This window comes from Pseudomonas shirazensis, from assembly GCF_014268785.2.
Lineage (GTDB): Bacteria > Pseudomonadota > Gammaproteobacteria > Pseudomonadales > Pseudomonadaceae > Aquipseudomonas > Aquipseudomonas shirazensis.
In genome coordinates this window covers 402,501-460,171 of the sequence record NZ_JABWRD020000002.1, presented here as the reverse complement: position 1 = coordinate 460,171, position 57,671 = coordinate 402,501, and the positions used below count along the sequence as shown (strand labels likewise).

At 63.6% G+C, this 57,671-nt stretch carries 42 protein-coding genes (2 of these 42 cut by a window edge); 21 read left to right on the top strand and 21 right to left on the bottom strand.

Going from position 1 to position 57,671, the window contains the following annotated elements:
* The 3 genes from HU736_RS13325 to ampE all read left to right on the top strand — a co-directional run.
* Positions 1–1,120 carry the 3' portion of a DUF1631 domain-containing protein gene (locus tag HU736_RS13325; protein WP_103436072.1) on the top strand. It extends 1,049 nt beyond the left edge of the window, so 1,120 of the gene's 2,169 nt are visible here — the last part of the coding sequence; the start codon falls outside the window, past its left edge; the stop codon is at positions 1,118–1,120.
* A 176-nt stretch (positions 1,121–1,296) separates the two neighbouring features.
* Entirely contained in the window at positions 1,297–1,863 is a 567-nt protein-coding gene (gene ampD, locus HU736_RS13320; protein ID WP_103436073.1) for a 1,6-anhydro-N-acetylmuramyl-L-alanine amidase AmpD, read from the top strand.
* The gene (gene ampE, locus HU736_RS13315) at positions 1,860–2,690 is read left to right on the top strand and encodes a regulatory signaling modulator protein AmpE (RefSeq protein ID WP_186701461.1); all 831 of its coding nucleotides are present in this window, start codon (positions 1,860–1,862) and stop codon (positions 2,688–2,690) included. Before ampD ends, ampE begins: the two co-directional genes overlap by 4 nt.
* Before the next feature lie 8 nt (positions 2,691–2,698).
* Here ampE and HU736_RS13310 read toward each other — a convergent pair whose 3' ends face one another.
* Both HU736_RS13310 and cra read right to left on the bottom strand, forming a co-directional pair.
* Positions 2,699–3,475: a TatD family hydrolase gene (locus HU736_RS13310; protein ID WP_186701460.1), complete on the bottom strand. Its 777-nt coding sequence runs from the start codon at positions 3,473–3,475 to the stop codon at positions 2,699–2,701.
* Positions 3,476–3,477: 2 nt separating this feature from the next.
* Positions 3,478–4,473: a catabolite repressor/activator gene (gene cra, locus HU736_RS13305; protein WP_186701459.1), complete on the bottom strand. Its 996-nt coding sequence runs from the start codon at positions 4,471–4,473 to the stop codon at positions 3,478–3,480.
* Positions 4,474–4,755: 282 nt separating this feature from the next.
* On the opposite strand from cra, the gene ptsP reads away from it, so the two are divergent.
* From ptsP to HU736_RS13290, 3 genes are read left to right on the top strand one after another with little or no spacing between them, the layout of a single operon-like run.
* A complete protein-coding gene (gene ptsP, locus HU736_RS13300; protein WP_186701458.1) occupies positions 4,756–7,608 on the top strand; it encodes a phosphoenolpyruvate--protein phosphotransferase in 2,853 nt (950 codons plus the stop codon).
* Positions 7,608–8,555 (top strand): 1-phosphofructokinase, encoded by a 948-nt coding sequence (pfkB, locus tag HU736_RS13295; RefSeq protein WP_186701457.1) that lies wholly within the window; start codon positions 7,608–7,610, stop codon positions 8,553–8,555. Before ptsP ends, pfkB begins: the two co-directional genes overlap by 1 nt.
* Entirely contained in the window at positions 8,552–10,288 is a 1,737-nt protein-coding gene (locus tag HU736_RS13290) for a PTS fructose-like transporter subunit IIB (protein WP_186701456.1), read from the top strand. The genes pfkB and HU736_RS13290 overlap by 4 nt, the downstream gene beginning before the upstream one ends.
* Here the strand turns inward: HU736_RS13290 and HU736_RS13285 are convergent.
* Entirely contained in the window at positions 10,278–10,544 is a 267-nt protein-coding gene (locus HU736_RS13285) for a DUF3820 family protein (RefSeq protein ID WP_181108283.1), read from the bottom strand. The two genes, HU736_RS13290 and HU736_RS13285, sit on opposite strands and share 11 nt — an antisense overlap.
* 199 nt (positions 10,545–10,743) lie before the next feature.
* Here HU736_RS13285 and HU736_RS13280 point away from each other — a divergent pair, with 199 nt between their 5' ends.
* Positions 10,744–11,220, top strand: a complete 477-nt coding sequence (locus HU736_RS13280) for a ferritin-like domain-containing protein (RefSeq protein ID WP_186701455.1) — start codon at positions 10,744–10,746, stop codon at positions 11,218–11,220.
* Here HU736_RS13280 and HU736_RS13275 read toward each other — a convergent pair.
* The 15 genes from HU736_RS13275 to norR form a co-directional block, all read right to left on the bottom strand.
* A complete protein-coding gene (locus HU736_RS13275) occupies positions 11,217–12,713 on the bottom strand; it encodes a sensor domain-containing diguanylate cyclase (protein ID WP_186701491.1) in 1,497 nt (498 codons plus the stop codon). The two genes, HU736_RS13280 and HU736_RS13275, sit on opposite strands and share 4 nt — an antisense overlap.
* A 203-nt stretch (positions 12,714–12,916) precedes the next feature.
* A complete protein-coding gene (locus HU736_RS13270; protein ID WP_186701454.1) occupies positions 12,917–14,239 on the bottom strand; it encodes an OprD family porin in 1,323 nt (440 codons plus the stop codon).
* Positions 14,240–14,444: 205 nt separating this feature from the next.
* Positions 14,445–14,669 (bottom strand): hypothetical protein, encoded by a 225-nt coding sequence (locus HU736_RS13265; RefSeq protein WP_103436081.1) that lies wholly within the window; start codon positions 14,667–14,669, stop codon positions 14,445–14,447.
* A gap of 130 nt (positions 14,670–14,799) precedes the next feature.
* Positions 14,800–16,212 (bottom strand): heavy metal sensor histidine kinase, encoded by a 1,413-nt coding sequence (locus HU736_RS13260; RefSeq protein WP_186701453.1) that lies wholly within the window; start codon positions 16,210–16,212, stop codon positions 14,800–14,802.
* Positions 16,187–16,861 carry a heavy metal response regulator transcription factor gene (locus tag HU736_RS13255; RefSeq protein WP_103436083.1) on the bottom strand — a complete coding sequence of 225 codons (675 nt, stop codon included), beginning with the start codon at positions 16,859–16,861 and terminating at the stop codon, positions 16,187–16,189. The genes HU736_RS13260 and HU736_RS13255 overlap by 26 nt, the downstream gene beginning before the upstream one ends.
* 9 nt (positions 16,862–16,870) lie before the next feature.
* Positions 16,871–19,963 carry a multidrug efflux RND transporter permease subunit gene (locus tag HU736_RS13250; protein WP_186701452.1) on the bottom strand — a complete coding sequence of 1,031 codons (3,093 nt, stop codon included), beginning with the start codon at positions 19,961–19,963 and terminating at the stop codon, positions 16,871–16,873.
* The gene (locus HU736_RS13245) at positions 19,960–21,123 is read right to left on the bottom strand and encodes an efflux RND transporter periplasmic adaptor subunit (protein ID WP_186701451.1); all 1,164 of its coding nucleotides are present in this window, start codon (positions 21,121–21,123) and stop codon (positions 19,960–19,962) included. The genes HU736_RS13250 and HU736_RS13245 overlap by 4 nt, the downstream gene beginning before the upstream one ends.
* Positions 21,124–21,283: 160 nt before the next feature.
* Entirely contained in the window at positions 21,284–22,018 is a 735-nt protein-coding gene (locus tag HU736_RS13240) for a YkgJ family cysteine cluster protein (protein WP_186701450.1), read from the bottom strand.
* Positions 22,015–22,326, bottom strand: a complete 312-nt coding sequence (locus HU736_RS13235) for a hypothetical protein (RefSeq protein ID WP_101316620.1) — start codon at positions 22,324–22,326, stop codon at positions 22,015–22,017. Before HU736_RS13235 ends, HU736_RS13240 begins: the two co-directional genes overlap by 4 nt.
* A 104-nt stretch (positions 22,327–22,430) precedes the next feature.
* Positions 22,431–23,330, bottom strand: coding sequence for a chemotaxis protein (locus tag HU736_RS13230; RefSeq protein WP_101316622.1), 900 nt, complete (start codon positions 23,328–23,330; stop codon positions 22,431–22,433).
* Between the two features lie 72 nt (positions 23,331–23,402).
* Positions 23,403–24,587 (bottom strand): HlyD family type I secretion periplasmic adaptor subunit, encoded by a 1,185-nt coding sequence (locus HU736_RS13225; protein WP_101316624.1) that lies wholly within the window; start codon positions 24,585–24,587, stop codon positions 23,403–23,405.
* Entirely contained in the window at positions 24,584–26,776 is a 2,193-nt protein-coding gene (locus HU736_RS13220) for a type I secretion system permease/ATPase (protein WP_103436089.1), read from the bottom strand. The genes HU736_RS13225 and HU736_RS13220 overlap by 4 nt, the downstream gene beginning before the upstream one ends.
* The gene (locus tag HU736_RS13215; RefSeq protein WP_186701449.1) at positions 26,773–28,206 is read right to left on the bottom strand and encodes a TolC family outer membrane protein; all 1,434 of its coding nucleotides are present in this window, start codon (positions 28,204–28,206) and stop codon (positions 26,773–26,775) included. Before HU736_RS13215 ends, HU736_RS13220 begins: the two co-directional genes overlap by 4 nt.
* A 58-nt stretch (positions 28,207–28,264) precedes the next feature.
* A complete protein-coding gene (locus HU736_RS13210; protein WP_186701448.1) occupies positions 28,265–40,801 on the bottom strand; it encodes a BapA/Bap/LapF family large adhesin in 12,537 nt (4,178 codons plus the stop codon).
* A gap of 168 nt (positions 40,802–40,969) precedes the next feature.
* Complete coding sequence (gene norR, locus HU736_RS13205; protein ID WP_186701447.1) at positions 40,970–42,520, bottom strand: nitric oxide reductase transcriptional regulator NorR; 1,551 nt, start codon at positions 42,518–42,520, stop codon at positions 40,970–40,972.
* A 154-nt stretch (positions 42,521–42,674) separates the two neighbouring features.
* Between norR and hmpA the strand changes: the two genes are divergently transcribed.
* The 12 genes from hmpA to HU736_RS13145 all read left to right on the top strand — a co-directional run bounded on the left by hmpA (position 42,675) and on the right by HU736_RS13145 (position 54,434).
* Positions 42,675–43,847 (top strand): NO-inducible flavohemoprotein, encoded by a 1,173-nt coding sequence (gene hmpA / locus HU736_RS13200; protein WP_103436092.1) that lies wholly within the window; start codon positions 42,675–42,677, stop codon positions 43,845–43,847.
* Positions 43,848–44,128: 281 nt separating this feature from the next.
* Positions 44,129–44,635 (top strand): disulfide bond formation protein B, encoded by a 507-nt coding sequence (locus HU736_RS13195; protein ID WP_101316636.1) that lies wholly within the window; start codon positions 44,129–44,131, stop codon positions 44,633–44,635.
* A gap of 559 nt (positions 44,636–45,194) precedes the next feature.
* Positions 45,195–46,139, top strand: coding sequence for a ubiquinol oxidase subunit II (cyoA, locus tag HU736_RS13190; RefSeq protein ID WP_101316638.1), 945 nt, complete (start codon positions 45,195–45,197; stop codon positions 46,137–46,139).
* Positions 46,140–46,142: 3 nt separating this feature from the next.
* The gene (cyoB, locus tag HU736_RS13185) at positions 46,143–48,161 is read left to right on the top strand and encodes a cytochrome o ubiquinol oxidase subunit I (protein WP_103436095.1); all 2,019 of its coding nucleotides are present in this window, start codon (positions 46,143–46,145) and stop codon (positions 48,159–48,161) included.
* 3 nt (positions 48,162–48,164) lie between these two features.
* A complete protein-coding gene (locus HU736_RS13180; RefSeq protein WP_103436096.1) occupies positions 48,165–48,788 on the top strand; it encodes a cytochrome o ubiquinol oxidase subunit III in 624 nt (207 codons plus the stop codon).
* Positions 48,788–49,120, top strand: a complete 333-nt coding sequence (gene cyoD, locus HU736_RS13175; protein ID WP_186701446.1) for a cytochrome o ubiquinol oxidase subunit IV — start codon at positions 48,788–48,790, stop codon at positions 49,118–49,120. Before HU736_RS13180 ends, cyoD begins: the two co-directional genes overlap by 1 nt.
* Before the next feature lie 11 nt (positions 49,121–49,131).
* Positions 49,132–50,019: a heme o synthase gene (cyoE, locus tag HU736_RS13170; protein ID WP_103436097.1), complete on the top strand. Its 888-nt coding sequence runs from the start codon at positions 49,132–49,134 to the stop codon at positions 50,017–50,019.
* Between the two features lie 129 nt (positions 50,020–50,148).
* Positions 50,149–51,276 (top strand): hypothetical protein, encoded by a 1,128-nt coding sequence (locus HU736_RS13165; RefSeq protein ID WP_186701445.1) that lies wholly within the window; start codon positions 50,149–50,151, stop codon positions 51,274–51,276.
* A 183-nt stretch (positions 51,277–51,459) separates the two neighbouring features.
* Positions 51,460–52,668, top strand: a complete 1,209-nt coding sequence (gene alaC / locus HU736_RS13160; protein WP_103436099.1) for an alanine transaminase — start codon at positions 51,460–51,462, stop codon at positions 52,666–52,668.
* Positions 52,669–52,817: 149 nt separating this feature from the next.
* Positions 52,818–53,192, top strand: coding sequence for a YkgJ family cysteine cluster protein (locus HU736_RS13155; RefSeq protein ID WP_103438698.1), 375 nt, complete (start codon positions 52,818–52,820; stop codon positions 53,190–53,192).
* A gap of 86 nt (positions 53,193–53,278) precedes the next feature.
* Positions 53,279–53,842: a GNAT family N-acetyltransferase gene (locus HU736_RS13150; RefSeq protein ID WP_101316654.1), complete on the top strand. Its 564-nt coding sequence runs from the start codon at positions 53,279–53,281 to the stop codon at positions 53,840–53,842.
* 52 nt (positions 53,843–53,894) lie between these two features.
* A complete protein-coding gene (locus HU736_RS13145) occupies positions 53,895–54,434 on the top strand; it encodes a hypothetical protein (protein WP_186701490.1) in 540 nt (179 codons plus the stop codon).
* An 11-nt stretch (positions 54,435–54,445) separates the two neighbouring features.
* Here HU736_RS13145 and HU736_RS13140 read toward each other — a convergent pair whose 3' ends face one another.
* Positions 54,446–54,919 carry a DMT family transporter gene (locus HU736_RS13140; protein ID WP_150573528.1) on the bottom strand — a complete coding sequence of 158 codons (474 nt, stop codon included), beginning with the start codon at positions 54,917–54,919 and terminating at the stop codon, positions 54,446–54,448.
* A gap of 90 nt (positions 54,920–55,009) precedes the next feature.
* Here HU736_RS13140 and HU736_RS13135 point away from each other — a divergent pair, with 90 nt between their 5' ends.
* Together HU736_RS13135 and HU736_RS13130 are read left to right on the top strand one after the other, a co-directional pair.
* The gene (locus HU736_RS13135) at positions 55,010–55,918 is read left to right on the top strand and encodes a LysR family transcriptional regulator (RefSeq protein WP_186701444.1); all 909 of its coding nucleotides are present in this window, start codon (positions 55,010–55,012) and stop codon (positions 55,916–55,918) included.
* Between the two features lie 95 nt (positions 55,919–56,013).
* Positions 56,014–56,406: a lysozyme inhibitor LprI family protein gene (locus HU736_RS13130; RefSeq protein WP_225913047.1), complete on the top strand. Its 393-nt coding sequence runs from the start codon at positions 56,014–56,016 to the stop codon at positions 56,404–56,406.
* Between the two features lie 18 nt (positions 56,407–56,424).
* On the opposite strand, the gene HU736_RS13125 is transcribed toward HU736_RS13130, so the two are convergent.
* Positions 56,425–57,318, bottom strand: coding sequence for a bestrophin family protein (locus HU736_RS13125; protein WP_103436103.1), 894 nt, complete (start codon positions 57,316–57,318; stop codon positions 56,425–56,427).
* Between the two features lie 105 nt (positions 57,319–57,423).
* Positions 57,424–57,671, bottom strand: partial view of a trypsin-like peptidase domain-containing protein gene (locus HU736_RS13120; RefSeq protein ID WP_103438700.1) — the end only. It continues 403 nt past the right edge of the window; the window shows 248 of its 651 coding nt (coding positions 404–651); its start codon lies off the right edge, out of view — the gene reads right to left on this strand; it ends in the stop codon at positions 57,424–57,426.

Here is a 57,671-nt window from a genome sequence, read left to right as displayed (position 1 = left end):
CGACTTTATCCAGACTGACGACAACCTGCCGAGCAACCTGCGCGAACTGCTCGCGCGTCTGCATATTCCGCTGCTGAAAGTGGCCTTGCTCGACAGGGGCCTGTTCAGCCGCGCCAACCACCCGGCGCGGCGCTTGCTCGACGAGATCGCCGCCGCAGCGCTGGGCTGGGAGGCTGACGAACAGGTGCCGCGTGGCGGGCCGCAGCAGCGAGTCGAGCGCATCGTCCAGCGTTTGCTTAACGATTACGCTGAAGATCCGCAGTTGTTCGCCGAGCTGCTCGAGGATTTTCTCGCCTTCAATCAGGATGAGCGCCGCCGCAACGAACTGCTCGAGCAGCGCACCCGCGATGCCGAGGAGGGTCGGGCGCGCACCGTGCAGGCGCGACAGCGCGTGCAGCAGGAACTGAACCTGCGCCTGCACGGGCGGATGCTGCCGCAGACGCTGGTGCAGATGCTGGTGCAGTCCTGGAGCCAGGTGCTGTTGCTGGCATGGCTCAAGCATGGCGAAGCCTCACCGGCCTGGCGCCAGGGCCTGGCGACCATGGATAGCTTGCTTGCCAGCATCAGTGCGCACCGCAGTGCCGAGGCTTGTGCGCAGTTGCTCGAACAAGTGCCGGGGCTGCTCAAGGCGTTGCGTGATGGGTTGGCCAGTGTCGCCCAGGACTCGACCGCGGCTCGGGAGTTCTTCGCCGAGCTTGAGCAGTTGCACCTGCGGGCGTGTGGTGGTGTGAGCCAACTTGATCAAGGGGCGCTGATCAGTGAGGTGTTGGTGGCTGATGAGATTGTCCTCGCCGTCGCTGACGAGACTACCTGTGATGCGCCTTTTGACGACAGCAGCGAATATGCTCGGCAAGTTCGCCAGTTGCGTGTTGGTAGCTGGTTGGAAGTGCTTGAAGAAGCCGGCCCGCTGCGCTGCAAGCTGGTGGTCAGGATCGATAGCTGCGACCGGTTGGTGTTTACCAGTCGGACCGGGATCAAGGTGCGTGAATGGAGTCGCGGTGGGTTGGCTTTGGCGCTGGCCAATGGGGAGGTGCGGGTGCTTGATGATGGGCCTCTGTTTGAACGTGCGCTTGATGCGGCGTTGCAGCAGTTGCGTGGGTCGCTTACGCACAGTCATTGAGCAAGGCCGCACAGCGGCCCTGGCTATCTTGAGTGCCGGTTTTCATGGCTGGCTCATTCATCGGATAAAGCCCCGGATGCGCAAGACGAAGCAAATTGGCTAGATAACCGAATCACCCTGCCGGACCACTAGGGCATACTGAACGCCCCTGGTTGATGATATTCAGGATCTGCCCGATGCAACTGGACCCTGCGACCGGCTGGTTTGCCGGCGTCACTCACTGCCCTTCGCCAAACTTCAACGAGCGCCCTGCGGGCGAGGCAATCTCGTTGCTGGTGATCCACAACATCAGCTTGCCGCCGGCGTGCTTCGGCACCGGCAAGGTGCAGCAGTTCTTCCAAAATCAGCTCGACCCGGCCGAGCATCCTTACTTTCAAGACATTTGCCATCTGACCGTTTCCGCTCACCTTTTCGTCGAGCGTGACGGTGGCGTTACCCAGTTCGTTTCGTTGCTTGACCGTGCCTGGCATGCTGGCGTGTCGCGCTTCGATGGGCGGGAAGGCTGCAATGACTTTTCCATCGGCATCGAACTGGAAGGCACCGACGAAATGCCTTACAGCGATGCTCAGTACGCGACCCTGGCGCGCCTTACGCAACAGATATGTGCGGCCTGGCCAGCGATCGATGTGCAGCGCATTCGCGGGCATGACGAGATCGCCCCGGGGCGCAAGACCGACCCCGGCGCCGCATTTGACTGGCCGCGTTATCGCGCCGACTTGCTGAACAATGAGGTACAACCATGAGTTTTCTGGTGTTGGTGCTGGTGCTGTGGGTGGAGAAGTTTTCGGCTCTGCGTCAGCGGTTGCAACGTGATGGCTTTTTTCTAGGCGAGTTGGCCCGGCTTGAGCGCCGTGGCAACGTACAGCCCTGGTGGCAACTGGCGGTTCTGGTCTTGGCGCCGGTCGCGCTGCTTGTTTTGCTGCTGCATGTGCTCGAGCCGGTGGCGTACGGACTGCTGGCACTGCCGGTGCACTTGCTGGTGTTGATCTACAGCCTTGGTCGCGGTGATGCCAAGGCGGCGTTGGGGCCATTGCGTGATGCCTGGCACAGGGGGGATGAGCAGGCGGCGCTGCATGTCGCTGAGCGTGATCTGGGCATGCAGGCCGATGATGCGCCGAGTTTGCTGGTGAAGGTGCAGGGGTATCTGTTGTGGCACGCCTACCAGAGTTTCTTTGCGGTGATCTTCTGGTACTTCCTGCTCGGGCCTGGCGCGGCATTGGCCTATCGGCTGCTGGTGCTGTGCAGCGAGTACAGCGGACAGCCCGCGCTTAAAGCCAGGGCCGAGCAGCTGCGGCATATCATGGATTGGCTGCCAGTGCGGGTGCTGACCCTGAGCTTTGCCCTGGTCGGCAACTTTGTCGCGGTGATGCGGATAATGCTGCACGAGTTGCTCAATTGGCGTATCAGCGCTGCGCTGTTGGTAACCCGAGTTGGGCGGGCCGCTGACGACATCCCCGAACAGGAAGACAGCCAGTTGGGCCTGGCCCGTCTGGACAGCTTGTGGGAGTTGCTGTTGCGCTCGGCAGTGCTGTGGTATGCGGCCTTTGCTCTGTGGACGGTGTTGCTGTAGAGGAGGGGCTACCAGCCAAACAGCTCGCAGGCTGTGCGGCTGGACGCGGCCGCCAGCTGCTCCGGCGCGACGCCCATCAACTCGGCCAGCACCTGAGCGATCTGCGGTAAGTGCTCGGGGCTGTTACGCAGGCCTGGGTACATTGCCGGCGCCATGTCCGGCGCGTCGGTCTCCAGTACCACGCTTTCCAGCGGTAAGCGTGCCACGGTCTTGCGCAGGCGTAGCGCTTGCGGCCAGGTCGCCGCGCCGCCCAAGCCCAGCTTGAAGCCGAGCTTGATGTATTCGCGGGCCTCTTCGAAGCTGCCGGCAAAGGCGTGGATGATGCCAGCCCGTTGCAAGCGATAACGCTTGAGCGTGGCGATCACCTGGGCATGGCTGCGGCGTACGTGCAGAAGCGCCGGTAGGTCGAAGTCGCAGGCGATCTGCAATTGCGCTTCAAACAAAGCCTGTTGTTCGGCAGGGTCGAGCTCCGGCAGGTAGTAGTCCAGGCCGATCTCGCCCACCGCACATAGGCGCGGGTCGCCGCGCAGGCGCTCGAACCAGTTGCGCAGTTCCAGCAGATGTTCAAGCCGATGCTGGGCCAGAAACACCGGATGCAGACCGAGCGCGGCATACACGCGCGAGTCGCTACAGGCCAGTTGCCAGACCCGCTGCAGGTTATCTGCCGTCACCCCCAGTACCACCACCCGTTCCACGCCGCTCGCTGCGGCATTACCCAAAACATGCTCGCGGTCGGCGTCGAACTCTGGGAAGTCCAGATGGCTGTGGGTATCGATCAGGCGCATGGTCAGGTCGGCTGAATACGTTGCTTGAAGGTTCGCGGTACCGCGTGCACACCCGGTTGGTAGCGCTTCTGTTCGATGGCTGCAAGGGCCAGCTCCAGCGCGGTGGCGGCGATCAGCCCGTGCTGCTGGGCCATGGCATTGACTGGCAGCGGCAGGAAATCGAGCAATTGGTTGTCACCGAAGGTGCCCAACTGCAGCTGGCGTGATTCGGCCGGGCGGGCCTGTAGGGCGTCGAACACCCCTTGCAGCAGTACATAGGAGGTGGTCACCAGCGCATCCGGCAAGCCGCCATGCTCGGCAATCAATTGCTCCATCAAGCGCTGGCCGCACTCGCGGCTGAACGCTTCGCCCTCGTAGCGGCGGATCTCCCCGGCAAACTGCTGCAGAGCTTGATCGAAGCCGCCGGCACGGGCCTGGCTGACCGACAGTTCTGGGCGTGCACCGATCAGGGCAATGCTGCGCGGGGCGGTTGCCAGCAGGCTGCGGGCGAGTTGCTGGCTGGCATCGCGATCATCGCTGATGACCGAGCAGAAGTGCGTAGGGTCAAGGCCACGGTCGATGGCAATTACCGGCAGGCCTTTATCTTGCAGGGCGCGGTAGCTGTCATCTTCGCTGGGCAGGCAACTGGCGACGAACAGTGCATCGCAGCGCCGGGCCCGGAACAGCTGCTGCAGTTGCCGCTCGATGTCCGGCTGGTCGTCGCTGCTGGCGATCAGCAGTTGGTAGCCACGTGCGCGGGCCGCCTGTTCGAGTTGCTTGGCAATGCGTGCATAGCTGGGGTTCTCCAGATCCGGGAGAATGAAGCCCAACGTGCGCGTGTGCCGGCTGCGCAGGCCCGCCGCCTGAGGGTTTGGCGTAAAGCCATGGGCGTCGACAACCGCCTGCACACGCTCGACGGTGGCGCTGCTGATGCGCTGCTGTTCGGCCTTGCCGTTGATGACATAGCTGGCGGTGGTGACTGACACACCTGCCAGACGGGCGATATCACTGAGTTTCACCGAATTTTCCTTGTTATTTCCGGGACTGGCTGTGGCACCTGATTGGGTAGTTTGACCCAGCCTCAAGCCTGCGCGCCGGCGACCATTGTGGCAATTGTCCGACGGGATGGGGCTTTTTCGTCGCAAGATTATCGAGTAACGTGGCCGCCTGGTCAGATTAAACGTTTCAGCCGACAATTATCAGCGGGCACTGCCGCCTGCGTCGGCTGTTGAGCTGGTTGTTTTGCTGAATTTCACAACAATACCTCAGTACCCGCTGCGGGACTGTAAAAGGAGAAGGTCATGCTCGAGCTCGCCAAAGAGCAGATAGCCATGGGTCAGTCTGCCGCCGACAAAGGCCAGGCTCTGCGCCTGCTGGCTGACTGCCTGGTTGCCGATGGGCTGGTTGCCGAGGGCTACCTGCAAGGTTTGCAGGACCGCGAGGAGCAAGGCTCGACCTTCCTCGGTCAGGGCATTGCCATTCCCCACGGCACGCCGCAGACGCGTGATCAGGTGTTTGCCACCGGCGTGCGCTTGATGCAGTTCCCCGAGGGCGTGGACTGGGGTGATGGGCAGATGGTCTACCTGGCGATTGCCATCGCCGCCCGCTCCGACGAACACCTGCGCCTGCTGCAACTGCTGACCCGCGCCCTCGGTGAGACCGACCTGGCCCAGGCACTGCGCCGGGCCAGTTCGGCCGAGGCGCTGCTGAAACTGTTGCAGGGCGCACCGCAGGCGCTGGCGCTGGATGCGCAGTTGGTCAGCCTGAACCTGCCGGCTGACGACTTCGAAGAGCTGGCCTGGCGCGGCGCTCGTTTGCTGCAACGCGCCGGCTGCGTCGACAGCGGCTTTGCCGCCATGCTGCAGCAGGCCGAGCCGCTGCCGCTGGGCGAAGGCCTGTGGTGGCTGCACAGCGAGCGGCAGGTACGCCAGCCGGGGCTGGCTTTTATCACCCCGCAGCAGCCGCTGCGTTATCGCGATCAGCCGCTCAATGGTCTGTTCTGCCTGGCCAGCCTAGGTGCTGCCCATCAGGCGTTGCTCGAGCGCCTGTGCGAAGTGCTGATTGAAGGCCGTGGGCAGATGCTCTATCAGGCCACCAGCAGCCGCACCGTGCTTGAAGTGCTCGGCGGTGAAGTTCCGGCCGACTGGCCCAGTGCACGGATTGTGCTGGCCAATGCCCACGGCCTGCATGCACGCCCGGCCAAGGTGCTGGCGCAACTGGCCAAAGGCTTCGAGGGTGAAATCCGTATTCGTCTGCTCGACGACAGCCAGCCGGCGGTATCGGTGAAGAGCCTGAGCAAGCTGCTCGGCCTCGGCGCCCGCCGTGGTCAGACGCTGGAATTGATTGCCGAGCCGAACATTGCCAACGATGCCCTGCCGGTGTTGCTGGCGGCCATCGCCGACGGCCTTGGTGAAACAGTTGAAGCATTGCCCGAAGCCAGCACCGAAGAGGTCTTAGTAGTTGCCGAACCGCTCTCGGCACCTGTGCCTGGCAGCCTGATTCAAGGCGTCCCAGCGGCCCCGGGCATTGCCTGCGGGCCGGCGCATATCTGCGTCGAGCGTGACATCGACTATCCGCTGCGCGGTGTCTCGCCCAGCCAGGAGCGAGAGCAATTGCGCGCTGCGCTGGAAACCGTCAATGCAGAGTTGCAGGCACTGGTGCAGCGCAGCGACAAGGCCATCGGCGAGATCTTCATCACCCATCAGGAAATGCTCGCCGACCCGGCCCTGATGGACGAAGTCGAGCAACGCCTGGGCCAGGGCGAAAGCGCTGCCGCCGCCTGGATGAGCGTTATCGAGGCCGCCGCGCGCCAGCAGGAAGCCCTGCACGACGCACTGCTCGCGGAGCGCGCCGCCGATCTGCGTGACATTGGTCGGCGCGTGCTGGCGCAACTGTGCGGCGTCATCGATACCCCTGAGCCTGCAGAGCCGTATGTGCTGGTGATGACCGAAGTCGGCCCGTCCGACGTCGCCCGGCTCGATCCGCAGCGGGTCGCCGGCATCGTCACCGCCCAAGGTGGCGCTACTGCCCATAGCGCCATCGTTGCGCGTGCGTTGGGCATCCCGGCGGTAGTCGGCGCAGGCGCGGCGATGCTGTTGCTGGCCCCCGGCACGCCGCTGCTGCTCGACGGCCAGCGCGGCCGGGTCAGCGTGGCGCCGGCCGCCGATGAGCTGCAACGCGCGTTGACCGAACGCGACCAGCGTGAACAGCGCCTGCAGCAAGCCTGGGCCAGCCGCCATCAACCCGCCGTCACCCGCGACGGCCATGCCATCGAAGTTTTTGCCAACATCGGCGGCAGCCAAGGCATCGACAAAGTGGTCGAGCAGGGCGCCGAAGGGGTTGGCCTGCTGCGCACCGAGCTGATCTTCATGGCCCACCCGCAGGCGCCCGACGTGGCAACCCAGGAAGCAGAATACCGGCGCGTACTCGATGGCCTGGACGGGCGGCCGCTGGTAGTGCGCACGCTGGATGTCGGCGGCGACAAACCGCTGCCGTACTGGCCGATCGCAAGCGAAGACAACCCGTTCCTTGGCGTACGCGGTGTGCGCCTGACCTTGCAGCGCCCGCAGATCATGCGCGACCAGTTGCGCGCATTGTTGCAGGCCGCCGACGGCCGCCCCCTGCGGATCATGTTCCCAATGGTCGGGCAGATCCACGAGTGGCGCGAAGCCAAGGCCATGGTCGAGCAATTGCGCGAGGAGATCCCGGTCGCCGACCTGCAACTGGGGATCATGGTCGAGGTGCCTTCCGCGGCCTTGCTGGCGCCACAGCTGGCGCGCGAGGTGGACTTCTTCAGCATCGGCACCAACGACCTGACCCAGTACACCCTGGCCATCGACCGCGGCCACCCGAGCCTGTCGGCCCAGGCCGATGGCCTGCACCCGGCAGTGCTGCGCCTGATCGACATGACCGTGCGCGCCGCCCATGCCGAAGGCAAGTGGGTGGGGGTCTGTGGCGAGCTGGCCGCCGACCCGCAAGCGGTGGCCATATTGCTTGGGCTTGAGGTCGACGAGCTCAGCGTGGCCTCGCGCAGCGTCGCCGAAGTCAAGGCGCTGGTGCGCCAGCGTGATTACCAGACGGCCCGTGCGCTTGCGCTCGAGGCCCTGCAACAAGACAGCGCCGCCGCCGTGCGCGCGTTGGTGGAGCACTACTGATGGCCAAGATCCTCACCCTGACCCTGAACCCGGCGCTGGATATCACCGTCAGCCTCGACAGCTTGCGCGCAGGCCAGGTCAACCGCAGCCAGGCGCAGCACACCCACGCCGCCGGCAAGGGCCTGAATGTCGCCCAGGTGCTGGCCGACCTTGGCCACAGCGTGACCGTCGGCGGGTTTCTTGGCCGCGACAACCTGCAGCCGTTCGAAGCGCTGATCGAGTGGCGCGGCTTTGCCGACTGCTTTGTCCGCGTGGCCGGCGAGACGCGCAGCAACATCAAGCTGGTCGAGGCCAACGGCTGCGTGACCGATATCAACGGCCAGGGCCCGGAGGTCGATGCCGCTTCACGCAGCGCGCTGATGCGCAAGCTGCTGCAGATTGCGCCAGGCCATGACGCGGTGGTGGTCGCCGGCAGTCTGCCGCGCGGCATCGACCCGCAGTGGTTTGCCGAGCTGCTCGGGCAGCTCAAGGCGCAAGGCTTGAAGATTGCTCTGGACAGCAGCGGCGAGGCCTTGCGCGCCGGCCTTCAGGCGGCGCCCTGGCTGGTCAAGCCGAACACCGATGAGCTTGCTGAGGTACTCGGCCACAGCGTCACCGGCCGGGCCGAACAGCAGCAGGCTGCCAGCCAACTACTGGCAAGCGGCATCGAGCACGTAGTGGTGTCGCAAGGCGAGCACGGCGTCAGCTGGTACCGCGCAGGTGCCGTGCTGCACGCACAACCGCCGCAGGTACGCGTGGCGAGCACGGTCGGTGCCGGCGACTCGCTGGTGGCCGGCATGGTCCATGGCCTGTTGCAGGGCGAGGCGCCAGCACAGACGCTGCGCCGCGCCACCGCAATCGCCGCCCAGGCGGTGACGCAGGTCGGCTTTGGTATCCGCGACAGCGCGCAGCTGGAGCAACTGCAAGCAGGCGTACACATTACAGAACAACAAGAGGCTTGCCGATGAACATTGCCATTGTCACCGCCTGCCCCAACGGCCAGGTCTCCAGCGTACTCAGCGCGCGTCTGCTGGCGGCTGCAGCGCAGCGCCGCGGCTGGAGCACCAGCGTCGAGGTGCAGGATGCCGAGCACCCCGAGCGTAATTTGAGCGCCACGCAGATCGCCGACGCCGACTGGGTGCTGGTGATCAGTACCGGCGCGGTCGATCTGTCGCGCTTCGTTGGCAAACGCTTGTACCAGAGCACACCGGCTCAGGCGTTGGCCGATCGCGAGAGTTTTCTCGATGAGGCAGCTGCCCAGGCGCAGGTCCACAGCGCCAGCGCCGTGGTCGATGCACCGGCCGCGCTGGGGCCGCCGAAGATAGTCGCGGTCACGGCCTGTCCAACCGGCGTTGCCCACACTTTCATGGCTGCCGAAGCCTTGCAGCAGGCGGCGCAGCAACTGGGCTACCAGCTCACGGTGGAAACTCAGGGGTCGGTCGGTGCGCGCAATCCGCTGTCGGCGCAGGCCATTGCCGAGGCCGATGTGGTGCTGCTGGCGGCCGACATCGAAGTGCCCACTGCGCGCTTTGCCGGCAAGCGGGTATATCGTTGCGGCACCGGCATTGCCCTCAAGCAAGCCAAGGCCATCCTCGACAAGGCCCTGCTCGAAGCCAAGCAGGAAAGCGCTGCCGATGCCGCCGCAGGGGCCACGGCCAGCAGCGAAAAAAGCGGCGTGTACAAGCACCTGCTGACCGGTGTGTCGTTTATGCTGCCCATGGTGGTAGCTGGCGGTTTGCTGATCGCCTTGTCCTTCGTGTTCGGCATCAATGCCCACGAAGTGCCCGGCACCCTGCCGGCGGCGTTAATGCAGATCGGCGCTGAGGCAGCCTTCAAACTGATGGTGCCGCTGCTGGCCGGTTACATCGCCTGGTCGATTGCCGACCGCCCTGGCCTTGCGCCGGGGATGATCGGCGGGATGCTGGCGACTATTCTTGGTGCGGGCTTTATCGGCGGTATCGTTGCCGGTTTTCTGGCCGGCTACAGCGCCAAGGCGATCAGCCGCTGGGTGCGCTTGCCGAGCAGTCTCGAGGCGCTCAAGCCGATCCTGATCATCCCGCTGCTGGCCAGCCTGTTCACTGGCCTGGTGATGATCTATGTGGTGGGCCAACCGGTCGCCTCGATGCTTGCGGGCCTGACCCAGTTCCTCGACAACATGGGCACCACCAATGCCATTCTGCTCGGGCTGCTGCTGGGCGGGATGATGTGTGTGGACCTTGGCGGGCCGATCAACAAGGCGGCCTATGCGTTCTCGGTCGGCCTGCTGTCGAACCAGAGCTTTGCACCGATGGCCGCGACCATGGCTGCCGGCATGGTGCCGCCGATCGGCCTGGGAATCGCCAGCCTGATCGCCCGCAGCAAGTTCGCCCAGAGTGAGCGCGAGGCAGGCAAGGCAGCCTTGGCATTAGGCCTGTGCTTTATCTCCGAAGGGGCGATCCCGTTTGCTGCCAAGGACCCGTTGCGGGTGATTCCAGCAAGCGTCGTCGGTGGCGCGTTGACCGGGGCGCTGTCGATGTACTTTGGCTGCAAGCTGATGGCGCCGCATGGTGGCCTGTTTGTGCTGTTGATCCCTAACGCGATCAACCATGCGCTACTGTATTTGCTGGCCATTGCCGCCGGCAGCCTGGTCACGGCGCTGATCTATGCCGTGCTCAAGCGTAAAGAGCAGGTCGAGCTGGCGATAGCGCCGGTCAAGGCCTGAGACCTGAGCGCCAGGCCCCTTCGGGTGAAGGGGCCTGGCGTTTGTGCTTGTGCCGCAATGGCACCAACAGTTCACCCAGCCCGTTGTGATCAATCTCATGCATCAAAGCCAGCAGCGCCCCTAGCTCACCTGGCGGAAAGCCCTTGCGCGCAAACCAGCCAAGGTAATCGCCAGGCAGATCGGCCAACAGCCGGCCCTGGTATTTGCCGAATGGCATGCTACGGGTCACCAGCAGTTGCAGGTATTCAGGTTTCATCGCCAGCTGCCTCCGGATAAAGCGCCGACGATACTGCAATCTGCACGAGGGCCCAAGCCGTGATCATGCAGAACGCCGTTTACAAGGGTTACGCATCAATCCGTAACCTAATGATTTATAAGTACTTTTTGTTGATCAATAAATTGGCACGAAGCCTGCTCTGTATATAACCACTTCCCACTGCCAAGGAGTTTGAGCAATGAGCAATCCAAACAAAGATGTAATCGACGTCCTCAACGACCTGATCGAATACAGCAAGGATGGCGAGAAAGGCTTCAAGACCTCTGCCGAGGACGTGAAGAATCCTGAGCTGAAAGCGTTCTTCGTCAAGCGCGCTGCTGGCTGCGCTACTTCGGCTGCCGAGCTGCAGAGCGAAGTGCGTCGTCTGGGCGGCGATCCAGAAACCACTACCAGCGTCAGTGGTGATCTGCACCGCGGTTGGGTCAATCTGAAGTCGCTGGTGACCGGCAAAGACGACGAAGCGATCCTCAATGAAGTCGAGCGCGGTGAAGACCACGCCCTCAAGGCTTACAAAGAGGCCCGCGAGAAGCTGGTCAAACTCGGCCGTACTGCTACCGATAGCAGCTACAACCTGGTCGAAACTCAGCTGCAAGGCGTACAGCGCAATCATGATGAAGTGAAAGCTCTGCGCGACGCAGCACGCGCCCGCTCTTAATCGAGCGGTCCCTCTACCCGGTTACGGCCTTTGGCCTTGGCCCGGTAGAGGGCCTCGTCCGCGGTGCTCAGCAGACTGGTCAAGTCTTGCTGGGTACCGGGGATGTACAGGCCGATGCCGATGCTCACCGTCACCGAGTGGGTATCTGCGCCAAATGGCGACAAGCCCTCCACCCCCCGCTTGATCCGCTGCGCCAGCAGCAGTGCGCCAGCCTGTTCGGTTTCCGGCAACACGATCTGAAATTCCTCGCCGCCATAGCGCGCGGCCATGTCTGAAGGCCTGCGAATACAGCCTTCTATGGTTTTCGCGACTTCCCGCAATGCATGGTCACCACCGGCATGCCCGTGGCGTTGATTGAACGCCTTGAAATGATCGATATCGACCATCAGGATCGCCAACGGCCTGCGGTTGCGCTGTGCCCGTGCCCATTCCAGACGCAGCACCTGATCCAGCCGCCGGCGGTTGGCAAGGCCGGTCAAGCTGTCGGTTGCCGCCAGTTTTTCCAGGCCTAGTTCGAGCTCCTGACGACGGCGCAGCTCGCGTCCGAGCAGCACCGTCAGCCACAGGATGGCGATGCACAGCACGCCCGTGGCGATGCTCACCATGGCGGCGGTACGGCGCCATGACTGGAATACTTCATCGCTCGAGTGCGCTACCACCACAACGAGTGGCTGGCCAGCAACCTGGGCGAAGGTGTACAGGCGCTCGACCCCGGAAGCACTGGACTTGGAAGTAAAGCTCCCACTGCGTTGGCTGAGGATGCGCTGGAAGTTGGGCCGGCTGCTGAAGTTGCTGCCGATCAGCCTACTTGGTGCCGCACTGGGATGGCGCGCCAGCAACTGACCTTCGGTGTTGAACAGGCTGATGCTGCTGTCGACACCGATATCCAGGCGCTGGAACAGCTCGCTGACGTAACCCAGGCGCAGTGCGCCGGCAGCAATACCTGCGAACTCACCATTCAGCCCGTTGATACGCCGGCTGAAACTGATGCACCAGTCCAGGTCGCCAAGCCTGGCCTTGAACGGTGGGCTGATCAACATGCCCATGCTGGAGTCGGCCTGATGGGCCTTGAATACCTTTGTGTCGGCGAAGTTAGCCTTGCGCGGGACAGCGCTGGTTGAGTCGCCAATCACGTTCCCCTGCGCATCGATCCACAGCACGTCACCGCGCCGGCGGTCGACGAAGGCTTCGTTGAACAGCAGCCGCTGGCGCAGCTCGCTCGGCACGCCAGTCAATTCCTTGCGCCCGACTACCCAGATCAGCCCTTGCAGGGACTGGTCGTACAGCTCGATGTTGCGTAGCACATCGCTCTCGATCAGCTGGACGATGTTGCTCGACGAGCGGATTGCCGACTGCTCGACACTGTCGCGTTCGCGGGCGAGCAAGAACACCACTATCGCCAAAATCGCGAGCACAGCCAGGCAGCTGCCTAGATTGAGCAACAGTTCGGGGTGCGACTTGAGCGGGGCATTCCCCGGTGATCGATTGGGCAACATGAGGCTCGCAACTGCGTAAGTCCCTCGTGTCCTTGAGGGGAGGGCCAGGGCGGGGCGGCGGTAGTGTAGGGAAGCGTTGATTGTCGGACAAGAAGTTATCTGGCCATCCGACGAGTGCGAGCAGCGCTGGCGGGGCTGATACGGGGCGCTCGGCAGCGGCAAAGCCGCATTGCTGAGTGCCCCGTGCTTGCAGGCCGCGATCAGAACAGGTTAAGCGGATAATCCACGATCAGGCGGATTTCATCGTTGTCCTGCTCGGCAGCGTAGGCCTGGTTGGCGCGGTGGCTGGCATAACGCAGCAGTACCAACAGGTCTTTGAAGTTGCCCTGCTGGAATACGTACTTGATGTCCAGGTCGCGTTCCCAATGGGTGGCGTGCTTGCCGTCGGCATTGTAGTAGTCGTAGTAGGCGTTGTTTTGCGCTGCCTTGGTCAGGTCAGCTTCACCGCGTGAGTACGACAGCTCAGTGCTCAGGCCATCGACGCCGAGGCCGGCAAAATCATAACCGTAGGCCAGCTTCCACGAGCGCTCGTTCGGTGCGTTGAAGTCCGAGTACATCCGCGAGTTGTCGAGGAACACGCTGTCACCCAGATTGATGTAGTCGAACGGCGTGTTGCCGTTGACCCGCTGATAGGCGGCGGTAACGCTGTGATGACCGGCGTTGACCGTGAAGTGCAGGCTGAACGTGTTGTTGTCGATGTCGCCCAGCAGCGCCTGGCCGGTGTCCTGGGTGTGATAGAAGTGCAAACCCGGGTTGAGGCTGACCAGGTCGTTGACTGCATAGGTGTAGTCAAAGTCGAAGTAGTACTGGTTCCAGATGTCCTTCAGCTCGGCTGCATAGAGGTTGCTGGTAATCGCTTCGCTGCCGCTCCAGGAGGCGCCAGCCCAGCTCAGGTGCTGACTGTCGCGGTTGTCCTGCAAGGCGCCGTAGTAAGTGTCGATGCGGCGGTGGCCGCTCTGATTGTACGGCTTGGTGAAGCTGACCTGGCCGCCTTCGAGGAGTAAGCCGGCGATGCTGTTGTTGCTCAGGCTGACGCCGCGAAAGGTCTGCGGCAGCATGCGCGTTTCGCCGCCGGCGATGACCGGGTTGCTGAGGAACAAGTCACCGGCCTTGAGCTCGGTGTCGAACGCCTTGAGCTTGAGCGCGGCACCGGCAGTGGAGAAGGCGTGCGGCGCAGCGCCCAGCTCGCCGTTGGCCTTGGTGTGTTCAGGCAGGATGCTGGTGCCGGCATAGCCGCCACCGCCATCGAGCTTGAGCCCGAGCATGGCGTGCGCATCCACGCCGAAGCCGACCGTGCCCGGGGTGTAGCCGGACTCGAAGCGGGCGACGAAACCCTGGCCCCATTCACGGTTGTCACGCACGCCGCTATTGAGGTTGTTGCGGTTGAAATAGGCGTTGCGCAGATGCAGGTTGAACGAGGAACCTGCAACAAAACCTTCAGCGGCTTCGTCGGCGTGGGCAACGGTTGGCATCGTTGCGGCGAATGCAATGAACAGCGGGGTGAAACGGAAAGCGGAAGACACCGGTTAGAGCTCCTTTGGTCTGACGGTGGGGCAATTTTTATTGTCGAAAAACGCAGTGACTGCCGTGAGTCGAGGTATCTGCGTGGTGCAAATTTTGGACATAAAAAAAGCCGCTGATCAGCAGCGGCTTGAAGAGGCTAACATATCGGCGCGCAGGGCGCCCATGTGCAGGCCTTGGGAAGAGGGGCAGTTGCAGGCAGCTCGATCAGCTGTCGCTGGCAGCATCCTGGTCAGTCTTGGCAGCTGTCTGCTGCGCATCTTTGCTGGCCTCAGCCGATTGCGCGGCATAGCCTTCGCGGGCTTCTTGATGGGCCGCGGCAAGGGCTGCGTTACGGGCGACGAAGGCCGGCGATTCTTCCGCCATGGCCAGCGGTGACAACAACAGGGAAGAGACAACGAACAGGCTCGCGATACCCATACTGTTGGACATTTGAAACAACCTTCTTGCGCTGCAAGTGTGAGTGAGGACAGGCGCCAAATTAGTCCTGTTCAGCCCGCAGAAACAGCATCCGCTTGGAGATGCACTGTTGCGGAAAAAGTAATTATAACTGGCGAAACCATTAGCTATCAGCGGCAAACCCGCCGGCTTGAGCGCTCGGCAGGCGTATGCCGAAGGTGTTGCTGCCGTGGTTGCTGCGCACAAATACTTCACCGCCGTGCATCAGCGCGATTGCCTTGACGATCGCCAGGCCCAGGCCATGATTGCCAGCGCCGTTGTTGCTGCGCGCGGCATCGACCCGGTAGAAACGCTCGAACAACAGTTGCAGGTGCTCGTCGGCGATGGCCGGGCCGGGGTTGCTTACAGCAATGCTGACCTGCTCAGGCTGCGCATCGATGCGCACGGTGATCACCTGATGGGCCTGGGTGTGCTGCACGGCGTTGTGCAACAGGTTGATCAACGCTCGGCGCAACTGCGCGGTTTCGATCGGCGCGATGGCATCGCCGCTGACCCTGACCTGCACCTGGGCGTCTTCGAGGATGTAATCCAGGTAGTCGAGGGTGGTGGCTACTTCAGCGGCCAGCGACGCCTGGGTCAGCGCGGTGGCCTTGCTGCCCTGATCGGCGCTGGCCAGGAACAGCATGTCGTTGATGATGCTGCGCAGCCGTTCCAGCTCTTCAAGGTTCGATTGCAGTACGTCAAGGTAGTGCTCGGCGCTGCGTCCGCGGGTCAGTGCCACCTGGGTCTGGCCGATCAGGTTGGTCAGCGGCGAGCGCAGTTCGTGGGCGACATCGGCGTTGAACGCCTCGAGTCGCGAGTAGGCGAGGGTGACCCGCTCCAGGGTGGCGTTGAAGGCGCCGGCAAACTGCGCCAGCTCAGGGGCCAGTTGCTCGGTCGGCAGCCGCCCGTCCAGGCGCGGCACGGCCAGCGCCTGGGCTTTACTGGACAGCGCTGACAGCGGCCGTAAACCGATGCGTGCCACCCAGTAGCCCAGCAGGGCGGCCAGCAGCACGCCCAGCGCGGCCAGGCTGACGATGGCCACCAGCAAGCTGTGCTGCGCCTGCCAGAAGGTTTCGGTGTTGATGCCGATCATGAAGCGCAGCGCCGGCCGCTGTGCCAAGGGCGGCAGCTCACTGACCAACATCTTGTACGGGTAGGGGCTGCCGTTCAGGCGCAGGTCGCGCATGCCCTCGGCGCCTTCGGCGAAGGCGCGGATCTGTTCGCTGGGTTTGCCGTACTCGAACTGCGGATCGCTACTGACCGCCCAGAAGCGGATGCGCCGATCTTCTTCACTGAGCAGGTTGAGCTTGTTGCTGACCTTGAGCCAATGCTCGTGGGTGCCGAAGCGCTTCAAGGTCGACTCGAGCACGCTGTAGCGGGCGTCCAGCTCGGCCGCGGGCAGCAGGTCGAGGCTGCGGTCGACCTGGCGATACAGCGCAGCGCCGATCAGCAGGAACACCGCCAGCGCCACCAGCATGAACAACCCGGCCAAGCGCAGCGCGATGGAATTAACCGGCACGGTTTTCCAGGACATAACCCATGCCTCTGATGGTATGCAGCAGCTTGTTGGCGAACGGCCCGTCGAGTTTGGCCCGCAGGCGCTTGATCGCCACCTCGACGACATTCGCGTCGCTGTCGAAGTTGATGTCCCACACCAGCTCGGCAATGGCGGTCTTGGAGAGGATTTCGCCCTGGCGTCGGGCCAGTACGCTGAGCAGCGAAAACTCCTTGGCGGTCAACTCCAGACGCTGGCCAGCGCGGCTGGCCTTGCGGCTGATCAGGTCGATGGAAAGGTCTGCGACCTGCACCTGCAGCGGCTCATGATTGCTGCTGCGACGGGTCAGCGCCTGCAGGCGGGCGACCAGTTCGAGAAACGAAAACGGTTTGCCAAGGTAGTCGTCAGCGCCCTCGCGCAGGCCATGGATACGGTCTTCGACACGCTCGCGGGCAGTCAGCATGATCACCGGCGTCTGCTTGCGTGCGCGCAGGCCACGCAGCACGCCGTAGCCATCCAGGCCGGGGAGCATGACGTCGAGCACGATCACGTCATAGTCGCTGTGCAAGGCCAGGTGCAGGCCGTCGGTGCCATCGCGGGCGACGTCAACAGTGAAGCCTTGTTCGCTCAGGCCACGATGCAGGTAGTCGGCGGTTTTTTCTTCGTCTTCGACGATCAGTACTCGCATGGTCTGCTCTCAGCTGATACGTGGCGCGGCGGCGTCGGTGCGGTGGCGGCGATGGAACAGGCGCTCCAGCGCCAGGTAGATCACCGGCGTGGTAAACAGGGTCAGCGCCTGGCTGACCAGCAAACCGCCGACCACGGCGATGCCCAGCGGCTGGCGCAGTTCGGCGCCGGTGCCAAAGCCGAACATCAATGGCACCGCGCCCAGCAGCGCGGCCAGGGTGGTCATGATGATCGGCCGAAAGCGCGTCAGGCACGCCTGGTGAATGGCCTGCTCCGGGCTCATGCCATGTTTGCGCTGAGCCTCCAGGGCAAAGTCGATCAGCAGGATACCGTTCTTCTTGACGATGCCAATCAGCAGCACCACGCCGATCAGGCCCATGATGCTGAAGTCCTGCCCCATCGCCCAGAGCAGAATCAGCGCACCGAGGCCGGCTGAGGGCAGGGTCGAAATGATCGTCAACGGGTGGACGAAGCTCTCGTAGAGCACGCCGAGGATGATGTACACCGCCACCAGCGCAGCGAGGATCAGCCACGGCTGGCTCGACAACGAACTCTGAAAGGCCTGCGCCGCGCCCTGGAAGTTGCCGCTGATCGAATCGGGCATGCCCAGCTCGCGCTGGGTCTGCTCGAGGATGCGCACGGCATCGCCAAGGGCCACTCCCGGCGCCAGGTTGAATGACAGGTTGGCGGCCGGGAACAGACCGTCATGGGCGATCGACAGCGGCCCTGTACTCGGCGCAGCGACATGCGCCACCGCTGCCAGTGGCACCATTTCGCCGGTCAGCGGCGAGCGCAGATAGAAGTAGTTGAGGCTTTCGGCCTTGCCACGCTGGCGCGCGTCCAGTTCGAGGATCACCTTGTACTGGTTGGTCTCGGTCTGGAATTCGCTGATCTGCCGCTGGCCGAAGGCGTCGTACAGTGCCTGGTCGATATCGGTGGTGGTCAGGCCGAAGCGTGCCGCCGCCTGACGGTCGATGTCGATGCGGGTGACGCTGGCGCCCAGCTGCAGGTCATTGGACAGGTCACGCAGGGCCGGCACCTCGCGCAGGCGCTCGGTCAGGCGTTGGGTCCAGAGGTTCAGGGCAACGCCGTCGTTGCTCTTGAGCACGTATTGATACTGCGTGCGCGACGGCCCGGAGCTGAGGTTGATGTCCTGGCCGGCGCGCATGTACAGCACCACCCCAGGCACCTTGGCCAGTTGCGGGCGCAGCCGGTCGATCAGTTCGCTGGCGGTGACGTCGCGCTCGCCTCGGGGTTTCAGGGCAATCCAGAAACGGCCGTTGGCGATCGTCTGGTTGTTGCCGGTCACGCCCACTGCGTGGGAGAACGCGCGCACGGCCGGGTCAGCCTCGATGATCTTCGCCAACGCCTCGTGCTTGGCGACCATCGCCGGGTACGACACATCTGCCGCCGCTTCGCTGGTGCCAAGGATGAAACCGGTGTCTTGCAGCGGGAAGAAGCCCTTAGGGATGGCCACGTAACCGACTACCGCCAGCGCCAGGGTCAGGCCGAACACGCCGAGGGTAAGCCGCTGGTGGGCGAGGGCGCGATTCAGGCTCTTTTCGTACCAGCGCAGCAAGCGCTCACCGAAACCGCCCTGCTGCTCGGCACTCGGCCTGCGCATGAACAGGGCGCTGAGCGTGGGTGCCAGGGTCAGCGAGACCAGCACCGAAATCAGGATGGTCGCGGTGGCGGTCAGGGCAAATTCCTTGAACAGCCGGCCGACCACACCGCCCATGAACAGCAGCGGGATAAACGCGGCAATCAACGAGAAGCTGATCGAAATCACCGTGAAGCCGATCTCGCCAGCGCCTTTGATCGCCGCTGTACGGCTGTCATCACCGGCTTCAAGGTGACGGTGGATGTTCTCGACCACGACGATGGCGTCGTCGACCACAAAGCCGACCGAAATCACGATCGCGACCAGGGTCAGGTTGTTCAGGCTGAAGCCCATCACGTACATCAGTGCGCAGCTGGCAATCAGCGATACGCCGAGCACGCTGGACACCACCAGGGTCGCCGACCACTGGCGCAAGAACAACGCCATCACTCCGATCACCAGCACCACCGCAATCAGCAAGGTCAGCTCGACCTCGTGCAACGAGGCGCGGATGGTCTGGGTGCGGTCCTGCAGTACCGACACTTCGACCGAGGCCGGCAGCATTTCCTGCAAGCGCGGCAGCGCCGCCAGCACGCGGTCGACGGTGTCGACGATATTCGCCCCCGGCTGGCGGAACACCACCAGGTTCAACCCCAACTGATCGCCGGCCCAGGATTTGACGTAAGCGTTCTCGGCGCCCTCGATGACCTTGGCGACATCGCTCAGGTAGACCGGTGCGCCAGCGCGATAGGACACGATCAGCCGGGCGTAATCCTCGGGATGAAACAGCTGATCGTTGGCGCTGATGGTCGACACGCTGTGCTCACCGTACAGCGCGCCCTTGGCCAGGTTGAGGCTGGTCTGCTGGATGGCCAGGCGGATGTCGGCCAGGGTCAGGCCGATGACGGCGAGTTTCTCGGGCTGCGCCTGGACCCGGATGGCCGGGCGCAGCTGGCCGGAAATATTGATCAGGCCGACCCCGTCGATCTGGCTCAGCTGGCGCGCGAGCAAGGTCTCGACGTAGTCGCTCAGTTCGTTGCCGGGCATTTGCGCCGAGCTGACGGTAAGCACCAGCACCGGGCTGTCGGCCGGGTTGACCTTGCGCCAGGTCGGCGGGTTGGGCAGGTCCTGCGGCAGTTTCGAGGTGGCCGTGTTGATCGCCGCCTGGACTTCCTGGGCGGCGGTGTCGATGTTCTTGTCGAGGCTGAACTGCAGGATCAGGTTGGTCGAACCCAGTGCGCTGCTGCTGGTCATCTGGGCCAGGCCGGGGATGGCGCTGAACTGCACCTCCAGAGGCGTGGCTACCGATGAAGCCATGGTTTCAGGGCTGGCCCCGGGCAGTTGGGTGGTGACCTGAATGGTCGGAAAATCCGCCTCCGGCAGTGGCGCCACTGGCAATCTGGGGAAGGCAATGGCGCCGAGCAGGATCAGCGCGAAGGTCAGCAGCAGGGTTGCCACCGGGTGATCGATGCACCAGGCCGAGAGGCCGTTACGGCTGTTCATGGCTGTAGCCTGCGCTCGGCCAGCTCAGTACTGGCGGGTAGATCGCCGAGCACTTCGACGCGCGCGCCAGGTTTGAGCCGCGACTGGCCATCGACTACCAACTGGTCGCCGGCGGCTACCCCGCTGATGATGGTCAGGTCGCTGTCTTGAAACAGCACCTTGACCGGCACGCTGGTGACCTTGTCGCCGTCCAGGCGGTAGACGTAGTGGCCATCGATGCCGCGTTGCACCACCGGCGGTGGCACCACCAGCGCGCCGCGATCAAGCCCTGTGCGCAGTTTGACCGTGACCAGTTGGCCGGGCCAGAGCAGGCCGTCCTTGTTATCGAACTCGGCCTTGATGCGCAGGGTGCCGGTGTTGGCTGAAATCTGGTTGTCGATCAAGGCCAGGCCGCCTTCACCGAGCAGCGTGCGCTGATGGTCGGCATCCATGAACGCTTGCACCAGTGCCGGCTCGGGTGCCTTGAGCAACTGCTGCAGGGTGGGCAGCAGTTGTTGCGGCAGGGCAAACTCGACTGCAATCGGATCGATCTGGGTCACGCTGAACAGGCTCTGGGTATCGCTGCTGCGCACCAGATTGCCGGGGTCGACATTGCGGATACCGACCCGCCCGGTCACCGGCGAGCGGATCTGCGTGTACGACAGCTGCACCTGCGCGTTGACGATGGCCGCCTGATTGCCTTTGGCGGTTGCCTGCAGCTGCTTGACCAGCGCTTGTTGCTGGTCAAAGGTCTGCTTCGATACGCCGTCATCGCTGCTGAGCAAGCGATAGCGTTTGAGATCGACCGCAGCCACCTGCAACTGCGCCTGGCTCTGCTCGAGCAAGGCGCGGGCCTGATCGATGCTGGCGCGGATGGCCCGATCGTCAATGACCGCGAGCAGATCGCCCTGCTTGACCCACTGACCTTCCTTGACCAGCACCTGGGTGAGAATGCCGTCGACCTGCGGGCGGATCTGCACGTTGTGCAGCGACAGCACGCTGCCGATCGCCGTGGCGAAGCGCGGCACGTCCTGCTGCGCCACCTTGATCACCCGCACCGGCACTGCGCTGGGCGCGTGATTCTGCGGTGCTGCCTGGCGCTGGCTGAACCACCAGGCAAGCGCGAGCAGGACGATCAGCGCAACACACAGCACAATCACAGAGCGGGACGGACGTCGCATCGGGTCGGGCACCGTAGCCGAAGGGAAGGGAGAAACGCTTTGGTCTACTCACAGCTTATAGCCCGGCAACCGGGTCGCCAGGGTGACAGCCAGCTGTCAGCGCTGACAGTTTGCCCTGCAAAGCGGCGCGCTCAATGCCTGCGCCGCACTGCAGTGTCGTTCAGAAACCGATGAAGGCGTAGTACTGCGGCGTCTCGGCGGTCGTGCGCAGGCCATGTTCGAGCAGCTCGGCGCTCAGCGCCGGGTCGACCACATGCACGCTCCAGGCGGCACGCTCAGCGCTGGCGACCTGCTCCAGCGCTGTGCTGAATGCGCCCATGTCCGGCAGGTACGCAGTGAAGCCGTTGCCTTTCAGGGCACTGGTGTTCATCCCCAGCGCTTCGCAGATGGCCACCTTGGTGGCGATGTCGTCGCGGTCGGCCTGGCGTGACGCGGCGATCAGTGCGACCAGCTGCGGATCGGCCAGCATCTGCCCATGGATCAACTCAGGGCCTTGTTGCCATGCCTCGGGCGGGCAGTCCTTGTTCTCCGGCCGCAGCGGCAGATGCGGATTGATCTCGGCGGGATAGATCCGGCACACCAGCGGCCGTGTTTCATAGATCCGGCACAGGTCGTGTTCATCGAGGTTGCGGCAGCGGCCAGGGTTGAACGCGGCAAATGTCACCGACACGCGCAGCTCGGCCGCGCCGCAACTGACCGGATATGAACGCCCCAGCACATGTTCGCGCTGGTCCACCGGCATGCCTGGGCCATCGCTGACGAAGCCTTCGATCAACACCACTACCTGCCCCTCTGTGGCCGCCCATTGGCGGGCCTCGGCGAGGGTCAGTGGCACATGGTGGCCAGTGCAGCATTTGCCACAGCCGGTGCAGGCAAAACGAATGGGTGGATTCACTTGGCGCTGGGGTTCCACTCGCTGACGTAGGCCTGCTTGTGCGCACGGTCATACAGGCACAGCTCGGTGCCGGTGCGCTTTTTCATGTGCTTTTGCGGGTAGATGCCTTCGATCAGCAGGGCGCTGTAGCCGACCCGATCATCGAACTCGGTGGGTTTGCCGCGGGCGTGGGCGTCTTTCAGTTGGCTGGCGGCCAGGCAGTCCTTGAGCATCTGCTGGCGATATTCGTTCCAGGCTTCACTGCTGGAAGCCTGGGCGACACCGCTGCTCAGGGCGCAGACAGCGAGGAGGTAGCGCAAACACTTCATACAGGGTACCGGTAACAATTGCCCAGGGAGCGCCGATTATGCCTGACTCGTCACCCGCTGGGCATGCAGCTGGCGCTGTGCGCCGGGCAAATGGCAACCAGGTGTTACCGTTCGGCGAACACCACCGTGCGCGCTGCGGTCACCAGGCACTCGGTGAGGTCGGGCGAGGAGAACTTGGTGAGAATCGCATTGGCGCCAGCGTTTTTCGCCTTCTCGCTGCTCATGGCGCTGTCCAGCGAGGTGTGCAGGAGGATGTACAGGTGCTGGAAGTCGGGCGTCTCGCGCAGGGTACGGGTGAAGGCATAGCCGTCCATCTCGGACATCTCGATATCCGAGACGATGATGTTGATCTCGCGTTCGGTGCCTTGCAGCTCGAGCAGGACGTTGATCGCATCCTTGGCACTGCGCGCGGTGTGGCACTCGATACCGAGGCCGCGCAGGGTGTGCACCGACTGCTGCAGGGCAACCTGGCTGTCATCGACCACCAGGATGTTGGCGGCCGCGAGCAGGCTGGCGTCTTCCTCGCCGAGTTCGCCCGGCAGTGGCTCGGCTGGCGCCGGGGCGATGGCGTGGATGACCTTTTCGATATCCAGTACCTGCACCAGGGTGTTGTCGACCCGGGTCACGCCGGTGATGAACGAGCGGTTGCCCGAGCCGAATGGCGGCGGTTTGATGTCGGTGCTCAGGCAGTGCACGATGCGGCTTACGGCCTGTACATGCAGGCCTTGGCGCGAGCGGCTGATCTCGGTGACGATCAGGCAGCCGCCATCGGGGTCGGCCAGCGGCCGTTCGCCGATGGCCAGCGACAGGTCGATCACCGACAGCGAGTTGCCGCGCAGAGTGGCCACGCCTTTGACGTGCGGGTGCGACTCGGGCAGCTTGGTCAGCTGTGGACAGGTGATGATTTCGCTGACCTTGAGCAGGTTGATCGCCATCAGCTTGCCGCTGCGCAGGGTGAACAGCAGCAGCGACAACGAGTCCGCGCGGGCATTTTGGGTGGCCATGGGCAACCTTCGGCTAAGTCAGAATAGGGAGGATGCCGGGTTATCGGCCTGCCCGGCCCAGGCTTTAGCCCTTCAACGTTCGCGCAGGGCCTCCTTGGCTCGATTGAGTGGCTTGATCAGGTAATCGAGGATGGTTTTTTCGCCGCTGCGGATATCCACCGTGGCGATCATGCCCGGGACAATGGCGAAATGTTTGCCGGCCTTGTTCTGCAGGCTGTCCTGTTCGGTGCGGATGAACACCCGGTAGTAATAGATCTCGGGTTTGAATTCGTCCTGCAGGGTATCTGGCGAGATACCCACCACCTTGCCTTCGAGGCCGCCATAGATTGAGTAGTCGTAGGCGCTGATCTTGACCTTGGCCGCCTGATCGGGGTGGATGAAGGCGATATCGCGCGGGGCAATGCGTGTTTCGATTAGCAGGCGCTCGTCCATCGGTACGATTTTCATCACCTGGCCGCCTGGCTGGACCACCCCGCCAAGGGTATTCACTTCGATATCCTTGACGATGCCGCGTACCGGCGAGCGCAGGGTCAGGCGAGACAGCGAGTCGTTGCGGCCGCGGATCACCTGCTCGAGGCTGTCGGCTTCGGCGCTGGCCCTGGCCAGGTCTTCGCGGGCGCGCACCAGATAGTCCGAGCGCGCTTCGTTGGCCTTGAGTTCGAGCTCCGAGCGCTGGCGGTTGAGGCGGATCACTTCGACCCGGCTGGAGGCGCCCATCTTGGCCAGGTTTTCGGTGATTTTCAGTTCGCTGCGCACCAGCCGCAGCGAGTCCTCGATGCCGGCCAGGGTCTGCTCGAGGCCGCGGCGGCGGGTCTGGTACAGCGCGGTTTCGGTCTCGATCAGCTCCGGCGACTTGCTCAGGCTGGGCGGGAAGTTCAGCGGCTTGCCGGTGACCTCAGCGCGCAACCGGGCGACGCTGGCCAGCGCTGCCCAGTACTTGGCCTCGCTCTCGCCGACGCTGGATGAGGTCTTGGTGGGATCGAGCTGGGCCAGCACCTGGTCGCGCTCGACCAGATCGCCTTCGGCGACGTTCATCTGCGCAACGATGCCGCCTTCGAACGACTGGATCACCTGCTCGCGTGAGCTGGGGATGACCTTGCCGGTGCCGGTCGACACCTCGACCACCTCGAACCACGCCGCCCAGGCCAGAAACGCCGCCAGCATCAAGGCGCAGACCATAATGATGCGCCCGGCGCGCAGCACGGCGTGGTCGTCTTCTCCATCCAGGTATGATGCCGGAAGTTCGTGGCTGCTCATGCTTTGCCTCCCTGGCTTGGCTGACCGCCCTGGCTCAAACGTGACAGGGCAGCGTCACGTTTGTCGTCGATGATAATCCGCCCGCCATCGAGCACCAGCACCCGATCTACCCGTTGCAGGACGCTCATGCGGTGGGTGGCGATGATCAGCGTGCGGCCCTGGCAGAAACGCTCGAGGTTATCCAGCAGGCGCCGTTCGCTGATGTCATCCAGCGATGCGGTCGGCTCATCGAGCAGCAGCACCTGTGGCTGGCGCACCAGCAGCCGCGCCAGGACCAGTGCCTGGCGTTGCCCACCGGACAAGCCTGCGCCGCCTTCGAGCACCAGGTGGTCCATGCCCTTGGGCAATTGCCGGACGAATTCCAGCGCGCCACTGGCAGCCAGGGCGGCGAGCAGTTCCTGGTCGCTGGCCTGGCCGGCGCCGAGGGTGAGGTTTTCCCGCAGGGTGCCGTGGAACAGCCGCGAGTACTGCGCCAGCAGGCCGACGTCGCGGCGCAGGTCGGCCGGGTCGAGGTGGGCCATGGCGATGCCATCGAGCGTGACCTCGCCCTCGACCAGATCCATCGCCCCGCCCAGGGCCTGCAGCAGGGTCGACTTGCCAGCGCCATTGCGGCCCAGAATCGCGATGCGTTCGCCAGGCTGAATGTTCAGTTGGTTGATGCTCAGGGCCGGCGGTGCTTCAGGGCTGTAGCGGAAAGTGGCCTGGCGCAGCTGATATTCGCCACGAATTGCCGGCAGGTGCACGCGTGCTTCGCCTTCGGGGTGATCGACTGGTGACTGCATCAATTTGTCCAGCCCTTGCAGGGCGACCTTGGCCTGTTGCCAGCGGGTCAGCACGTGGGTCAGTTGGGCCATGGGCGCCATCATCCGCGACGACAGCATGGATGCCGCGACCAGGCTGCCGGTGGTCAGATCACCCGCAATCACCATCGGCGCGCCGACCACGATGACCACGGCAAACACCGCGCCCTGGACGTTCTGGGTCCAGGTCACCAGGCCATTGGTCAGCGTGCGCAGGCGCAGGTTGCTGTGGGCGCAGGCGGCGTTGTATTGGTTCCATTGGCGCTCGAAGCGGGCCTCGGCCTGCAGCGCCTTGATCTCGTCCATGCCCTGGATGCTCTCGACCAGCATGGCGTTGCGCAGCGCCGACTCACGCATCGACGCATTCGCCAGGCGTGCCAGCCGCCGTTGCGCGAGCAGGCCGGGCAGGAGCATGGCCACCAGCGCTGCCAACGGGATCACCACCAGCACGCCGCCGATCAGCCAGAACACCAGCAAGAATAACAGGAAGAACGGCAAATCGGCCAGCGCCGTGGCAGTGCTCGAGGTGATCAGGTCGCGGATCTGTTCCAGTTCGCGCAACTGTGAGATGAACGAGCCGGTAGATTTTGGCCGCACCGAGTTGCGCAGGCGCAGGGCATGGCCGAAGACCAGGTCGGAGATGCGCAGGTCGGCGCGCTTGCCGAGCAGGTCGGTGACCTTCAGGCGCAGCAGGCGCATGCTGAAGTCGAACACCAGCGCCAGCACTACGCCGCCGAACAACACGTACAGGGTCGGCAGCGACTCGGCCGGGATCACCCTGTCGTATACCTGCATCGAGAACAGCACCCCGGCCAATGCCAGCACGTTGGCCACCAGTGAGGCGAGCATGACCTGGCCATACGGGCGCAGGTCGCGCAGGACGATGCGGGCGAACCAGTGGCGGTCATACGGCGCGGTGTAGTCGTCGGTGCGCACATCGCGCAACGGCCGCGCCGGGCGCAGCAGGGCCACTCGCACGATGCGGCCGGTCAGCGCCTCACGGGGCAGCCGTGAGGTCAGCCCCTGATCACCGGCGAACACTACCGCCAGGTCGTTTTCTTCGGTAACCGCCTCGACCGTGGCCAACTGGCCGTCGTCGAGTTCCAGCACCATCGGCGTGCGCCACTGGCGCAGGCCTTTGGCATCGAAGCGCACGAAGCGAAGGGTCAGCCCGGCCTGCCGCGCCATGTGCCGCAGGATCTCGTCCAGCGGCCGCGCATCCTCGATGGCGGCCAAGCGGATGCGCTGCGGCGAGACGTCCAGGCGGTAATGGTGGGCGACCTGCAGCATCACCTCCAGCCACGGTCCGAGGTCAGCCCGGGGCGGTGCGTCCGGCGCGGGCGCGGCCTGTTGCGTCTGCTGCAGATCAAGGTTGACGGTGTCGGTCATGGTTGAATCTCCACGCCTTGCAGGCTGCGGCCTTCAAGGGCAAAGGCCGAGCGCAGCGCACTGCTGTTGTAGAGGCAGTCGATATCCAGCCGGAGTAGGTCCGAGCGGGTGCCGGCCAGTTCGAAGCGTGACTGGTAGATCTCCTGCTCGGCGTTGAGCAGGTCGAGCAGCGGTCGCGTGCCGAGGTCCAGGTACTGCCGGCCATAGAGCATGCGCGCCTCCTGAATGCTGACTTGACGCGCTTCCAGCGAGCGCAGCCGCCGCGCCAGGCCGGCGGTCTGCGCCTGCGCCTCAGCCAGGCCGCGGCGGGCCTGCAGGCGGGCGGCGTCTTCGGCAGCGTCGGCCGAGGTCAGCGCATATCCCGCGGCGCGGCTGCGGGCACTGACGGCTCCGCCTTGATAAATGGGCACTTCGAGGTTGAGGTAGATCCCGGCCTGGGTGCGGTCGAGGCGCGAGTTGTCGCGGTCGTATTCGTTGTCCAGGTAGTGATTGACCTGCGGCTGCAACGACAGGGTCGGGTAGGCTTCGGCCTTGGCCTGGGCCAACTCGGCCTGAGACTGCGCACGCAAGGCCAGGGCCATCAGCACCGCTGGCAAACGCTCGTCGCCGCCTTGGGTGCGGCTGCAGGCACCCTCGAGTTGGCGCGGTGACTCCTCGGCCAGCGCCGGTGGCGAGATGCGCCCGAGCAGCGCCGCCAGGGTCGAGCGCCAGCGTTGGTGCTGCGCTTGATATTCAGCGAAGGTGGCCCGCGCGCTTTCGACCCGTGACTCGGCCTGCACCGTGTCGGAACGGGCGCTGGCGCCCATGTCGCTGCGTTGCCGGGCGAGCTCGACGATGTCGCCGACGCCGCGGATCTGCTCGCGGGCAATCAGCGTCAGTTGCTCGTAGCGGCGGGTTTCGATCCAGGCATAGGCGGTGTCGCGGGCAAGGTCATCGAGCACCAGCAGGATGTTGGCCTGGGCCCGGGCGGCTGCGGCGCGGGCGGCGCTGACGGCGTTGTCGACCTTGCCGAAGTCATACAGCATCTGCTTGAGCGACAGATTCAGTGCCTGGCTGCTGCGGTCGGCGCCGTTGCCGGTGTCGTAGCCGCCGCGCAGGCCGCCGGAAATCTGCGGGTAATAACCGGCGCGGGCGACGTTGATGCCTTCGCCCTGCTTGTACAGGTTGCCCACCGCCTCGGCGATGCTGGGGTGCCACTGCGCGGCTATCAGCACCGCCTCGTCGATGCCGAGGCGGTCGCCAGCTATTGCCGACTGGCCGACCGGCGCGCGCGCCGGCACGGCATCCGGCGCATCGCGCAACAACGACGGGCCGATCTGGCGCAGTTGCGGGTCTATGTCATCGGCCGCCATGGCGACCGGGTAAAGGTTGCACGCGAGGAGCCCGAGGGCTCCCAGTAACAGCGGTGACAGCTGACAGCCTCGCTTCACAGGTTTCCCTTACTGCTGGTCGTCCTTGCCGCCGGTTGCCCGGCGGGGTTCATCAGCTTCAAACAACGTGGATGCCGTTCTGTACCCACAAGTGGTGGCTTGGATCCTCCTGGGCGGTGTATTGGGTATAGTCGATACCGTCGGCATTCTGCTGGCCGGTCAGGGTCCAGTTGTCGCTGAGCTGCACGGTATCGTTGCTGTCACCCTTGATCAGCAGGGTGTCGTTGGCGCTTTCGGTCACCGCTACCACGTCGGCCAGGCTCAGACTCAAGGTCACCGAACTGCTGTCGTTGAGGTCGATCACCTCGATGTCGTGCAGGCGCCCAACCAGGTTGCCGAGGTCGATACTGGCATCGCCGCCGGCCCACAACAGGGTGTCGGTACCGCTGCCGCCGTCGACGTTGGTGAACTGCTGATCGACGATCACCAGGGTGTCGTCACCAGCGCCGCCGGTCAGGCTGATTGCTCCACCATGACTACCGTCGAGGTGGTCGTTGCCATCGCCGCCGTGCAGCCCTTCGACCGCAGTGCTGGCAGCCACACTGAACAGCGCGCCAGCGTCATCGTCGCCGCCGGCCAGCAGCGCCGAGGTAGCGGTGAAGGCTGCTGCGTTGTTCAGGCCAATGGTCAGGGTGGCGGTGTCGGTGGTGCCGTTGGGGTGGGTCAATTCGTAGGTGAAGGTGTCCTGCTGGCCAATCACGGCTGCGCTCAGGCCAGGCTTGAGGGTATAGCTGTAGCTGCCATCTGCCTGCACCAGCAGCGTGCCGTAGGTGCCGGTAACACTGATGCCGTTGTAGCCGGGGATGGCATAGGTGTTGGCCGCCACCAGCACGCTGAGCACGGTCAGGCTGGAGCCGAGGGTATCGCTGCCGGTACCGGTGGTGTCGTTGAGCAGGTTGCCGCTGACCGGGGTGTAGCCACTGACTACGAATTCCTTGGTGTAGGTCGTGGTGGTGTTGATAGTGGTGGCAATCGAAGCGGCCAGGCCAATGCCGCCGGCGCTGACGCGAATCTGATACGAACCTGGCCCCTTGTCCTGGAAGGTGTACGCTGCGCCGCCGCCGAGCAGGCTGACCAGTGAGCCGCCGGTAACGGTTTGCTCAACTACATACAGACCTGTTGCCGGGTTGAGCTTGAGCAGCTCGATCTTGGTGCCGCTGAGCAGCCCGAGCAGATTGCTCGAGTTGAGCACTACCTGCAGGTCGGCAGTGGTATCGACCGCAACCGTATTGGTTGCCGACGTCACCGAGCGGTTGCCAATCAGCGGCAAGCTCAGGTTAGCCAGGTTGGCGCTGCCGCTGGTTTCACGGTTGACCAGACTGATACCGGTGCTGTCGAGGTCGTTGACCGCGTCGACCACGGCGGCCGGCGCGCTGTAGTTGTTGTCGTTCCAGATCTCGGTGGCTTGTGGGCTGTCGATGCGCACGTAGAGATTGGCGGTGTCTTTGAGGCCGTTGGCATGCAGCAACTGATAGCTGAACACATCGACCTTGCCCACACTCGACGGGCTGCCGTTGGGGGTATAGCTGTAGCTGCCATCGGCGCGGATCAGCAAGGTGCCGTACAGACCCTGCACTTCGGTGGCGGCGCCGGCGGAGACGTAGCTGCCGTTTTTCAGTACCTGCACCACCGCGCCGTTGTCCGGGCCGGTCTGGTCGACGCTGCCATCGGTGCCAGGGTCGCTGAGGACGTTGCCGGTGGTCGGCGTGCCGGTGCCGGTGAACTGGGTCAGGCTGGTGGACTGCACGTCAAGGCTGGTGGTGACTGTGGTCAGCAGACCGATACCGGTACTGTTGACCGTTAGCCGGTAGTCACCCGCCAGCAGTTCACCGATATTGACCCGCACACCCTGGCCCAGCGGCAGCAGGATCAGGTCGAGCAGCCCCTGGCTGTTGCCGGTGGCGAGGGTGACCCAGGCGCCAGCAGCATTCTTGACCTGCAGGGTGTAGGTCGCGCCGTCGAGCAAGGCCAGGGCGCTGCTGGTGCTGAGGGTCAGGGTCGGGTCGGCAGTAGTGCCGGCGGCGACCGTCCAGGTGAAGGTTTTCGAGAAGCCGGACAACAGCGTACTGAAGCTGTCGGTGAAGGTCTTGGTGGTGATGACCGGGGCCAGGTTCACCGTGGCTACCGCCAGATTGTCGCTGGCCGAGACTGGCGCGTTGGCGTCGACGTCCGGCGCGATCAGCGCAACCCCGGCGGAGACGTTGTTGCGCGGGTCGGTAAGGGTGATCGAAAGGGCCTGGCCGTTATCCTGGGCAGGGCTCAGGGTGACCGTGAAGGTGCCGTCCGGATTGACCGTAGCGGGCTGCGAAACGACCCCGCTGGGACCGCGCACCGTCACCGTCGCGCCAGGCTCGCCGCGCCCGGTGATGACGCTGCCATCGGCATTGATCACCAAATTGCTGGCGATGGCGGGTGGCGTGATGTCCGGAGCAGTCAGGGCCACCCCGGAGGTATTGCCCGCGGCATCGCTCTGGTTGACCGTCAAGGCCTGGTTGTCGACCTGCGCCGCCAGCAAGCTGACCACGAACAGGCCGTTGGCGCCGACGATGGCGCTGCCCAGCACTACGCCGCCGCCGCCGAGCACGGTGATCTTGTTGCCAGCGATGCCGGCGCCGCTGACCAAGGTGCCAGCGGCATTGATGGTGGCGGTGGGGGCGGGCGGTGGCGTGGTGTCCGGCGCGCCGATGGTGGTGGTGCCGGAGATATTGCCAGCGGCGTCGGCCTGGCGCACGGTCAGCACTTGGCCGTCGTTCTGGGTAGCGGTGAGATTGACGGTAAATTGCCCGTTGGGGCCGACCACGGCGGTGCCCAGCGGTGTGCCTGTAGCCGAGAACACGCTAACGGTGGCACCGATTTCGCCCGTGCCACTTAGCTGGGTGCCCAAGCCATTGACCAGCAAGTTGCCTGGCGGGTTGGGCGCCTGCACGTCAGGAGCGTTGAAGCCGATGTTGTCGGACAGATTGAGGGCAGCGTCGCGCTGGCTGACCTCAAGGATCTGGCCATTGAGCTGCGGCGCGTTGAGATTGATGCTGAAGGCGCCGCCGGCGTTGACCTGGCCACTGCCGAGCAGATTGCCCTGTGTATCCCGTACGAACACGGTGGCTCCCGCCTCACCGGTGCCGGTCAGGACCAGACCGTTGCTGGACAGTGCGCTGACTACCGGTATCGCAGGTGGAGTGGTATCACCAGCCTGGACAATGACCGGGGCCGATTCGCCGGCGTCGGCTGCGTCGGCGGTTACCGATAGCAGCTCGCCATTGCGTTGCGCCGGGTTCAGGGTCACGGTGAAGCTGCCGTCCAGCTGAGTGACGATGGTCGAGCCAATGGGCTGACCGGCAGCGTTGGACACGGTGATGATGGCGCCGAGAGAAGAGGTGCCGGTCAGCGTCAGGCCATCACCGGCCAGTACGACATTGAGCGGGGCCTCTGTGAGCGGGATCAGCGGCGGGGTGTAGTCGGCCGGGGCCGACGGATTACCGGCGGCATCGGTCTGCACCACGCTTACTAGCAGACCTGGCTGCGCCGGGGTATCGAGCGCAAACTGGAACGTGCCATTGGCGAGCACGGTGCCTTCGCCTATCTTCGCGCCGTTCTGCGTGACAATCACACTGGCGCCCGCCTCACCGCGTCCGCTGATCACGCTGTAGGTCGCGTCGATCACCAGGTTGCTCACCGGCGCCGGTGGGCTGTTGTCTTCAGCGGTGACAGGGACCGCTGGCGCGGCATTGCCAGAGGCGTCAGTGGCAACCACTTGGAGAACCTGGCCGTCGTTCTGCGCCGGGTCGAGCGCCACGTTGAAGCTCCCGCCCGCAGGCACCTCGATAGTACCGACCACGGTGTTGTCCGGGGCGCGTACGGTGATAAAGCTGCCGACCTCGCCAGTCCCGCTGAGCAGCGTGCCATCAGCGCTGACACTGAGGCCTGTGGGTTGCGCCGGCGGGGTCAGGTCAGGTGCGGTGACGGCGAAGGCCGGCGATGGATTGCCGGTCGCGTCCTGAGCAACGATGCTCAGCACCTGGCCGTTCAGTTGCGCCGGTGACAGGTTCAGCACAAAGCTGCCGTCGGCGCCGATGTTGCCCTGGCCGACCAGATCGCCCTTGTCGTTGAGCACGGTCAGCCGCGCGCCGGCCTCACCGGTGCCGTTCAACTGGGTGCCGCTGGCGTTGATGGTAGCGTTGACTGCAGGCGGTGGGGTGGTGTCCGGAGCGGTCGCCGGGGTGCTTGGCGACAAGTTGCCCTTGGCATCCTCGAGGGTCACCTGGAGCTGCTGGCCATTATTTTGCGACGGGCTCAAAGCCACCACGAACCGGCCATCGTCGCCAACCTGCACGGTGCCGATTTCAGTACTGCCGAGGTATACCCTGGCGGTACTGCCTGGCTCACCGACGCCGCTGAGCTCGCTGCCATCAGCATTCAGCTGCAGTTGCACAGGTGCCGCAGGCGGGGTCAGGTCAGGTGCCTCGACGCTGACCGGCTGGCTGACGTTGCCGGGCGGATCGGCCTGTTGCACCGCGAGCACTTGCTGGTTGATCTGCGCGGGCGTGAGCATGATCTCGAAGCTGCCGTCGGCAAGCACTTTGGTGGTGCCCAGCAACGAGCCGTTGGCATCGGTCACGGTGACGGTTGCGCCGGCTTCACCGCGGCCCGCGATCATGCTGCCGTCGGTACTGATAGTCACCGCAGTGAGCTGCGCCGGCGGGGTGAAGTCAGGGGTATTGAGAGTTGCTGGCGCAGAGACGTTGCCGGCCAGGTCGGTCTGGGTCAGGCTGAGCCGTTCGGCATTGCCCAGGGTAGGGTTGAGGGTCAGGGTAAAGAAGCCGTTGGCATCGACCAGTGCTTCGCCCAGCGGCGCGCCATCCGGGCCGCTGACCCTGACCGTAGCCCCGGCCTCGCCGCGACCAGTCAGGGTCGCGCCGTCGCTGGCAATCGCCAGCGCCGTCAGCGCATCCGGTGCGGTGATATCGGCCGCGGTGGTGCTGGCCGCCGGCGATTGGTTGCCGGCGTTGTCGGTAAGCACGACCTGCAGGCTTTGGCCGTTGGCCTGGATCGGATTGAGCGAGACCTGGAAGCTGCCGTCGTCACGCACGATGCCGCTGCCGAGGACGCTGCCGTCAGCGGCCAGTACAGTGACTTTGCTGCCAGCCTCGCCGGTGCCGCCGAGCAGCGTGCCGCCGCCAGTGACGGCGAGGTTGCCCGGTGCGTTCGGGGCAAGCAGATCGGGTGCGGTCAGGTTGACGCTGTTGGATTCGTTGCCGGCGGCATCGGTCTGGCTGGCGCTGAGCGCCTCGCCATTGCGCTGCGGAGCAGTCAGTTGCAGGCTGAACCGGCCATCGGCGCCGACCACCCCTTCGCCCAGATCCAATCCGCCAGGGCCGCTGATGCTGACCCGCGCGCCGGGCTCGCCACGTCCGGTGAGGGTCAGCCCATCACTGGCCAGTTGCAGTTCGCTGAGTGGCTGCGGCGCAGTGGTATCCGGCGCCTGCAGGGTGGCCGGCAGCGAAGCGCTGCCGTCGGTGCCGACTGCGCTGACCTGCAGGGTTTCACCGTTGGCCTGGACGCTGTTGAGCGCCACCGTGAAGGTGCCGCCTGCCGCTACCACCGCAGTGCCAAGCACTGCGCCGCCTGGGCCGTACACCGTGACCGTGCTGTCGGGAGTGCCGCTGCCGGTCACGCTGAGGCCATCTGCCGCCAGCAGCAAATTACCGGGGATATCCGGCGCCAGGCTGCCTGGTGCAGTGACGGTTTCGGCGGGCGAGGCGTTGCCGCTGGCGTCGCTCTGTACCACGCTGAGATTGCTGCCGACGATTGCCGCCGGGCTCAGGTTGACCGTGAAACGGCCGTCCGCAGCCACTGTGCCGGTCCCCAGCAAGGTGCCATCGGCTGCCCGCACTGCCACCGTTGCGCCAGCTTCGCCGGTGCCGGCCAGGCTGGCGCCATTGGCGGCCACGGCCAGGTTGGCGACGGCGGCGGGCGGGGTAGTGTCAGGCGCGGTGAAGCTGCCGGGTTGGGACACGTTGCCAGCGGCGTCGGTGGCGGTCACTTGCAAGGTCTGACCGTTGGCCTGGACGCTGTTGAGCGTGACCTGGAAGGTGCCATTGCTGGCTGCAACCACGCTACCGAGAACATTGCCGGCACTGTCGCGGACGGTGACCGTACTGCCCGCCTCGGCGGTGCCGCTCAGTTGCACGCCGTTACTGGCCAACAGCAGATTGGCAGGCTCTGCGGGAGGGGTCAGGTCCGGAGCTGTCACGGCCACAGGCGCTGAGGTGTTGTTGCTGGCGTCGCTCTGGGTAACGCTCAGGCGCTGGGCGTTGAGTTGTGCGTTATCCAGGGTCAGGGTAAAGCTGCCGTTGGCGGCGACGTTGCCGCTGCCGATGATGGTGCCATCCGGTCCGCGCACCGTGACGCTGGCGCCGGGTTCGCCGAGGCCGGTCAAGGTCAGGCCATTGTTGTTGAGCATCAAGTTGGTCAGCGGTGCCGGTGGAGTCAGGTCAGGCGTGTTGACCGAGGTCGCGGGTGAGGTATTGCCCGCGGCGTCGTGCTGGGTCACGCCGATCGGCTGGCCGCTGGCCTGTGGGGTGCTGAAGAGCACGCTGAAGCGTCCATCGGCACCTACTGTGGCGGTACCGAGCAAGGCCCCGGCGCTGTTGCGCACCTCGACACTGGCACCGGCTTCGCCCAGACCGGAAAGCTGACGGCCGTCGGCGCTGAGCACGGTTTGGGTAACCGCCGCAGGTGGCGTGCGATCCGGTGTGGCCAGGCTGGCGGGGGCAGAAACATTACCAGCCGCATCGCTCAGGGTGACCTGCAGGGGTGCGCCGCTGGTTTGCGCTGCCGGCAGGGTGATCTGGAACTGGCCGGCCGGGTTGACGGTACCGGTAGCCAGCACAGCGCCACTGGCGTCGCGCACGGTGACGATGGCCCCGACTTCGCCCTGGCCGCTGACCACGGTAGCTGCGCTATTGAGGCTGACGCCGCTGGCCGCCAGGGGCGCTTGCAGGTCTGGCGCAGTGGTCGTCGCTGCCAGCGAAACGTTGTTGCTGGCGTCGCTCTGGGTGACGGTCAACAACTGCGCATTGGCTTGTGGCGGAGTGAGGCTGATGCTGAACAGGCCGGTGCTGGCGACCGTCGCCGAACCGAGCAAGGTGCCATTGGCATCCACTACCGAAACGGTCGCGCCGACCTCGCCGCTACCTGTCAGCAGGCTGCCGCTGCGGTCAATCGCCAGTTGTGTTGGCGCTTCAGGCGCCGTGGTGTCCTCAGCCGTGACGATAGCCGGTACCGAAGGTTTGCCTGCGCCAAAGCGCGCGTTGACCTGCAGAGTCTGGGCGTTGAGTTGAGCGTTGCTGAAGAACACCCGGAAGATACCATCGCTGCCCACCGTCGCAGTACCCAGGGTGTCGCCGGCGGAGGTCACAGTGATCAGTGCACCGACTGTGCCCATGCCGGTCAGGACAAAGCCGTCGGCGCTGAGGTCGAGGTCGGTCGGTGTTGCGACTTCGCTGCCATCCGGGCCGGCCAGCGGTGTGCTGGCTTCGCCGCCCGGGTCCTTGACCACTACAGAGGCGCTGTCGCCGCTGGCCAGCGGCGGTTTGATCGGCACCACGAAGCTGCCGTCCGGGCCTGCCACCACGCTACCTATGTCCTTGCCGTCGGCGTCACGCACGACCACCGTGCTGCCGGGCTCGGCGTTGCCGCCGACGCTGGTACCATCAGGGCTGACGCTGATATCGGTCGCTTCTGCGGGTACGGTGGTGTCAGGGGCGGTGATCGGCAGCACCGGGCTGGTGTTGGTTGCCGCATCGACAGCCTCCAACAGCAGCGGTTGACCGTTGTTCTGGCTGCCTGGCAGCTGCACGCTGAAGCTACCGTCTGCCTCGACAGCCCCTCTGATCAACTCGATGCCGTTGGCATCGCGAATGATCACCTCGGTGGCACCTGGAGCGGTGCCGGAGACCTTGCCGTCATTGGCCACGCTGACGCCGATGGGCAGGGCTGGCGGGGTCAGGTCGGGCGCGGTGACTGGCACCACAGCGGATTCATTGCGGCCATCGGTGGCGACCACGCTCAAGCCCTGGCCGTCTTTCTGCGCTGGGTCGAGAATGACGCTGAAATCGCCGCTTTGTGGCACGGTGGTGCTGCCGATCACAGTGCCGGCAGCGTCACGTACTTCGACCGTGCTGCCCGCTTCGCCCCTGCCACTGACCTGGGTGCCATCGGCGTTGACCTGCACGCCGGTTGGCAGGGTCGGGGCAGTAGTGTCGATGGCGTTGATCGGCACGCTCGGGGAGGTCTGCCCTTGCAGGTCGGTGACAGTTACCGACAATTGCTCGCCCGCGACCGGCACGGGGTTGAGCTGGAGGCTGAAGCTGCCGTTGTCAGGCACCACCACACTGCCGATGAGGTCCCCGTTCGGGTCGCGCACCTGAACCGTCGTGCCGGGTTCGGCCTGACCGCTGATCAGGTTGCCGCCCGCATTGAGTTGCACCCCTTGAGCAGCTTCAGGGGCTTGCAGGTCTGGCGCGGTCAGGGTGTCCGGCTCGGAGATGTTGCCAGCCTGGTCCTTTTGCGTGGCGGTCAGAGTCTGGCCGTTGAGCTGGACGGGGTTGAGGGCGATCTGGAAGCTGCCATCGCCCTGTACGGTTGCGCTGCCAAGGATGACGCCGCCAGTGCCGGTCACGGTGACGACGCTGCCGGGTTCACCGCGTCCACTGAGCACACTGCCGTCCGCCGCCAATACCAGGCCGGTGGGCGCATCGGGGGCCTGGCCGTCAGGGGCGGTGACGGGCACTGTGGTGGAGATATTGCCCGCCGGATCGCGCTGCTCGACGGTCAGTGCCTGGCCGTTGTTCAGGGCTGGGCTGAGGGGAATCGTGAAGCCGCCGTTGGCTTGCACTACCGCGCTGCCGAGCACTGTACCGTCAGCGGCGCGTACGGTTACGGTAGCGCCAGGTTCGCCAAGGCCCGTGATCTGGCTACCGGTGCCATTGATCGCCTCATTGCTGATCGGCTCCGGTGCCTGAGTGTCGGGCGCAGTGAAGTCGACCGGACCGGCGCTGTTGCCGCGGCTGTCGGTGGCTTCGACGGTCAGTTTCTCGCCGTTGCGCTGGGGCTGGTTGAGGGTCACGCTGAAGTTGCCGTCGGCGCCTACCGTGCTACTGCCCAGCACGGTACCGTCGGCAGCCCGCACGGTGACCAGCGAGCCGGCCTGACCGACACCGGTCAGTTGGGTGCCGGCGATATCCAGTGCCATCTGCGCCGGTTGCAACGGGCCGTCGAGGTCCGGCGCAGTTGCGCTGGCGCTGGACTCGTTGCCCGCCGCATCGCGCAGCTCGACGTCGAGCACCTGGCCATCGGTCTGGGCGGGGGCGAGGGTGACGGTGAATATGCCATTGGCGCCTACCAGCGCAGTGCCCAGCAAATTGCCCTGAGCGTTGCGCACTTCTACTGTGGTGCCGGCTTCGCCGCGGCCGGTCAGGATCACGCCGTTGGCGCTGATCTGCAGGTCACTGGCTTCGCCTGGCGGGGTGATATCCGGGGCAGTGATCTGCGCTGGCAGTGAACTGCTGGCGCCATCCACCGCAACCACGTCAAGCAATTCGCCGTTGGCTTGCGCCGGGTTCAGCGGCAGGGTGAAGGTACCGCCCGCGCCGACCACCGTGCTCGCCAGGACATTGCCTTGGGCATCACGAACGTCAATCCGCGTACCCGGGGTAGCACTGCCGCTGATCGAGCTGCCGTCCGCGGCCAGGCTGAGATTGCTCGGGGTCGCTGGGATGGGCGTATTGGGTACGGTCAGGTCGAGTTCCGGCGAGGTGTTGCCGGCGGCATCCTTCTGCACCAGGCTGATGGCCTGGCCCGCAGCGGCGGGGGTATCCAGATCGAACAGGAAGGTGCCGTTGGCGCCGACTGTGCCAGTGCCGAGCAGGGCGCCATTGGCATCCCGCACCTCGACGATGGCACCTGCTTCACCACGACCGGCAATGGTCAGACCGCCATTGCCCACGGTCACGCCGCTGATGATCGTTGGCGCAGTGATGTCCGGGGCGTCGTAAGCCAGCGGCGTCGATGCGTTGCCGGCCAGGTCGATGACGCGGATATCGAGCACTTCACCATTGGCCTGAGGTGGGTTGAGGGTCAGGGTGAAGGTGCCGTTGGCAGCCACGATGGCGCTGCCGAGCAAATCGCCATTGGCGGCGCGGACCTCGACCCGGGCGCCTGGCTCGGCGCTGCCGCTGAGGGTCTCGCCAGCGCTCAGGCTGAGGTTGGTGGGCTGGGCGGGGGCCTGCAGGTCAGGGCTGAGCAGCGTAGCTGGGGCCGAGGCATTGCCTGCGGCATCGGTCAGGGTGACTTGCAGGCTTGAGCCGTCGGTAACGGCGGCAGGCAGTTGCAGGTTGAAGCTGCCGTCGGCCAGGACGGTGCCGATCGCGAGCAGATTGCCTTGAGCGTCGAGCACCTTGACGGTGCTGCCAGGCTCGCCGCGACCCGATACCGTACGCCCGTCTCCGCTGATAGCGAGTCCGCTGGCCGGGTTTGGTGAAGTAGTGTCGGGGCTGTCCAGGTCGGGTGCGCTGACACTGCCGGGCGCAGAGAGATTGCCCTTGGCATCGGTGGCGGTAACCTGCAGTGCTTCGCCGTCTACCTGGGCCGGATTCAGGGCGATGGTGAACACGCCGGTTGGGCCGACCACAGCTGTGCCGAGTTCAACGCCATTGGCGCCCACCACTCGCACCGTGCTGCCAGGCTCGGCGCGGCCGCTGAGCTGGCTGCCATCAGCGCTGACCACAAGCTGGCTGGGGGCAGCGGGCGCGGTGATATCCGGTGCGCTGATCTGCACCGGCAGCGACACGCCGCCGTTGCCATCAAGGGCAACTACGTCGAGTAACTGACCGTTGGCCTGCGCTGGATTGAGCACCACGATAAAGGTGCCTTCGGCGCCGACCACGACGCTGCCGATCACGTTGCCATTGGCATCACGCACCTGAATGCGGCTGCCAGGCGGGGCACTGCCGCTGAGCGAACTGCCGTTGGCAGCGATGCTCAGGTCACTCGGGCTTAGCGGGGTGGCGGTAAGGGGCACATCGAACGGCAGCGGCGCTGACGCATTGCCACTGGCGTCGGTCTGCACCACGTTCAGGCGCTCGCCTGGCTGCACGGCGCCGTTGAGTTCGATCAGGAAGGTACCGTTGGCAGCTACTGTGCCGCTGCCGAGCAGCAGGCCATTGCTGTCGCGTACTTCGACCGTGGCACCGGGCTCACCGCGGCCGCCCAATACTTGCCGATCCGGACCGACAACCAGGCCACTGACTGCGGCTGGGGCGGTGGTGTCGGGGGCATTGAACTGGAGTGGCGCCGAGGTGTTCTGGGCGGCGTCGACCAGGCGCACGTCCAGCGCTTCACCGTTGGCCTGGGGCGGATTCAACGTCAGGCTGAAACTGCCGTCGGCAGCCACAACGCCGCTGCCGATCAGGGCGCCTGAGGCGTCGCGGACCTGCACCGTGGTGCCTGGCTCGCCTTTACCGGTCAGGGTGGCTCCGTTGCTCAGCTGCAGGTCGGTGGGCTGCGCAGGTGCAAGCAGGTCGCGCGACACCACGCTGCCGGCGGCGGAGACGTTGCCGGCCGCATCGGTGAGGGTGACCTGCAACGTGCTGCCGTCGAGCACGGCAGGGTCGAGGGTAATCTGGAAGGTGCCGTCGGCGCCGACGGTGCCGCTGCCCAGCAGGTTGCCGTCAGCATCGCGCACCTGCACGGTGGTACCCACTTCGCCGCGACCGCTCAGTTGTTTGCCGGTGCCGGCGATGACCAGATCGGTTGGCGCATTCGGCGCAGTGGTGTCGACCGGCGGCGTATCGATGTCCGGGGCTGTGGTGTTGCCAGGCGCTGAGGTGTTGCCGGCAGCATCTGTAAGGGTCACCTCGAGCGCCTGGCCGTTGGTTTGTGGCGGGCTCAGGGTGACATCGAAACGGCCGTCGGCACCGACTGTGCCGGTGCCGATCAAGTTGCCCGCCGCGTCACGGATGTTGACCGTGGTGCCGGCTTCGCCCCGGCCGCTCAGGCGCAGGCCATCAGGCGAGACCAATAGATCGATCGGGCTGGCCGGGGCGGTGGTGTCGCCTGGGTTCGGTGAGCTGCCACCGCTGCTGCCACCGCCACCGCCACCGCCGCCGCCACCGCCGACTGCCGCCGCAGCGCCGCCGGCGCCCAGCAAGCCCAGGGCCGCGATGGCAAAGGTGTTGGTCCCGCTGCCGGCAACGCCGACCCCGGCCATCAGCTCATCCAGCGAGGCGATGTCCTCGAAGGTGAAACCGGTAAAGGCCTCTGCGTTGTACTGGGCGTGCCAGAGCGTGCCGTCTTCGCCGACGAAGACCATGTCGCTCTGCTCGCCCGCCGCGTCGACTACAAAGAAGTTGCCGATGGTGACCTTTTCGCCCGACTTGAGCGTGACGATCAGGTCCTGGCCGCTGCGAGTGACGGTGGCCACTTCGCCTGGCGGCACTGGCATCTGCACCAGGCCCGGCCCTTTCAGGCTCAGATTGCCCCAAGCGTTCTGGGTAACGGCGGCGGTTTGCTTGTCGGCAACGACGATGTTGTCCATAGGTGCTCCCTGCTGATGGCCCGGCGGTGAACACAGACCAGAGGGCCGGCGCAGACGTGCGCAGCGGCCGTCCAGAGCGGTCCTTGTTCACCGGTAGTAAGGGAGATATAGCAGCCGTGCGGGAGCCAACCAGAGGCTTTCTGGGTTAATCCTTTTGTGCAGTCGTCCTCATTTGAGGCCTAGCCGACGACATAAACGGCTGAGGTTTGCCCGGTCCAGACCGAGCTCGCGAGCCGCGCTCGCCCAGTTGTTCTGGTGCCTTTGCAGGCAGGCCTCAATTAGCTGGCGTTGATAAGTATCGACGGCCGTACGCAGGTCGCCGTTCGTCGTCTGAATCGCATCTGCGGGCAGCGGCAGAGCCGCGGCTGGCATGGGCGCTACGCTGCGCAGGTCGAGGTCAGCGGCCTGCAGGGTGAGAATGCGCGGGCGCTGTGCTTGCTGGCCAAGCGCCTTGAGCGCTGAACGGCCAATGAGGTGTTCCAGCTCGCGCACGTTGCCTGGCCAGTCGTACGCCAGCAGTGCGGCCTGGGCTTCGCTGCTCAGACGCAGGCTGTTCAAGCCCAGGCGCGAGCGGTTTTGTTCGAGGAAGTAACCGGCCAGCAGCAGCACGTCGCGGCCGCGCTCGCGCAGCGGCGGCACCTGCAAGGGGTACACACTCAAGCGATGATAGAAGTCGGCGCGGTAACGGCCGTTGCGCACTTCGTCGGCGAGGTCGCGGTTGGTCGCGGCGATCAAGCGCACGTCGACATGGTGCTCGCGGTCCGAGCCGAGCCGTTGCAATTGGCCGCTTTGCAGCACTCGCAGCAGCTTGGCCTGGACCGTCAGCGACAGCTCGCCGACCTCATCCAGGAACAAGGTACCGCCGTTGGCCAGTTCGAACTTGCCGCGACGCTCGCCATGGGCGCCGGTGAAGGCGCCGCGGACATGGCCGAACAGCTCGCTCTCGACCAGGGTATCCGGCAGCGCTGCGCAGTTGAGGCTGATCAGCGGCTTGTTGGCGCGGCCGCTGGCCTGGTGCAGGGCCTGGGCGACCAGCTCCTTGCCGACGCCGGTTTCGCCGGTGATCAACACGGTCAGGTCGCTGCTGCCGACCAGGCGGATTTCTTCGAGCAGATGGGTGTGGGCCTTGCTCTGGCCGATCAGCTCCTTGTCCTGGCCACTGGCCTGACGATAGACCTCGGCTCGCTGGTGCTCGTCCTCGGCGCGCAGGGCCAGGTGCTGAATCCGCTCGGCGACGGTGACCGTGGCAGCGGCGAGGCTGGCGAAGGCCTGCAACGCTTCCAGTTCCAGGCTCTGAAACTGCCCCGGGGTCAGTGCATCGAGGGTCAGCAGACCCCACGGCTGCTCGTCGACCAGCAACGGGCAGCCCATGCAGTCGTGTACCTCCAGGTTGGCGTCAGGAGCGTTGACCAGGCCGTCGTAGGGGTCGGGCAGGTCGCTGTCACTGGCGAAGCGGGTCGGTTCGCTGTGGCTGAGCAGAATCTTGAAGCGCGGATGCTCGCTGACCCGAAAGCGCCGGCCAAGGGTGTCCGGGGCAAGCCCGTCGACCGCCAGCGGCACCAGCCATTCGCCATCCAACCGGAGCAACGCAGCCGCGTCGCAAGGCAGCAGGCTGCGCATGGCTTGCAGCAAGCGCCGGTAGCGTTCCTGGTCGGGCAGATCGCGGGACAGGTCGCTGACCAGCGGGAGAAGGGCGGTGAGCAGTGGCTTTGTGGTCATAAAGACTCCTTTTGGTCTTTATGACTATAGTCCGGGATTGGTCATTTTGACACTGCCTGGTTGAATGTCCCGGTTTTGCTGGGGCGAATAGTTGGCATGATTGCTGTAACAGCAGATGCATCCATTCGAAGCCTCATGCTCAGGAGTTGCTGCAATGCTCAATGCCGACCAACGTGCAATCGTCAAAGCCACCGTACCGTTGCTGGAAAGCGGAGGGGAAGCGCTGACCACCCATTTCTATAAAATGATGCTCAGTGAATACCCAGAGGTACGTCCGCTGTTCAACCAGGCTCACCAGGCCAGCGGCGATCAACCGCGGGCGCTGGCCAATGGCGTACTGATGTATGCCCGCCATATCGACCAGCTCGAGCAACTGGGCGGTTTGGTCGGTCAGATCATCAACAAGCATGTCGCCTTGCAGATCCTGCCTGAGCACTACCCGATCGTCGGTCGTTGCTTGCTGCGCGCCATCGAGGAAGTATTGGGCAAGGACATCGCCACACCTGCGGTGATCGAAGCCTGGGCCGGCGCCTACGGCCAGCTGGCCGACATCCTCATCGGCGCTGAAGAAGGCCTGTATCAGCAGAAGGAGCAGGCCACTGGCGGCTGGCGTGGCGCGCGTAAGTTTCGCTTGGTACGCCGCGAACAGGAAAGCAGCGAGATCGTCTCGTTCTATTTTGCCGCGCAGGACGGCCAGCCGGTGCTCAAGGCCGAGCCTGGTCAGTACATCGGCCTGCAACTGTTCATCGATGGCATCGAGCAGCGCCGCAACTATTCACTGTCGGCATTGAGCGATGGCCAGCAGTACCGCATCAGCGTCAAGCGGGAGGCGGGCGGCAAGGTCTCCAACTATCTGCATGAGCAGCTGATGGTGGGCGATACGCTCAATCTGTTCCCACCGTCAGGCGACTTCACCCTGGCGGCGAGTGACAAGCCGTTGGTACTCATCAGCGGTGGGGTCGGCATCACACCGACCTTGGCCATGCTCGAGGCTGCCCTGACGACGCAGCGTCCGGTACATTTCATTCATTGCGCGCGTAATGGCGCAGTGCATGCCTTCCGCGACTGGGTCGACGCGCTGGCTGAGCGTCATCCGCAGCTCAAACGCTTTTATTGCTACGCCGAAGCGGGGCAGGGCGCAGACGCCGTGGGCCTGTTGAGCGAGCAGCAATTGGCCGCATGGCTGCCGCAGGAGCGGGATGTCGATGCTTACTTCCTGGGGCCGAAGGCATTCATGGCGGCGGTCAAACGCCAGCTCAAAGGGTTGGGTGTGCCCGAAGCGCAGAGCCGTTACGAATTCTTCGGGCCGGCGGCTGCGCTGGAGTAAACCCGTTGTTACAGCCGGCTCGCGCGATCACGGGCCGGCTGCGGCTTAATCTCGCTTTAATCCCGCTATCCTTCACTTGCGTGTGTCGAGGCGCCTGCGCCTGCCCGGCATTCGCCCGCCTATATACAGGGCCGTCGTTGAACTGAAGAGGTTTGGCTCGGTCCTAGTGTCTCCGGAGAGTGGCGCTTGCCGTTGCCTCGACGCATCCACGCTCATGGCCAGCGTGTAAACTGCCCAGCGGCTGGCCTGCGTGCTGTCACTCTCCCTCGAAGGAATCGGCAATGAACGAACAACTCTCGCGCCTGAACCGTGAACGGCGCTTTCTGGCCCTGCTGGGCCTGATCTGCCTGGCGCTGATTGGCGGCGCGCTGTATATGCAGATTGTCCTCGGCGAGGCGCCATGCCCGCTGTGCATCCTGCAACGCTATGCATTGCTGCTGATCGCGCTGTTTGCCTTCATCGGCGCGGCAATGCCCAACCGCCGGGGCCTGACCCTGTTCGAAGGGCTGGTGGTACTCAGTGCCATTGGTGGAATCGTTGCGGCTGGGCGCCATGTGTATATACTCGCCAACCCTGCGGTCAGTTGCGGTATCGACACCCTGCAACCGATCGTCGATGACTTGCCACTGGCCAAGGTCTGGCCACTGGCGTTCCAGGTCGAGGGTTTCTGCAGCACGCCATACCCTCCGCTGCTGGGTCTGTCGCTGGCGCAATGGGCGCTGCTGGCGTTCGTGCTGACCGCGATTCTGGTGCCGGTAGGCATCTATCGCAACCGCAAACGGGCTTAGACCAAAGTACCGCTTGAGCGCAAGTCTGTTGCACGGCGAGAGAAGCCCCTTTTCTCGCCATTCGCTTGATCCAGATCAATGACTAAGCCTTGCAGAATCAGCGTTTCAGGCCTGTAGGACGGGGTGCGACAAACTGTCGCGAACCTGATTTTCCCTACTCCATTGTTACCGAATCTGCAAAAGACTGTTGCTCAATAAGTCATAGTCAAGGGTGGGCGACCTATCTACAATCGCCCCCAATTTCCGTTCGGCACTGCTTGCGAGTCGCAGGATTTGAAGGAAGCCACGGCCTCCTTTTTGCTGACTTCGTCAAGTTTCGCCCAACGGCGATACCGGGCGGACACCCCTCCGCGTTAACCCGCACCAAATGGACTTGGTACAGCTGTACGGGCCGTTTGCCTACACCATAAATACCGTTAAGCCCGCTAACCGCCCAGGTCCACGTTGAGGACCCCAGGCAGGAGCGAATTCGAGCCAAAATTGCTGACGCTTGGCAGGACGAAGTGTTGGTGACCAAAACACAAATTGCATTGAAGCAAGCTGATCTAGAGGTCGTGAGATGAGTAAAAAGCGTTACCCCAGACTGTTTGGCATATTGCCCTTTTTAGGCATGCTTTTACTCAGTGGGTGCAACTGGACCCTGCTCGACCCGAAGGGTCAGGTCGGCATTGAGCAAAAGAACCTTATCCTGATCGCTACCGGTCTGATGCTGCTGGTGGTTGTGCCGGTCATCATCATGACTTTGGCATTTGCCTGGAAGTATCGTGCTTCCAACAAGGCAGCCACCTACACTCCAGACTGGTCGCACTCGACCAAGATCGAACTGGCCGTGTGGATCATCCCGGTCATCATCATCGTTGCCCTGGGCTACGTGACCTACGTGTCCACGCACAAGCTGGATCCGTATCGTCCGCTGGATTCCGACGTGAAGCCGGTGCAGGTCGATGTGGTCGCGCTGGACTGGAAATGGCTGTTCATCTATCCGGAACAGGGCATTGCCACCGTCAACACGCTGGTCTTCCCGGCCAACACGCCGGTGAACTTCCGTGTGACCTCGGACGCTGTGATGAACTCGTTCTTCATCCCGGGTCTTGGTGGCCAGATCTACGCGATGGCGGGCATGACCACCAAACTGCACCTGATCGCCAACGAGAACGGTGTGTTTGACGGTATCAGCGCCAACTACAGCGGTGCTGGTTTCACCGGCATGAAGTTCAAGGCTACTGCCACTTCCCAGGCCGACTTCGAGAAGTGGGTTGCTGAAGTCAAGCAGTCGCCAAAAACGCTGAGCAAGGCTGAATACGAAGCTTTGGCCAAACCAAGCGAAAACCACCCAGTCACGCTGTACAGCGTGGCCTCGCCTGACCAGTTCCAGACCATCGTCGACAAGTACGAAGGCATGAACCGCGGTCGGCCGAACCACGAAGAACAAGGCAGCAAAGACCTGGCCACAACCCAGGGTGTGGAGTCGAGTAAGCAACCAGCTGCCGGGGCAGAGGAGTAAGAGATGTTCGGTAAATTAAGTCTGGAGGCGATCCCGTATCACGAGCCGATAGTCATGGTGACACTTGCCATGATCGCGCTGGGTGGTATCGCTGTAGTAGGTCTGATCACCTACTTCCGCAAGTGGACCTACTTGTGGACCGAGTGGCTGACGACTGTCGACCACAAGAAAATCGGCGTGATGTACATCATCGTCGCCATGATCATGCTGATCCGCGGCTTTGCCGACGCCATCATGATGCGTACCCAGCTGGCCGTGGCCACGGGTGGCGAGACCGGCTATCTGCCGCCTGAACACTATGACCAGATCTTCACCGCGCACGGTGTGATCATGATCATCTTCATGGCGATGCCGTTCTTCACTGGTCTGATGAACCTTGCGGTTCCGCTGCAGATCGGTGCACGTGACGTGGCCTTCCCGTTCCTCAACTCCCTGAGCTTCTACCTGCTGCTGGCAGGCGTGCTGCTGGTCAACATCTCCCTGGGTGTTGGTGAGTTCGCCAAGACTGGCTGGGTTGCGTATCCGCCGCTTGCGGGTATTCAGTACAGTCCGGGCGTGGGTGTGGACTACTACATCTGGGCACTGCAGCTATCGGGTCTGGGGACAACGCTGACCGGCGTCAACTTCCTCGTCACCGTGATGAAAATGCGCGCGCCTGGCATGAAGCTGATGGACATGCCGATCTTCACCTGGACCTGCACCTGGGCCAACGTGCTGATCGTGGCTTCGTTCCCGATCCTGACCGCTGCACTCGCTCTGCTGACTGTTGACCGTTATCTGGACTTCCATATCTTCACCAACGAGCTTGGTGGGAACCCGATGATGTACGTCAACCTGTTCTGGGCGTGGGGTCACCCTGAGGTTTACATTCTGATTCTGCCGGCCTTCGGCGTGTTCTCGGAAGTTACCTCGACGTTCTCTGGCAAACGCCTGTTCGGCCACCACTCGATGATTTATGCATCGGGCGCGATCGCCATTCTCGGCTTTGCAGTTTGGCTGCACCACTTCTTCACCATGGGTGCCGGCGCGAGCGTCAACACCTTCTTCGGCCTGGCGACGATGTTGATCTCCATCCCGACCGGTGTGAAGTTGTTCAACTGGCTGTTCACCATGTATCAAGGCCGCGTGCGCTTCACCGCGCCGATGCTGTGGACCCTGGGCTTCATGGTCACCTTCTCGATCGGTGGCATGACTGGCGTTCTGCTGGCTGTTCCAGGTGCTGACTTCGTGCTGCACAACAGCCTGTTCGTTATCGCTCACTTCCACAACGTGATCATCGGTGGTGCGGTATTCGGCTACATTGCCGGCTTCGCCTTCTGGTTCCCGAAAGCCTTTGGTTTCACCCTGAACGAGAAGTGGGGCAAAGCTGCCTTCTGGTTCTGGATCTCGGGCTTCTACGTTGCGTTCATGCCGCTGTACGCCCTGGGCTTCATGGGCATGACCCGTCGTCTGAACCACACCGAAAACCCACTGTGGGAACCCTACCTGTGGGTAGCGGTAGTCGGCGCCGTGCTGATCCTGTTCGGTATCGCTTGCCAGCTGATCCAGCTGTTCGTGTCGATCCGCGATCGCAACCAGAACCTGGACGTCACTGGCGATCCATGGGGTGGCCGTACGCTGGAGTGGTCGACTTCTTCGCCGCCGCCGTTCTACAACTTCGCTCACATGCCTGAGAAAGTTGGTCTGGACGCCTGGCACGAAGCCAAGGAAGCCGAAGTTGCGTACAAGGTTCCGGCCAAGTACGAAGCGATCCACATGCCAAGCAACACCTCTACCGGTCTGTTCATGGGCATGTTGTTGACCGTCTTCGGCTTTGCCTTCATCTGGCATATCTGGTGGCTGGTTGGCGCAAGCCTGGTAGCAACCATCGCAGTCTTCGTTCGCCACGCTGCACGTGACGACCAGGGCTACATGGTGCCGGCTGAAGAAGTGGCGCGCATCGAAGGCGAGCGCATGCAAGCGTTGGCCAAAGCAGGTGCTCTGCCTGCCGGCGCACGTGTCGAATCGTTTGAACGGGTGTAATCAATGTCCAGTCAAGTAATCCACGGTGACGCTCATGGTCATGACCATGGGCACGACGATCACCACCACGACTCGGGCCAGATGACCGTACTTGGTTTCTGGCTGTACCTGATGACCGACTGCATCCTGTTTGCGTCGCTCTTCGCCACCTACGCGGTGCTGTCCGGCGGTTTCGCCGGCGGCCCGTCGGGTCACGACATCTTCCAGCTCGACTTCGTGCTGGTTGAAACCGCGTTCCTGCTGCTGTCCTCGATCACCTTCGGCTTCGCCATGCTGAAGATGTTCGACGGCAACAAGGCAGGTGTACTGGGCTGGTTGGCTGTGACCTTCCTGTTCGGTGCTGGCTTCATCGCGATGGAAATCTATGAATTCCATCACCTGATCGCCGAGGGTTACGGCCCGCAGCGCAGTGGTTTCCTGTCGGCGTTCTTCGCGCTGGTCGGTACCCACGGTCTGCACGTGACTGCCGGTCTGATCTGGATGGCGATCATGATGTATCAGATCAACAAGCACGGCATCACGCCGACTGCCAAGACCCGCATGAGCTGCCTGAGCCTGTTCTGGCACTTCCTCGACGTGGTCTGGATCTGCGTATTCACCGTCGTTTACCTGTTGGGGGTTCTGTAATGGCTAACGCACACGACACTCATCACGAAGGTAGCCACGGCAGCGTCAAGTCGTACATGGTCGGTTTCGTACTGTCGATCATCCTGACTGCGATCCCGTTCGGCCTGGTCATGTTCCCGACTTTTCCGAAGAACCTGACCGTCCTGATCGTGGTGGCCATGGCCGTCATTCAGGTAGTGGTACACCTGGTGTACTTCCTGCACATGGACCGCTCGAAAGAGCAGCGTTCCAATGTGTCGACGTTCCTGTTCACCGTTCTGGTAATCGCGCTGCTGGTCGGCCTGTCGCTGTGGATCATGTTCAGCATCCACTCTGAAATGATGGCCAAGTGAGGTAAGACTGCATGTCACTGAAGCACTTTATCCAAATCACCAAACCGGGGATCATTTTCGGTAACGTGCTTTCCGTGGCAGGCGGTTTCTTCCTTGCCTCCAGCGGGCATGTGGATTTCGCCCTGTTCCTGGCGGTGGTTCTCGGTACCTCGATGGTGGTGGCGTCCGGTTGCGTGTTCAACAACTGCATCGACCGTGACATCGACATCAAGATGGAGCGCACCAAGAACCGCGTGATGGTCCAGGGCGGCATGTCGCTGCCGCTGGCGCTGATTTACGCCACCCTGCTTGGGCTGGGTGGTTTCAGCTTGCTGTACGTGCAGGCCAACCCGTTGGCGGCGTACTGCGCCCTGATCGGGTTCGTCGTCTACGTCGGTTTCTACAGCCTCTGGCTGAAGCGCAAATCGGTGCACGGCACCTTGGTTGGCAGCCTGTCCGGTGCCATGCCTCCGGTGATCGGCTACTGCGCCGTGAGCAACAGCTTCGACCTGGCTGCAGTGACCCTGTTGGTGATGTTCAGCCTGTGGCAGATGCCGCACAGCTTTGCCATCGCGATCTTCCGCTTCAAGGATTACAGCGCTGCCAATATTCCGGTTCTGCCGGTGGCGCGCGGTATCCTCGCGGCGAAAAAGCAGATCGTGCTGTACGTGCTGGCATTCGTCCTCGCTACCCTGATGCTGACCCTCGGCGGTTACGCCGGGCTCGGCTACATGGCGGTTGCCGCCGGTATGGGCCTGTACTGGTTGTACATGGCCTGGGGCGGCTACAAGGCTGAAGATGACAGCAAGTGGGCGCGCAAGGTATTTGGCTTCTCCATCCTCACCGTCACTGCCTTGAGCGTGATGATGTCGGTAGACAGCCAGACTGCCGCTGACGTGCTCATGACCTACGCACGCTGATAGTCGCTGTTAGGAAAAACCCTGGCACCAAGGCCAGGGTTTTTTTTGCCTGCTTGGCAGGCCTTCCTGCTTATCCGGTCCGCTATCGAACCCTTAAGTTGCACGCTCCAATCATGAGGATGTGCAGCTATGGGTGTTTTTACAGTTTACTTTTGTGGAACCGGCTCTACTGCAGGTGACGTTACCAATCGGGATTACTGGAATGGCGAGCTGGTGTCCAGCCTCGCCTTCAAAGACCAGGGGCGTGAGTTTGCCGACAAGATCGTGGTGGACGGTCCGGGCAGCGGCAATCTGCAGGATGACAACCTGTTCGTCGATGACCGCGATCACGGCGCCGCCATGGGGGCTTTGCTGGGCAAAGGTTGGGAGGAGAATGTCGCCCATGCCCTGCAAGTCATCAAGGGCAATAGTATCTGGCAGCGTGGCAAGCGTACTCAGGCTGAGTACCAGAACCTGAAGAACGCCGGCGTACCCATCCCTGATGCCGGCAGCACCGGCAAGTGGTTCCGAGATCGCTACGACTACGGTGATCGTCCGACCACTCCGCAAGAGCTGCAAGAGCGGATCATCCAGCAGTTTCGCAAGCCATTGATCCCGACAGTGGTCAACCTGGTTGGCTGGAGCCGCGGTGGCATCAGCTGCCACATGCTGGCCAACGCAATGGCGGCAGACCCTGAGCTTGAGCACATACCCGTGAATATCCTGGCGCTGGACCCGGTGCCCGGCATTCTCAATATCCAGGCACCACGAGTGAAGCTGGCGGCCAACGTCAAAGAGTACGTTGGGTTTTACGCGCGGGACGAACGCTCCAAGGGCTTTGCCTGTGTGGTTCCCGAGGTGCAGCCCGGTACCCGTATGAGTATCTTCCCCATACCAGGCCGACACGCAACTCTGGTGGGCAACGCATCTGCGACCGGGGAGGGCGGCGGTGATGCATTGAAGGAGCCGGGGCTGATCGTTCGCCACTTTGCCGATAGTTGCTTGACTCGATGGGGAGTGCAGTTGGAAAAAGGCATGGCGTTGAGCGACAGCCAACTGAGAGCCTGCCTAGAGGCGCTGGAGCAGGACGATGCGCAGTATCTGGCGATGCGCAAAAAATCCTACACCTTCATTACCGAAAGCGACGGCGCTGAACGCTTTGTGCATCACGGTAGCGTGGGCAAGGCGTTCAGCTTCGTACGTGGTGAGCACCTTGACCCAAGCGATGGCCTGAGCGTAACGCGCTTGGAGCTCAACAGCTACAAGGCACTGCGCTGATGGCATAGCCGTCTGCGGTCTGACCGAGCACGGGGTCGGTCACGGCATAAGTCTGAAAATCACAACAAAAACAGGAAAATATACTTTACAGGTGTCTGTTTTCGGCATTATCTTCTGATTCGGCCGCTGCGGCGGCCAGCGTCGCTCGGACGGTTCCGGGCGCTTACGTCTTCAGAGGTAGTTATGGCCAACGCAGGTTCGCCGCGCCGCTTTGCGCGTATTGATCGTCTCCCCCCCTATGTTTTCAACATCACTGCTGAGCTGAAAATGGCGGCCCGTCGTCGTGGTGAGGACATCATCGACTTGAGCATGGGCAATCCCGACGGGGCTACTCCACCGCACATCGTCGAGAAGCTGGTGCAGGTCGCCCAACGTGACGACACCCATGGTTACTCCACCTCACGCGGCATTCCGCGCCTGCGTCGGGCCATTTCACGCTGGTATCAGGACCGTTACCAGGTCGATATCGATCCTGAAAGCGAAGCCATCGTTACCATAGGCTCGAAAGAGGGGCTGGCGCATCTGATGCTGGCCACCCTTGACCACGGCGATACCGTGCTGGTGCCCAACCCCAGCTACCCGATCCATATCTACGGCGCGGTGATTGCTGGTGCACAAGTGCGCTCGGTGCCACTTGTGCCGGGAGTGGATTTCTTCACCGAACTTGAGCGGGCGATCCGCGAGTCGATCCCCAAGCCGAAAATGATGATCCTGGGCTTCCCGTCCAACCCGACTGCGCAATGTGTCGAGCTGGATTTCTTCGAGCGTGTGGTAGCGCTGGCCAAGCAATACGACGTGCTGGTCATCCACGATCTGGCCTATGCCGACATTGTCTACGACGGCTGGAAGGCCCCTTCGATCATGCAAGTGCCCGGTGCCAAGGACATCGCGGTGGAGTTCTTCACGCTGTCCAAAAGCTACAACATGGCCGGCTGGCGGATTGGTTTCATGGTCGGCAATCCAGAGCTGGTCAGCGCCCTTGGACGGATCAAGAGCTATCACGATTACGGCACCTTCACCCCGCTGCAGGTTGCAGCCATTGCCGCCCTTGAGGGTGATCAGCAATGCGTGCGCGACATCGCCGAGCAATACCGCCAGCGCCGCAACCTGCTGGTCAAGGGCTTGCACGAGCTGGGCTGGATGGTCGAGAACCCCAAGGCCTCGATGTACATCTGGGCGAAGATACCCGAGGCGTACGCACACCTGGGCTCGCTGGAGTTCGCGAAGAAGCTGCTGGCCGAGGCCAAGGTCTGCGTATCGCCAGGGATCGGCTTCGGCGATTACGGCGATGACCATGTGCGCTTTGCCCTGATCGAAAACCAGGACCGCATCCGTCAGGCGATTCGTGGCATTCGCCAGATGTTCCGGGCGGATGGGCTGACCACCAAGTAACCTCTTCGCACGCTTAACAGCCAACCGACATGCCGCCGATCAGCGGCATGTTTTTTTTCATATACCCTCTTCTCAGCCACCCCCGGTTGGATCAACAATGGCGCCGCGGGCTCAGCCCCGATAACAACAACTCTCCCTCCCTGGCGATCATGTCCGAATATAACCCTTGCCTTGACTGCGGCGCGTGCTGCGGGTACTTCCGTGTGTCCTTCTTCTGGGGCGAATGCCAGTCATCGGGCGGTGTTGTGCCGGACGATCTGGTGGTGCAGATCACCCCGAGCCGGGTCGCCATGATCGGCACCGACGCCAAGCCTTGCCGCTGCATCAGCCTCGATGGCGAGATTGGTAAGCAGGTGGGGTGCAGCATCTACGCCAACCGTTCCACGCCCTGCCGCGAGTTCGAGGCGTCCTGGGTGGATGGCGTGCACAACCCCAGTTGCGACGCAGCCCGTGCTGCATACGGGTTACCGCCGCTGGAGGCCAACGAGCCGCACTGGCCAGATGAAGGCGCCGAGGTGGCGTGATTGCATTGGGTTGAAAATGCCCGGTGACCCTGGGGTCCGACTGACGCTAGACTGTCATCTTTCCAGCGATGGACAGGAGGTCCGGCGTGACCCAGCCCCGCAGTTTCCCCTCTGACTTGCTCCTTGAAAGCCCGCGCCTGCAACTGCGCCCGATGCGTCATGCCGACGCCGCGCAGTGGTTGGAGATGATGGCCGACCCGCAGGTCATGCGTTACTGGCACCACGCCCCGTGGCAGGACCTGGCCGAGGCGCAAAGCGCGCTGGCGGCAGATCGCGAAGCGTATGCCAAGGGCGAGCAACTCAAGCTTGGCATGTACCGGCGCGACACCGGGGCGCTGATCGGCATGGTCCAGCTGTTCAACATCGACGACGTATCCCGCCGTGGCGAAATCGGCTATTGCCTGGCCAGCAGCGTGCAGGGCCGCGGCTACATGGACGAAGCACTGACCTGCTTCATCGATTACCTTGCGCACACGCTGCACCTGCGTCGCCTGGAAGGTGAAATCGACCCGCGCAATCAGGGCTCGGCACGTACTCTTGAGCGTCAGGGCTTTGTCCTTGAAGGCACCCTGCGGGCCCGCTGGTGCGTGGCCGGGGAGTTGTCTGATTCGGGTATCTACGGCCTGTTGCTGGAGCCACCGGTTGCCTGATATGACGGTGAATGACGGTCGGGTGAGCGCCGGTCGCCGCTGGGTCCTGCAGTTGCCCACGTTCTATATCGCCCTGAGCCTGTTGCTGTTCCTCTGCAGTCTGGCGTTTGACGGTGTCTACCTGAGCGCGGGGCGGCATATGCCCGCCTTGCAGATCCTGCTGTACGGGCCTTGGGGGATTCCGTTCGAGCACTACCAGTGGTTTGCCAATCCTTTGTTGGCACTGGCCGTGCTCAGCCACCGGCGCTTTCGCCGGCTGGCACTGGTGCTGGGCCTCGCCGCGCTGTTTCTGGCGGCGAGCAGCCTGGGCATCGATCGCCTGCCGGACAACCGCAGCTATGCCTTCCAGGACCTGATTGGTTTTGGCGCGGGCTTTTACCTGTGGCTGGCGGCAATCGCGTTATTCTGCGTGGGGCAGGCCTGGTGGTGCTGGAAGGCCCGCAGTGCTGCGCAAATGCCAGGATGGCGCTGGCTCGACGTGGCCTTGATCGCCGCGTTGGGGGTGACGGTGTACGTTGCCACCGAAATGCCCTCGCTGCGCTTTCAAGTGGAAAGAGTGCTGGACCCGCCCATTCAACCGCAGACCTTCTGACCGGTCTGCTGTCAGCGCGCAGTGCCCCACTGCACCAGCAGCATGCCTAGCACGATCATGCCCACGCCAGCCAGCCTGAGGCTGTTGACAGGTTTTTCTGGCAGGCCCATCAAGCCCCATTGATCGATCAGCAATGAGGACAGTACCTGCCCGGCGATCACGCAGACGATAAACCCGGCCGCACCCAGGCGCGGTGTGAGAATCAGCGCGGCAGTGATGTATAACACGCCTGCCAATCCTCCCAGCCAGGCCCACCACGGCGCCTGGGTCAGATTCTGCAGCTGCGGCAGCGGGGCCCGCAGCACCAGCAATGCCGGTATCAGCAACATCAGGCTGACCAATAACGAAACACCCGCGGCCCATAACGGATGCCCCAGCAGTCGGCCGAGGGCGGCGTTGCTGCCTGCCTGGAACGGCACAGCTGCGCCGGCCAGCAGGGCGATCAGCATGGGAAGCAGGACAGACAAGGCAAGTGCATGCGGCATTGGGATGCTCCTGAATAAATGACTGGCTGCAGTCTGTGTTATCCATTTCAATGATGGAAATTCGAACTCCGCACAGTTGGTATTCGCTACATGGATGATCTGCGCCGCATCGACCTCAATCTGCTGCTGACCCTAAACGCGCTGCTCAGTGAGCAGCACGTGTCCCGCGCCGCGTTGCGTCTGCATCGCAGTCAGCCTGCGGTGAGCCATGCGCTGGCTCAGTTGCGAGAGATCTTTGCCGATCCGCTGTTGGTGCGGCGTGGTGGCAGGCTGCAGCTGAGCCCTCGTGCGCAATCCCTGCGCGAGCCTTTGCAGCATGCGTTGCAGCAGTTGGACGGTCTGCTTGGTAGTCCTGGCTTTGAAGCCGGCAAATCGCGTCGTACTTTTCGCCTGTCGATGTCGGACTATGGCGGCAGGGTGTTGCTGCCCGGCCTGTTACGGCAGGTCCGCGAAGAGGCGCCCGGGGTCGACCTGGTGGTCTCGCAGGGCAGCCGAGAGGCCATGCTGGGGCAGTTGATCGACGGAGAAGTGGATCTGGCGCTCGGCGTGTTCCCCGATTGGCCGGCTGAAGTGCAGCGCCAGGTGCTGTTCGAAGAAAGTTTTATCTGTGTGGCCGACCGCAGGAACCTGCCGCAGCGCGCAGGGCTTAGCTTGAGTCAGTGGTTGCAACGCCCCCACGTGCTGGTTGCGGTGCGGCCGGGCATCGACAATGAGATCGATCGCGCCCTGCAGCAGGTGGGCGAGCAACGGCGGATTGCCTTGACGCTGCCGCACTGGGGCGTAGCGCAGACACTGTTGGTTGGCACCGATCTGATACTTACGGTGGCGCGGCGAAGCCTCAGCGGGGCTCGTCTGGACCCGGCGCTGCGTACCTTCGCCCCGCCATTGGCGATCGCACCTTTTGCTTTTGCCCAGGCGTGGCATGTGCGCCGGGAAGGCGACGCCGGCCATGCCTGGTTGCGTGCGCGGGTGGCGAGCATCTGTCAGAACACAGAGTGAGCCGAGTGGGTTTGGTCTGATTATTGCCGTTGGTAGCCGGCCTGGGGTGGGGAAGTGCTAGGCTGGTCGCCGTCACTCATCCGCGAGACTTGCTCATGCGTAACCGCACTACTATCGCCATGACCTTGATCCTGGGTTGCTCGAGCGCAGCCGCCAGCGCCGACGACTTTTCCACCCGTTATACCGAGTGTATGGACAAGGCCTCCAGTACCGTTGCCATGAGCAGCTGTATCCAAAGCGAGACCAGCCTGCAGGATCAGCGTCTGAACCGTGTCTACAAGCAGTTGCAGGCCAAGCTTGCAGGCGATGCGCAGAAGGCCTTGCGCACGGCGCAGCGCAGCTGGATCAAATATCGCGATGACAACTGCGCCCTCCATAGCCAGGCCAGCGGCGGCACCCTGCGCCAGATCGAGGCCGGCACATGTGTGATGGGCATGACCCGCGACCGTGCCGCGGAGCTTGAGCGGATACTCAGCCCGGGGCAATGACTGGCTGGCCTTGGATGATTAGTCCGTGGTTACCTGGCCGCACTGGGCTTCGCGCTGCATCGACTCCAGATTGCGCTCGATGGTTTCGCAGATGGTGTCCATCTGGATCTGATGCTCGCTGAAGCGGAACGGGCTCTGCAGGTCGGAGCCGATCCGCTCGATCGCCAGCAGCATGAAGCCCACCACGGTCGAGGCCAGTGGGGTGAACCAGCCCAGCGACTCGACCAGGCCGATCGGCACGATCAGGCAGAACAGCGAAATGAACAACCGCGGGAAGTACACATAAGGGTAGGGCAATGGCGTGTTGGCGATCCGCTCCATCCCGCCTTGCGCGTTGGACAGGTCAACCAGGGTCGACTCCAGCCGGGCAAGGCGAATGCTGTCCAGCCGGCCGGCCTTGTATTCGCGGGCGAGCAAGGCGGCCGAGCCGCTGAGGATGTCATTGGCGAAGTTGTTCGAGCGATTACGCCGCTCGAATTCCTTGGGTCGGATAAACGCCATCAGCTCGTCTGGGCATGCTTCCCCCTTCAAGTGCGCCGCCAGGCAATTCACGTAGGCGACATGCCGGCGCAACAAGGTAGCCTTGATCGGGTTCAAGCCCTCATCGTCGTCATCAATCAGGGTCAGCACCTGGCGCGCGAAACTGCGCGAGCTGTTGACCAGCGCGCCCCACAGGGTGCGTGCCTCCCACCAGCGGTTATAGGCACTGCTGTTACGGAAGCTGACCAGCACCACCAGAGCAGAGCCGAGCAACGTCAGTGGCATCAGCGGCAAGGTGAACTTGCTGTTGAAGAACAGCATGAAATCGATTGTGACCAGGACATCCCAGATCAACAGCCAGAACAGCGACCAACCGATATAGCCGAAGGTCTTCGCCACCAGGCGCAGCTTGCGGGCGATGAGTTGTTTCACGCGGTAGACCTCGAACGGAGCGGATGCAGATCCGACGCCGGACGAGGTCCAAGGTTCGCGGCTGTTGGTCGGGGCGCTGTAACCAAACGTTTTCAGGCCCTTGGTTCATCGTGCTGTGGCAGTAACTACCATGCCTCTGACCGGCGTCACTGGCAGTTGCGGCTTGCCCTTCTTGGCCAGCAGATGCTGATAACGCCGCCATTCCTTGTCGATCTCGCTGTAGGACATGAACACACTGATGCGCTCGCTGCTGGCCAGGTCGGCGCGGTCATGCGCCTGCACTTCGTCCCTGGACAGATAAGCGATATTGATACCCAGCACCTTGCCGTCGTCGGCAAACACCGGGCCGCCCG

What these genes read in the sequence shown, in the direction of transcription:
- cyoB (WP_103436095.1), top strand. Translation starts at nt 46,143, where the DNA reads ATGTTCGGTAAATTAAGTCTGGAGGCGATCCCGTATCACGAGCCGATA.
- HU736_RS13265 (WP_103436081.1), bottom strand. Translation starts at nt 14,669, where the DNA reads ATGTCCAACAGTATGGGTATCGCGAGCCTGTTCGTTGTCTCTTCCCTG.
- HU736_RS13140 (WP_150573528.1), bottom strand. Translation starts at nt 54,919, where the DNA reads ATGCCGCATGCACTTGCCTTGTCTGTCCTGCTTCCCATGCTGATCGCC.
- cyoD (WP_186701446.1), top strand. Translation starts at nt 48,788, where the DNA reads ATGGCTAACGCACACGACACTCATCACGAAGGTAGCCACGGCAGCGTC.
- HU736_RS13165 (WP_186701445.1), top strand. Translation starts at nt 50,149, where the DNA reads ATGGGTGTTTTTACAGTTTACTTTTGTGGAACCGGCTCTACTGCAGGT.
- HU736_RS13290 (WP_186701456.1), top strand. Translation starts at nt 8,552, where the DNA reads ATGAACATTGCCATTGTCACCGCCTGCCCCAACGGCCAGGTCTCCAGC.
- HU736_RS13230 (WP_101316622.1), bottom strand. Translation starts at nt 23,330, where the DNA reads ATGGCCACCCAAAATGCCCGCGCGGACTCGTTGTCGCTGCTGCTGTTC.
- HU736_RS13155 (WP_103438698.1), top strand. Translation starts at nt 52,818, where the DNA reads ATGTCCGAATATAACCCTTGCCTTGACTGCGGCGCGTGCTGCGGGTAC.
- cyoE (WP_103436097.1), top strand. Translation starts at nt 49,132, where the DNA reads ATGTCACTGAAGCACTTTATCCAAATCACCAAACCGGGGATCATTTTC.
- pfkB (WP_186701457.1), top strand. Translation starts at nt 7,608, where the DNA reads ATGGCCAAGATCCTCACCCTGACCCTGAACCCGGCGCTGGATATCACC.
- hmpA (WP_103436092.1), top strand. Translation starts at nt 42,675, where the DNA reads ATGCTCAATGCCGACCAACGTGCAATCGTCAAAGCCACCGTACCGTTG.
- ampD (WP_103436073.1), top strand. Translation starts at nt 1,297, where the DNA reads ATGCAACTGGACCCTGCGACCGGCTGGTTTGCCGGCGTCACTCACTGC.
- HU736_RS13245 (WP_186701451.1), bottom strand. Translation starts at nt 21,123, where the DNA reads ATGCGACGTCCGTCCCGCTCTGTGATTGTGCTGTGTGTTGCGCTGATC.
- HU736_RS13255 (WP_103436083.1), bottom strand. Translation starts at nt 16,861, where the DNA reads ATGCGAGTACTGATCGTCGAAGACGAAGAAAAAACCGCCGACTACCTG.
- HU736_RS13195 (WP_101316636.1), top strand. Translation starts at nt 44,129, where the DNA reads ATGAACGAACAACTCTCGCGCCTGAACCGTGAACGGCGCTTTCTGGCC.
- HU736_RS13280 (WP_186701455.1), top strand. Translation starts at nt 10,744, where the DNA reads ATGAGCAATCCAAACAAAGATGTAATCGACGTCCTCAACGACCTGATC.
- HU736_RS13135 (WP_186701444.1), top strand. Translation starts at nt 55,010, where the DNA reads ATGGATGATCTGCGCCGCATCGACCTCAATCTGCTGCTGACCCTAAAC.
- norR (WP_186701447.1), bottom strand. Translation starts at nt 42,520, where the DNA reads ATGACCACAAAGCCACTGCTCACCGCCCTTCTCCCGCTGGTCAGCGAC.
- HU736_RS13235 (WP_101316620.1), bottom strand. Translation starts at nt 22,326, where the DNA reads ATGAAGTGTTTGCGCTACCTCCTCGCTGTCTGCGCCCTGAGCAGCGGT.
- cyoA (WP_101316638.1), top strand. Translation starts at nt 45,195, where the DNA reads ATGAGTAAAAAGCGTTACCCCAGACTGTTTGGCATATTGCCCTTTTTA.
- HU736_RS13225 (WP_101316624.1), bottom strand. Translation starts at nt 24,587, where the DNA reads ATGAGCAGCCACGAACTTCCGGCATCATACCTGGATGGAGAAGACGAC.
- HU736_RS13250 (WP_186701452.1), bottom strand. Translation starts at nt 19,963, where the DNA reads ATGAACAGCCGTAACGGCCTCTCGGCCTGGTGCATCGATCACCCGGTG.
- HU736_RS13260 (WP_186701453.1), bottom strand. Translation starts at nt 16,212, where the DNA reads ATGTCCTGGAAAACCGTGCCGGTTAATTCCATCGCGCTGCGCTTGGCC.
- HU736_RS13210 (WP_186701448.1), bottom strand. Translation starts at nt 40,801, where the DNA reads ATGGACAACATCGTCGTTGCCGACAAGCAAACCGCCGCCGTTACCCAG.
- HU736_RS13285 (WP_181108283.1), bottom strand. Translation starts at nt 10,544, where the DNA reads ATGAAACCTGAATACCTGCAACTGCTGGTGACCCGTAGCATGCCATTC.
- ampE (WP_186701461.1), top strand. Translation starts at nt 1,860, where the DNA reads ATGAGTTTTCTGGTGTTGGTGCTGGTGCTGTGGGTGGAGAAGTTTTCG.
- HU736_RS13220 (WP_103436089.1), bottom strand. Translation starts at nt 26,776, where the DNA reads ATGACCGACACCGTCAACCTTGATCTGCAGCAGACGCAACAGGCCGCG.
- ptsP (WP_186701458.1), top strand. Translation starts at nt 4,756, where the DNA reads ATGCTCGAGCTCGCCAAAGAGCAGATAGCCATGGGTCAGTCTGCCGCC.
- HU736_RS13130 (WP_225913047.1), top strand. Translation starts at nt 56,014, where the DNA reads ATGCGTAACCGCACTACTATCGCCATGACCTTGATCCTGGGTTGCTCG.
- HU736_RS13180 (WP_103436096.1), top strand. Translation starts at nt 48,165, where the DNA reads ATGTCCAGTCAAGTAATCCACGGTGACGCTCATGGTCATGACCATGGG.
- alaC (WP_103436099.1), top strand. Translation starts at nt 51,460, where the DNA reads ATGGCCAACGCAGGTTCGCCGCGCCGCTTTGCGCGTATTGATCGTCTC.
- HU736_RS13310 (WP_186701460.1), bottom strand. Translation starts at nt 3,475, where the DNA reads ATGCGCCTGATCGATACCCACAGCCATCTGGACTTCCCAGAGTTCGAC.